This is a genomic window from Bradyrhizobium zhengyangense (assembly GCF_022012555.1).
Taxonomy (GTDB): Bacteria; Pseudomonadota; Alphaproteobacteria; order Rhizobiales; family Xanthobacteraceae; genus Bradyrhizobium; species Bradyrhizobium zhengyangense.
This window is the reverse complement of the sequence record NZ_JAKLTZ010000011.1, coordinates 170,594-228,264: the sequence shown is the minus strand read 5'-3', so window position 1 is coordinate 228,264 and position 57,671 is coordinate 170,594. Positions and strand designations below refer to the sequence as shown.

Sequence of the window (57,671 nt, the reverse complement as noted above, 5' to 3'; positions counted from 1 at the left end):
CGGTTGCAGAGTCTCGTTGACGACCACAAGCTTCTCCGCCGTAAACCGCCGCCGGCGGGGCACCGCCGGTGATGACTTCCACCTTTGAAAACGTGTCGGACATAGGCGCATGCTAGGACTAGCCTAGCTCCTCCGGCTAACGCCGGTGTCCGGTCAAAGCGGGGTGCAGTTCACACGCTCCGCCTTGTAAATTTGGCAAGTATCGTGGCGACATTTACGGTTCTGCACTTCAAGGCGGGAATATGCGGAGCTTGCCCAGCTACGCCATTTCTCTGTAGACTTTCGAGTCTGCAATCCATAACGGCGCCTGCTTGTGCCATCGTGACCTGGCCTTCACCTTTCCGAGCATGAGCATTAAGCCCACCTGACGCCATCACCAAAAGACGTTTAAGCCAGCAAATGAGTTCACGGAAATGGAGCAGCACGACGGTCAAATCATTGATGATGAACGGCAATTGGAAAGCGGCATCAGATCAACCGTACGATCGTATGTGAAACTACAAAATGTGTCTGCGTTAATAGAGATGAAGGCTCATCGTCTCGAGTTACTCTCAAAAATAACTAGCGATAACGAGTTTAGCTTTGGACTGCTGAGACAGCATTGCTGCGACGATATTGTAGCCATAGACGCGGGATTGCACCAGCTTATGAAGAAGGAAACGTCGCGAGGACACGTCGATTTGTTCAGCTCAGATAAAATAGCCGGCTGGGCCCAGTACTCTCGATTTCCTGAGTTTCCCGTCGAGGTAGAGATCCATTTTGATCAAGAACTGGTTGTTCGCGTGCTATCGAATATTTATCGCCCTGATTTACGAACGGCAAAAATTGGAAGTGGCATGCACGGCTTCGAAGTCACCCCTCCAAAAGAACTTTATCACTCGTCGCAGGCCATCCAGGTCAAAGCGCCGAATGGAAAGGTCATTGGCGAGCATCGGAAGCAGGCAATCGATAGAGAATCAGGACGTACGTAGCCGTCATCGCATCGCCAGCGCGTACTTGAGCCGCACTCCCTGTCTTTTAAGGATAAGCACTCGGTGCGACAATCTTCACATTGGTTTTGACCAACGCTCTGTTAGACCCAACTCTGCATCCCCCTCGTACCAGATACAGTGTCGCGACCTCTCCCTCTATTTCGTCAAAATTTGCCGATGAAGAGCGCTCGTCGATTAGACTAGGATAGGTGAACCGCTGACCGAGCGAACAATTTGCTGACCAGAATAGCGACACACTCTTCAAGACCTGACGATCTCTCCAGTGCTTCAAGTCCTTGGAAAAATAGGCCACGATTGCGCCGCCGTCGTTTCCGTCTTCTGCAACGACCGCAACGAACAGATCACGGTGAGACAGCTTGCTTAATGAGCCGACAAATCCGTTCATCCCAGAAACATAAGAGCAGCGGACTTTGGAGGCATTTGGTAAGTAGGGGCTTCCGTTGGGCGCTACAAACCCTTGGTCGGTCAAAATTTGCCAAGAGTTCTCACGAATTGGCAGCGACGTTCTCAAAACACATCGCCCTCCGTCACCCTTTTGCAAGCCGGAGTAGGCGACTAATGTGTATAAATAATTGCCCCACCTGACTAGGTTTGTTGGGCTTGTGTACCCTCTCGGATGGCCTTGCCCAAGCAAGTCAACGAAGTCAGGCACCAACACAACATCGTTCGACCTAGAGAATCGGTGGAAAGTTCGAGCCTGATCTTCGCTCTTTAAGAGCACGATGCTGTTATACCAGCAGGACGCATAATCGCTAAAACTACAGCGGCCTGGCAATTCGTGCGCCTGATATTCGTTATGTCCCAATGCAACGACTGATCCATCTTCTCCAAGCCACGTGGCAGTTATCCACGTCTTGTAGTCGAAGTGCGACGGATCCGGATCGCGCGCCGCCTCAAACACAACAGAACAGTCCTCGTTCAGGCTGTCAAAGCTTGTTCCCACCATGGCCCGATTTCGGTAATGCGTTGCGAACGCTCTGATTGACCCGTCAGGCAATCGAAACGCTCGCAGTGGAGCATCGGGCAAATCAAGCGCATCGCACTTGCGCTCAGTCATAACGGTCGAAAATTCCTGATCACTGGCACGTACTTCGTGGATCGACACACCAAGTGAAATTAGACTGGCGAGCAAGAAAAAAGGCCTCATTCACACCTCACGAAAGTATCGCACTCGCATTGGATGAACGAGACTGTAGTCGCATTCATCACTATTGGCTCAATGGTAGGACTTCGACAACAGTCGGAAAATGAGATATTTGTCATGACCCGCCTCGAGACACATGAGGGAGCGACGTCCTCTGCAACACTAAGTCACCCGACAATGTCTTTGAAATCGAACAACTCTCGAATTGCCCCAGCACTTTCGTTGACAAACCTCGAGAAAGCAGCGCGCGCTTCGGAATTCGAGTAAAGCACAGTGCCATCCGGAGCCAGCTCCAGAAAGTCGACCTCTCTAGTTTGGATGGATCTATCACCATTCAAAAAGGCCATCATATCGGCTATCTCGTTTTGAAATCGAATCACAGTCTTATCCGGATAAGCACTCAGATCCATCGATAAGATCGCCTCTGGATCAGCGAAGCGATCAACGACACCCCTATTTGCCAATTTTTTTACGTTGGCGGCAATTCGCTGATTCGGAAATTGCGTAAGATGCAGAAGAAATAGCTTACCTGCCAAATCTTGCGAGAATTCTTGCCCTTTGTACTGAACGTTGTGTATGCCCGCTTGAGCGCCAACGAGTCTCGACGGGAAGATGGGCTTGCCCCACTTCAGGTTATTTGAGAGGATTGGTCGACGCTCGGTATCAAGCTGAGTGAAACGATTTTCATGCCCAATGGCGTTTATCAGCCAAGTCGTAGGATAGATGGCGCTGGTGTTTTGAAGTTGATCTACGATTATTTCGTCGGCAGCCCACTTATCTTCCTCAATCCAAATCAGCCTTTCGTCGACGTCGATGAAGGAAAAAAAATCCACTGATTGTTTTAGCCGATCGAACAGCGGCCTAAACCTTGGGTGCCAATGGATGTCGTTGTGAGAACCCTGAAATTGAAAAATCGTGACGTCGTTCTCAAGCGATCCATAAAATTGAAGCGTCGCGTCATCGAGAGAACCGTTGTCAGCAATAATCAGATTCCTTGAGCCCAAGATCGCGGAATGATGTTTAACCCAGCCCCTAACCATTTCGGGTTCGCTCAACGTCTTACAACAGATCTTGAGCTTCGACAGAGGGCTCAACCGGTCGAGGATTTCTGGTTGATCTCTATCCCAATTGAGGATCGACATACAAAAAATACCGCTCGAGTGAGCGTTTCCCTATCCCAGATACTTCCTACTTGTGCTGCTGTAGCAATTTGAACCATCGCGATCGGCAACGCCATGATGGTGAGATCAAACAGTGTTTGTCCGGCCCGCACCTAAACTATCATGCTACCGCTCCAAACTGGCTCCTTCTTCACGCCCGCTTTCGCAAACTTGGACTATATGCCTTTGACGTTGAGAAAACGACGGCCGAATGGCTAAGCAAAAGCCGTCCGAGCAGCACTAATGATCGCCCTGCAAGACCTTTTTCCATTGAAAGGCATTCTGCTCCTCAAAGGCATTTGGACTACGTCCTTCCCCGGCGCCAACCTTGTTGAAATGCTGGTCGGCAGACGATACGGCGCCCTTCTTGATGCCCGTTACGACGTCTGGATATTTCATTAGATACCAATCTTCGTCCACAATCGCCATGCCCCCCGACCGACCTTCGAAATAGCCGTAGCCGATAAAGTGTAACAGCCCGCTCTCGACGCTTCCCCGCTCAACTGCGGCCTTCACATCCGGGTTCGCTGCAAGATAACTGTCCTCATTGAAATCCGCCTGCGCAAGCGCGATCTGGAGCAAGAGCTTCAGGAGAGGTAGCGGGACCGTGATTTGCTGGGCAGCCTCGGCCTGGTCACGGCTGGAGTTGAGGCTTTTGAGAAGCGGTTCGTAAGGAGGCACAAACATGCGGGGTTCTCGTGGTTAGTCGGGAGTGGCGGATTTGTTACTGAACGGGGCTGTAGACGGTCGCGGACGGCCTTGTTTCGAAACAGGCGGCTGCGACGCTTGATCACGTGTCTTCCGGCGCGGGCCGATCTTCGGTGACGGCCCGGCCTTCGCCTTGCCATCGACTTTCTTTGCCTTCCTCGCGGGTCGGCGAGGCGGTGCGCCCGATTTCGCCGTCTGGTGCCCGGAGGCCTCGTCCGGCGCGATGACGGCTTCTACAGATTGTGCTGTGCCGTTCGCCGGCCGCGCCTGATGCGGCGGCTCTGCGGGGCCCATCAGCTGGCCGGTAACCTCGTCGACATAGGCGGCTTGGGCGAGCGCCTGCTTCTTTGGCAGCTTGACCGCACCGCGGATTGCCGCGTGCATTGCAGCAATCTCGGCGACATGCTTTTCGGCCTTGAGTGAATGCGTGACGCTCTCGGCATGCCGGCGGTGGACGTTGAGCGGGTCGGCCACATAGGCGATCTTGGCACCGGCGGGGATTAATGCTTGTAGGTACAGGCGCCAGTCACCTGCCATCCGGAAGTCCTTGAGCTCGTCGCGGCAGGCCTCAAGTGCTGCGAGCAACGCCTCGCGTCGCCAGACCACCGAGCTCACATTGAGGATCGTGTTCTTGACCGCAAGATAACGCGCCACGAAATCCGATCCGTTGAACACCTCGCTGCGCGACAGCGCCTCCGGCGCGATGCTCGCATAATACGGCTTGTAGCTCGCATAGACTTCTCTGCCCTCGGCATCAATCGAGCGCGAGTCCGAGAACGCAAGCGCAATGCTTGGGTCAGCCTTCATGATGCCGACCAGGCGGGCGAGGAATTGTGGATCGGATTGATCGTCGGCTTCGGCGATCCAGAGGAATTCGCCGCTCGCCATCTCGGCCGCCTTGGTCCATTGCGCAAAGACCGATCCGGAGTTTTCCTCGTTGATGATGAGAGCAAGATCGCGTTGCCGGCTCTCGGCAACCTCCATGATGACGTCTACGCTGCTGTCCGTCGAGGCATCGTCGAGTACGAGGATCTCATCGACCGGGTGGGTCTGATCAAAGATCGTATCGAGCCGCTCGCGAAGACAGTGCGCGTAATTGTAGTTTGGCACCGCCACCGATACGGCTGGCAGAGTTGGCGCGGCCAGCTCAAGCAGCCCCTTCACATAGTTCGGGAACGAGAAATCCTGCTCGATCAAATCCATCATGCGATCGCGCTCGGCGGACGCGACAGGCATCCGAATGAGCTCGCCGATTGCCCGCGCCATCGCCGCCGTGTCGCAATAATCGACCACCCGACCGAGCTGGTTCTCCTTGAGGAATTCGGGGATGCCGCCCGAGTTGGCAAAAGCAACCACCGGAACGCCGATGCCGACTGCTTCAAGCGCAACGGTCGGGAACGGGTCCTCGCGCGAGGTTAGCGCGAGCACGGAGGCCGCCGAATAGAAGGTTTCCATATCGCTGCGGAAGCCAATGAGATGAAACGTCTTGGTAGCTTCCGCCGTGGCTACCTCGCCCGCGAGCCACTCCATCATGCCGGGATCGTGGTCGCCGACCCACACGAAATGGACCCCGGGATTGTTCAGATGCGCAAGGCGCCAGACCTGTAGGAACAGATCGAACCCTTTGCGCAAGTCCGCATAGCCGACGCCTAGGACGACAGGCGCGCCTGCGGGGATACCCAGCTCATAGCGGAGCTGCTCCGCCTTGTCGGGCGCTGCCTCGATCTGCTTGTAGCTTCCTTGCGGAAAGATCACGAACCGGTCGGATTTGTCCTCATCGAGCTTGAGGCCGGTCACCAGACTGTCCCGGACGTAGCGCGAGGCAAAAACCACCTTGTGTGAAGTCGTGATACTGCGCCGCGCCTGCTCCTCAAGTCCCTTTTCGCGCAGGATGCGCGGCAGTTCGTGGATGAGGCTGATCGTTCTGATACCGCGACCGGTCAGCACCGGAACGACACTGCCGCTTGCAGAGGTATTGACGATCGCAGCTGTCACGCCCTGGTCGCACAGCTCGGCAAGCTTGCCCGGGAGCTCGTTGGGGCTGCGGACGATGGTAACGGGAGCAGTTTGCGCGTAGTCCGCCTCAAGTTTTCCTCCGCCCATCAGCAGAAAGCGGATATCGACGTTGAACGCGCTTTTCAGCGTTTTGCCGATATGAAGTAGCAAATGCTGCGCTCCGCTTGGAAACGCATCGTGTCCGACCAACAGCAGTTTCGGCATGGTGGCATCGCGCTGGATGCCGGCGACCGCTCGCGCCGTCGCGTTCAGATAGGCCGATCCGAAATGCAAATCCGGCTCGAGATAAGCCCCCTCGCACCATTCATTCCACGCATTGACGCAGATGATCTTCTCGCCAAAAAAAGTTTCCGTTTGCGCGCGCTCGATCAGGGCAGATAGCCAGGCCTCGTATTTCGCCGGCGTGGAGCCCTGGATCACCAGGCCCGATCCCTGCCGCCGTGCGTCGTTGTCCCAGCTCGGCACGATCGTCTTGATCAGCGGAAAATCCGAACGCGGCTCCTTCAGCGAATAGTCGACCACATCTTCATAGCGATAGACCTGACCATTGAAGGTGTCATCGAACAGCTCAACCTCGTTGTTGATGCGCGGCGTGAACTTGGTGATCTTGTGCGGCGGAAACTCGATGGCGCCATCCAGCCCATAAACGCCGGGATCGAAATCGTCAAAACTCTGGCTCATGACGATGATCGGACCTTCATCGAACTTTTCAGCGAAGATCTGGCGCCAGCGCTCAATAACCTCCTTGGCATTCGGGATGATGCCAGGCCGGTAGACCATGAGCAGCGGGCGGCCATCGATACGAATATAGCGGGGGTCGGAGAAGTGCCGCGCGTAGTCGGCGAGCAGAAGCTCGTCATCCTCGGCAAGATAGTCCTGCGAGATCAGAACCTCGCCTTCCATGCCGTCCCAGCGCCGGGTCCAGTTTTCGTTCGCCCACATCAGGCAAAACGGCATGTCGATGTCACGCGTCTTCAGGAACTGTTCCAGCGGTCGCTCCAGCAGCCGCTTGCCGTTGAACCAGTAGTAATAGAACACGAAACCGTCGATGCCACTACCCCGCGCAAGCTCGACTTGCTTGCGCATCGTGTTGATGTCCTCAAGCGTGTAAAACCCGAGATCACGCGGCACGCGCGGCTGATAGTGGTCCTTAAAGCGCGGCACGCCGCGGGCGATATTGGTCCATTCCGTAAAACCCTTGCCCCACCATTTGTCGTTCTCGGGGAAGGAGTGGAATTGGGTGAGGTAATACGCAAGAACCTTTGCGCGCCGCTTCGCACGTGGCGGCAGCGGTTGCAGCTCCTCGAAGTGCGGACCCGACCGCGTGAACCTGCGGATTTCGGCAGGGATGGTCGCCTCATTCAGCGGTGGCTTCGAGTAGACGCCCTTCTCCTCGCGATGCTCCAGAAAATGCGCCAGCGGATTTTGGTCAAACTTGCCCCCGAGATACCGCTGCACGTAGAAGCGCACATCGAATTCACCCGACGGATTGCGTCCCTCCTTGAACCCGTAAGACATGAAATGTTCGAACGGATCAACGCCGGCATCGCGGATGTCAGGGTAGGTCGAGAGATAATACTGCGCGTCGAATTCGGGGATCGGGCTGTAGGCCCCCTTGCGATTTGCAAGATAGTGTCCGAGCGGGCTCTCGTTCGGTGTGAGACCATAAGTCGTTCGATACCAGGCCGGGTCGAAATGCGGGTTGGGCCGCGTTCCGGCGGGTTCACCGATGCGCGCATAATGTAGCAATGGATTGACGCGGGAGCTGGTCACATCGGGGTTGGTCGCAATGTACCAAGCCGTATCGAACAGGACGTTGGGACGTCGTCCTTCCAGAAAACCGTGCAGGAAAAAATGTTCGAACGGATCAACCCCGGACTTTGCAACGTCCCCATAGGTGCTGGCGTAGTAGTCGGTGTCGAACAGGCCTTGTCGAACCAGGTAATCCTTTGCGATTTTGAGCTGCTCCGGCGTGACACCTGCTCCGCCAGCCGTCGTCTGTTCCGATTTCTTTGCCGCTTTCGATTTACTTCCACCGGACTTCCGGTTGGCGGAGGTTCGGACAAGACCGCTAACGAAATCCGACATCTAAAGCGCCCCAAATCAAGAAGCAGGCCACGTCCCCGAAGCAAACCTGGTGCCACCGGACGTCAAAATTGAATCGAAGACTGCGCCCTTCGTTTCTAAATCCCGGCACAACCCGGCGCAATGCAGCTAAGGCTGGCTGTCGGACTTAATCTTAATCGAGCGCCGGTTTCATCGAAACAGTGTCGCAAAAGTCACTCAGCAGCAGTGAGCATTTGAATGGGCGGCATTTGCGCGGTGCGCCTGGCCATACTTTGATAGCATATTCGCCTCGGCATGGTTAATGCTTCGGTCTCTGAAGGACTATCTCGCGTAGTGCTCGCGTCTTGGTTCCATCCGTTGTGCCGTGATTGAATTTTTCTTGCCGATATGACCGCCCGACGAAGCTCTACCGCAAGCCCGAGGGCGAGAGCACGTTTCCGTGGCCGTTGTTACTTGGACGGGGCGCGACCCATCGCCAAAAGTCGCTGCTGGGCGACTTCATTGCCCTGTCGTGCAGCCTTGTCATACCAGGCCGCAGCCGTCTCTGCATTCTTGGGGACGCCCGAACCCGTGGCATAGGCGTCTGCAAGTGTGAGTTGCGCGGCCGGCAAGCCCTGGTCCGCAGCTCGCTCGAACCACTGCAGCGCCTTTTCCACGTTGCGATCGCAGCCCTGGCCCTTTGAGAGCATCACCGCAAGATTGAACTGACCGAGCGCATGACCTTGCTTGGCCGCAGCTTCATAATAGGCAAGGCCTCGCTGCAAATTGAGCTCGACGCCATGGCCGGTGCAGAACATCACTCCCAGCTGGAACTGGGCAAGCGCATGGCCCGCGCGCGCGGCTTTCTCCAGCCATAGGGCCGCAAGCTTCGGATCGGCGCCGAACTTGTCCTGACCAAGATTAAGGTTTGCAACCTCCATCATGGCCTCGACGGATCCGGCCTCGGCCGCGCTGGTATACCATTTCGTCGCGAGCGATGGGATAGGAGGCACGCCCAGCCGCCCCGCATAAAGATGCCCGAGCATAAGCCTCGCCGGCCCGTGATTGGCATCGGCGGCCTCCGTGAGGAGCTCCGTCGCCCGCTTGAGCGAGCGCTCCTTGTCCGTCTGTAGCAGGAACTGGGCGTAAGCAACCTTGGCGTCGGGATCACCGCCATTGGCGGCCTGCTCGAGCCATTGCTTGGCCTGGGCCTGGTCTGTGCCGCCTCCTCCGGCTGCATGGAGACGGCCGAGCTGAACTTTCGCCGCACTGAGCCCCCCTTCGGCGGCGACCTCGAACCATTTGATCGCGGCGGGAATGTCCTTTTCAACGCCAGTGCCGTTGGCCAAAAACGTCGCGATGTTGAAGGCGGCCGTGGGGTGCTTGTTTTCTGCAGCGCGCAAAAACCACTTCGCCGCTTCACGAAGGTTCGGCGGCGCGCCGTCGCCGGTTGCAAAAAAGCGGCCGGTGAAGAATTGCGCCTGCACGTCGCCGCGTTCGGCCGCCTTTTGATACCAATGAGCTGCTTCCCGCAAATCGGGCTCCGCGCCCGCGCCGAGCGCATAGAATTCGCCAAGCGCGAGGATGGCCGGCAGATAGTCCTTGCGGGCAGATTTTCGCAGCGAGGTCTCGGCCCGCTCCCGGTCGCGTTCGACGCCATCGCCGTTGAGTCGCATTATGCCGATATGAAAGAGCGCGACCGCGTCCTCGTGTTCGGCAGCCTTCGCAAACAGCCGCGCGGCCTCGGTGTGATTCTCGGGCAAGCCCTTGCCCTTCAGATGCATGAACGCAAGCGCCACCGCAGCGCGGACGTAATCCTGATCCGCGGCCCTGCGGTACCATTCCGCCGCAAGCTCGAAGTTTTCCGGGATGCCGCGGCCCTGGAAGCAGACATCGCCGAGCGCAAACTGTCCGGCCGCGAAGTTCTGCTTCGCCGCCAGCATATAGGACTTCAACGCGTCCTTGAGGTTTCGCTCGCAGCCCTCGCCATTTGTATAGAGGTCGCCGAGCAAGACCTGCGCCTCTGGCTTGCCAGCCTCCGCCGCAAGCTTGGCCCAACGGAATGCCGCCTCAGGATCCTTCTTGACATCGGTTCCGTGCGGAAAGATCAACGCATGAAGCGACGAGGCCTTCTCGCCGAGGCGCTCCTGCGAGGAGCGCCGCCAGGCTTCGACCGACCCAGGTCCAAGCCCCACCTGCACCCCGTAACGGTAAATCTGCGCGAGCTTGTATTGCGCCTCGAGGTGGCCGCCCTGGGCCGCGCGTTCAAGCCAGGCAACGGCTTCAGCCGCGCTGCCGCGAACGCCCTCGCCCTTCTCGTAAAGAAGCGCAATTCGATAGTCGGCCTCGGCATTGCCGAGCTTGCTGGCATCTTTCCAGGCGTGAAAGGCGTCGAGATAACGTTGGGCGTCATATGCGACGACCCCCGTTTCGAACGGGGGCCGTGGCTGAAGGAAACGTCGCCCACGCAAGACCTCCTTGGCACGCCAAAGGAGAAACTGGGCCGCCATCATGGCTCGCGCATGGCCTCTTTGACGCCTCTGAGCATGCCGCCAAGCAGATACATCGCAACCGATCGCGTTCCGACGTTGACATCGCCGGTCAAGGTCATGCCCGGGATCAGGCGGAAATTCTGCGGAACGTCGATGAAGTTTGTTTGCTCGACCGAACAGCGCGCCTTGTAATAGGCGTCAACTGCACGACCGTCGTCATCGAGCGTAAAGGCGCCCTCGCTGATCCAGCGCACCTTGCCCTCCGCTGTCCCGTGCTCGGTCGCATTGAAAGCATCGACCTTGATGGTGCAGCGATCCCCCGGGCGGATGAAGCCGACGTCGCGCGAGGCAATTTTGATTTCCGCATCGAGACGGGTGCCGATCGGCATCAGGGTGATAAAGGGATCGCCGGGCTTCAACACCGATCCGATCGAGAGTTTGGCCATGGTCAGCACAACCGACGGTTCCGTCGCAGTCAGCCGAACCAGATCCTGGTGCCTGATGGCCTTATCGGAGGAAGCCCGCGCCGTATCCAGATTGTTGCGAGTCTGCACCAAGTCCTGGCTGAGCTGCGCGCGCCACTGCTGGATAAAGGCATTGCGGTCGGCCACCAGAGACTCCAGCGTATGCTTGGATTCAAGCAAGCTGTTATGCGTGCTGTCCATTTGCCGCAACAGCTCGAGGCGCTGATCCTGCGAGACGTAAAGATTAAGCTTCGAGCCGCTGCCGCTCTCGGCTAGGCTGGACCGCATATCCTCGATCTTCTTGGCGATCTCTTCCCGCTGACCGAAACGCTCGTCATCCTTTTCGAGTTTCTGGATGGTGGCCTTGGTCTGGTCGATCTTGGAATTGAAGCTGGCCAGCTGCGCTTTGTATTGCGCATCGCGCTGGGCGTAGAGTGCCCCCTGCACGTCCGCGTAGCTCTTGAATGCCTCATCCTGGCGATCGGGGAAGACCAGCGGCGTGCCATCGAGCTCCGCCTTGTCGCGCATCATTTGCGTCTCAAGACTTGCGATCTGCAGCTTGTACTGGTGCACGTCAGCCGCGGTAAAGGTCGAATCAAGGGTGGCAACCAATTGCCCGGTCTTGACCTGATCCCCTTCCCGAACGTCGATGGTCTTGATGATCGATGGGTCAAGCGCTTGCAGCACCGTGATTTGATCAACTGGAACGATCTTGCCGCCGACGCTCGAGACCACCCGGTCGATTCGCGTCAGACACATGATGGCGACGATCGCGACGACAAAGGCCGTGAGCACGTACAAGGTGGCGCGGGCGACCAGCGGCTCGGCCGCCTCGCGAATGGCATCCGTCTCGGACTGGAATTGCCGGACGGTCGTAAGGGACGCTTGCTGACTACGAGACAAGGCTGGGGCTCCGTCGAACCGGTGCAATCATATGATTGTTCTGCTGATGCCAGAGACCGCCGTAGATATCGTTGCGCTCCAAGAGCTCCTCGTGCCGACCGACATCGTCGATGACGCCACGGTTCAGCACCACAATCGCATCGCATTTCACCAGCGACGACAGCCGATGCGAAATGACGATCAAGGTACGCCCTTGCGCGATGCGAGCAATATTTGCATTCACGATCGCCTCGCTGTCGGCGTCGAGCGCACTGGTGGCTTCGTCCAGGATCAGGATCGGCGGATCGACAATGAGCGCGCGCGCGATCGCCAGCCGCTGGCGCTGGCCGCCCGACAGGTTCGGCGATCCTTCATAGATGTAGGTCTCATAACCACGCGGCAGTTTGTCGATAAACTCTTCCGCGCCCGCAAGCCGCGCCGCGCGCACCACCTCATCGAACGTCGCATCGGGCTTGGCCGCCGCTATATTCTCCCGGATGGTGCCGCTGAACAGGAAGTTTTCCTGCAGCACGACACCGACATTGCGCCGAAGATGATCGATGTCATATTCGCGCACATCGATGCCGTCGATCTTGATAAGCCCGCCATAGTCAGAGTGCAGGCGCTGCAGCAGCCGGGTAATGGTGGTCTTCCCCGAGCCGCTCTTGCCCATGATGCCGAGTGTGCTCCCCAGCGGGATTTCAAACGAGACGTCGTTGAGCGCCGGCGTGACCGCACCCTTGTACTTGAAGGTCACACCTGAAAATTCGACCTGCCCCTTCAGCGGCGTCCGTACGCCATGGCCGGAGCGGCCTTCTTCCGCGGGCTGATTGACGAGTTTTGCGACAGTGGCGACCGCCGTACGGGCTTCGTCATACTGGTTGATCAATTGCGCCATTTGCATCAGTGGCGCGGAAACCCGCTGCGACAGCATCAGGAAGGCAAACAGGGCGCCGATATAGATCGGATCGTTGGTGGTCAGCGCCAGATAGACGCCAATGGCGTAGGAGCCGTTGACCGCAAGCCGTTCGAGCGGACGAACTACGGTTTGGATCATGGTGCCCGTCATGGCCTCGCCAATTCGCGCTTTGGCAACCCGCGCCACCAGCACGTCCCACATATGGCGTTGCCGCGCATCGAGCGCGAGCGATTTGATGGTGCGCATTCCATTCAAGGACTGAATCAGGAAGGCCCCTTGCGCACCTTCCGCCGCCATCACCGCGCCCGACCTCTTCCGGTAGGCCGGCAGCATCAGCACCAGCCAGGCCACGATCAAGCCGACAAATCCAAGGACAATGAACGTCATCACCGGGCTGAAGAAGAACATCACCGGCAGGAAGAACAGCAGCATCGTTGAGTCGAGCACAGTGCCGAACAATTGTCCGACCAGGAACGTCCTGACCCGGAACACCTCGCGGATGTCGCGCGAGATCAGACCGACCGCATTCTGCTCGAAATAGTCGATCGGCAGATTGAGCACCTTCTCGAACACATAGGTGGACAGCTTGACGTCCAGGCGCGAGGTGAGCCGGTGCACCAAAAACTGCCGCAGGAATGAGAACGCCGCCTCAAAGGCGACGACGACCAGCATCGCGATGCACAGCACGTAGAAGGTGTTGTAGGCCTTGTAGAAGATTACCTTGTCCGACATCAGGCGCCAGAACATGATCGGCGCCAGCGACAGGAAGCCGAGAATGAGGGCCGCAATCGCAACGTCGCGCGCCATCCGCCGCTCGCGGAAGATCAGCGACGTGATGAGGCCGAAGCTGAACGGCTGCGCCTCATCGGAGATTTCATAGTCGCGCTTGACCAGCACGACATCGCCCGACCAGATGTCCTCGAACCGCGGCTGGTCGATGACAAGCAGCGCATCATCAGCCGCATTTGGATCGCGCAGCGTGATGCGGATATTCTGGGGATCGCCGTCAACGGAAAGCAGCACCATGGCGGCGCCGTTGCGAAGCCAGACGATCGCCGGCAACGCCTTCTTCAGCTGCGCCAGATGAGCCCAATCGAGCTTCACCCCCTTGGCCTTCATGCCGGAATTCTCGGCACATTTGATCAGCTGCGGAATAGAGACGTTCTGATCGCGCAGCAGATTGTCCTGCACCAGCTGCGTTGTCGTCAGATGCATCCCGTGCTGGCGGCCGACGATGACAAGACACTCAAGTGCCGAGGCAGGCGCGGGGTCGATCGAGGCGCCTTCACGAACGAGTTCGGAGCTCATGGGTCCTGTCTTTCACCTGTGACGAAACGATATGGCCTGGTCGGCGAGGCTATGAAATTCGGCGCCCTGACACGTCGGCCAAGCTATTAAATTCATATAATAAATGAGGCGCTCTTGCTATGCGGAAAGACTGTTTTCATCACGCAAAACGCCTGCTCTTGGCGATAAACCTTAACATTGCGGCGGCGAACGCTCCGATAGCAAGTTAGGCAAATTGCTCCTGGAAATCGAAGCCGCAGGCGGCGAGTTCCTGTTGGATGGCAGGGCCGTTGGCCTCAGGCATCAGAGCCAGCGCGCACACCTCAAAGTCCTGGCTCCGCACTGACACACTTGGGAAACCAGCACTGAGGAGCAGGTTTCCGAGGCGCTCCGCGGTAAAACCGGTCCGATGCGCCATATAATGGTGCCCCTCCTCGATCGAGCGCGTGTGGCCGTAGAGCATGTCGAGCGGACGGATCGGGCCCATCGGCGAGTCGTAGGCCACGGCGGCGATCCCGTGCTCGACGATGAAGTGAGCCACGGCCTCGATATCAGGGCTCATGATCATGGCGAAGCCGTCTGGCCTGAGCACACGGTGGAATTGCCGGAGCGCCGGGTAGACCTCATGGGCAAAGAGATGCTCGAGCACATGCGATGACCAGACCGCATCGAAGGCTTGAGGTTGAAAGGACGCGTCCAGCGCGGTAATCGAGCCAACGACATCGGGCCGAACGCCCGGGTCGATATCCAGCCGCACCTCATCCCAGTTCGACTTTGCCGTCATCCCGGCGATCCGCCTCGTCGGGCCTGGACCGGAGCCGGCATTGAGCATGCGCTTATGGGGCAACGACGTTCCTTCCGGATAATCTCACATCAAACGCCGGCACAGATTACCAAGCCGGCCGCTCTCCTGCCAGCCGGTCATTGGCCTCACCGCGTTAACGGTAAACAACGGCAACTCAATAGCTTAGGTGAAATAAAAAGCCCCGCCGAAGCGGGGCTTTTCGATCCGCCGATCGACGGAATTAGGTGAGCTTGACCGCCTGGTCGGTGAAGTAAAGCTCGGTGATGCCCGTAACCTTGACCTCCTGGCCATCATTGAACGTGATGGTGTAGCTGCCGGGGGCCGTGTTGTGCAGGTCGGTGACATCGTTGAAGGAACGGTCCTTGAACCCGACCGTATCGGTGCCGCCGCCGCCAATGATCGTATCGTTGCCGACCTTGGTCTCGATGTGGAATTCGTCGTCGCCGGCGCCGCCTTGCAGGGTCGAGCCCGCGCCCGTACCGCCATAGACCCAGAACTGGTTGTGCGAGCCGGCAAGACCGGTGTCCTGGAAGTAATCGCCCTGCTGGCCGATGATGGTGTCGTTGCCGGTCCCACCGATGAGCGTATCGGTGCCCGCAGCGCCCAACGAACCCGGATCGTAGAGCTTGGTGTCGCCCGAGCCTGCCTGCAGCAGCTGGTTGGTACCCGTGCCAGCAACGAGGAAGTTGCTTCCGGCACCACCGGTCAGCGTGTCGTTGCCGCCACCACCATAGAGGGTATCGTCGCCAGCACCGCCCTGCAGCGAATTCGCTTCACCCGACGTCGTGCTGCCCGAACCGAGCGAGGTGTGGTCGCCCGCCTGGCTGTCCGAGAAGATTACCGAGTTGATGCCGCCATGAAGCTCGTCGTTGCCACCGCCGCCATGGATGGTGTCCGCGCCGTAGCCCCAGATCGTATCGTTACCGGCGCCGCCCGAGAGCGTGCTCGTACCGGACTGATTGTCGCGGATATCATCGTTTCCGTTGCCACCGTCGAGCAACTGGTGTCCACCCGTACCCGCGCGGAGGAAGTCGTCACCCTCGCCGCCATACAGGCTGTCCTGGCCACTGCCGCCGTAGAGGGTGTCGCTGCCGCCATCGCCGTAGAGCTGGCTGTTGCCGACGCCGCCACCGATCACGTCAGCGCCCGAACCGCCATGCACCGTGTCGTTGCCGCTATCGAACAGATTGACACTATCGGCGCCTGACCCCATCGCCACAAAGACGTTGTTGTGGGCGTTGCCCGTATCGGTCACATAGAGCTGGTTGCCACCGCCATCATCCATGATGATGCCCTTCAGCGTCGAAGACGTCTGAACGGTAGCCGAATTCGTAAGGTCCAGAACCTGGACCACCGGCGGAATGGCGCCGCCGCCGTAGGTGCCCTGCTCAACCCAGGCCTTCTTACCGTCATCCGGCAGCCCTGGGTCGTAAACGCCGCTATTTTCCAGCGACGAAATGAGCGCGGCCTGGACTGCGGGGTCAAGGTGACCTGCCCCGGTAAGGTCCGCGTTCAAATCCGTTTTCGTTAAATAGCTAACTGTCATGCTAGACCCCTGAAATTTCCTAACCCAACCGGCTCATGGGGACACCGGACGGAAATGAACCAACCCCAAAAAAGGCATTTCAAAAGGCGTAAAGAGCTGTCCAGGCCCTTTGCGCCTCTGTTAAGCCATTGTTAACTGGCTCCCGCGGTGCGTGCAAGATCAGAATTTGGTTTCTGCCAACTTAAATCGTAGGCAATGTCATATTGTGGTTAATCTCGACTTTTCCTTATTTCGCGCACGATTCGAAGGCCTCCATGCCTTGCCGATGCGTGAACAATCAGCTTGCGGCAACGCTGGAAGGTCGCTGCGAGCGACCGCTTTGATTTTACTGACGCAATCGCCGTCGATGTGCGGCCGATGGCAAAGATCAACGCAACCCAGGTCACGCGACCTGTCCCACTCATGAGCACGATCATCGCAATTGCCCAGCGCAAAGGAGGCGTTGGCAAAACCACGATCGCTGTTTGCATCACCGCCGAGCTCGCACGGCGAGGTTATGGCATCGCTTTGGTGGATGCAGATCCACAGCGCTCCGCATCCTTGTGGGCGGAGCCCGGTCAGCTCGAATTTCCCGTCCACGAGATAGGCTTAGGCACAGATTCGGTCGCCATCTGGACGCGCGACGTGCTCGACGTGCAATCCGAAATGCTCGTCATCGACACCGCACCAAACGAGCGCGAAATGGGAGCCTCGATCGCGCTGGCCAATCTGATCCTCGTACCCTGCACGGCCTCGGGGCTGGATGTCGAAGCCACCGCGACAACGCTTGCCATCATCGAAGCGGTGCGTGCCCGTCGGACTGCGCCTGCAAAAGTAATTTTAGTTCCAAATCGGGTCGACGTCAGAACCCTGGAAGGGCGCCAACTTGTTCAGGAATTAAAGGGCTTTGGTGAAATTGTCGCACCCGCAATATGCGCACGATCGGCCTTCGTCCGCGCGTTTTCAGTGGGACAATCGGTCGCAAGTTTTGCATCGGACGAACCGGCAGATTTCGAAATTCGCGCGCTTGCAGACGTCGTTGAGGATGTTCTGGCGCGCCCTTGAGACACGCCAGGAAAGATTCTGCAACGAATTGAAACATTCGCCTGCCCGAGCGTCAGAATTTCTCGCGGAACTCGAATTGAAAATCCTTCTGCGACGGCATGGTGCCGAGGATCGCCTCTTTCCGCCCATAGCCGGGAACCGAAACCTGGGTGCATTGGCTGCTCTTGAAGTAGCAGACCTGCATCTGGATCGCCTTCGGGCAATTATTTTCCGCGCTGATGACGTGGTCGAAGAGATTGTGGCTCGTTGCAAACGGCCGCGCGAATCCTGCAACGTTGAGACACGGCTTTCCACCGAAATCGCGATGGCGAAGAATTTCGGTATTGCCGCTACTGCTGATGTTGGGCTGCAGTACCTCGCGTGGCCGGTAGGTCCCGCCGACCTCCGGTCTTGTGCCAAGCCCCGTAAGCGGACTGGTTGTTCCCTGGCCGGCCGCCGGAGGCGAAAGCAGCAGGGCCGCGAGCGCAAAGGTGGCAACAAACGATGATTGCAACCAGTAATGGCTAAACTTAAGAGAGCCACGACACATGAGAGAGAGCCACCCTGTTGGTAATATGGAACTGGTTTGCGAACGGTGAATAGCCGGTTAAAGTGCTCGCACAATTGGTACAGATCTTGGATTTGTTACGATTTGATCGTTATTTGTTAGGGGTCTTGGGGGTTAGAGCGGATGCGTCACCAAGCTGGCATACGCGGGCACGCGTCCGTCCGCCAGACGTTTCCGTTGAACGGCGGGGGTGAGACCCACCGCGAGCCCAATTCTCACATTAACTCTCAGATTAATTCCACAAGCGCGCCTTGCGATGGTCTGATTTCGGCCGGCCCCAACTCGCCGCGCAAATCGATCCGGGCCCTCGGACTGGGGCTCCAGCCGGCCGCCAGGATGGGACTGCGGCTGCTGATCCTCGAATTCGTGACAGTGGCGGCTGCAGCCTACCTGGCAAGCAAGCTTTACCATGCCATCGTCGTCCCCGATGTCACCGCGGCGACCCGTTATTTTCCGGCCGCCCTTCTGCTCGCGACCCTCTATTGCTTCGGAACGCTTTGGCTTGGAGATACGGCTCATCTGTTGAATTTCAGGCGCCGTCAACTGCTTTGGAATGCCGTTCGCGCCACCGTTCTGGCGTTCTGCTTTTTATTGAGCGGAATGTTTCTCCTCAAGACATCTGACGAATATTCGCGCGGCGCATTCTTCGCACAGCTGGTGGCGGTGTGGGTTGCAACGTTGGCTATGCGGGGCATCTTGATCCGCCACCAGGAGCGGGCGCTGGGGCGCGGACGGCTGGCGCTTCGCCGCGCCTTTCTGGTCGGCGATCCCGCGGCGTCGAGTGCACTGTCAAAGCGCCTTGCAGCGAACGGGGTCGTCACCATCGCGCAATTCCCGCTCGCGAGTCTGGAGAACGACCAACTCGGTCCGTCAAATCGAAAACTGATCGACGCCTGTCGCTCATTGGCTGTGGACGAGATTTTCATCTTGCCCAAACCGAGCGAGCTTGAAAGCGTAAGACCGATGCTCGATCAAATGTCGCAGTTGCCGGTCGCGGTTCACGTCCTGGTGCCAGAACTGGACGGGCTGTTGTCATCGTCGGAGATTTCCGCGGTCGGCGACGTCGCGACCATGAAAGTGCAAGGCCAGCCGCTATCTGCCGCCGACGAACTTCTCAAACGCGCTTTCGACCTCGTTGTCGGCACGTCGGTGCTGATGATGTTCACTCCGCTCATGTTGATGATTGCGGGCCTTATCAAACTGACGAGCCCTGGCCCCATCTTCTTTCGTCAGGCCCGTCACGGCTTCAACAACCAGGCAATCACCGTGTTGAAATTTCGGACCATGCGGACAAGCACGGACGACAATGGCGGCGAGTTCCGCCAGGCAACGCGGAGCGACAACAGGGTTACATGGGTTGGCGCGCGGCTACGGGCGAGCAGTCTCGATGAGTTGCCCCAGCTCTTGAATGTGCTGCGCGGCGAAATGTCGTTGGTCGGCCCAAGGCCGCATGCGCTCGCGCATAATCAAATGTTCGAGGAGCGCATACCGCCGCTGTCGCGCCGTCACAACGTCAAGCCGGGCATCACCGGCTGGGCGCAGGTCAATCTGCTTCGGGGCGAGACCGATACCCTTGAGAAGATGCAGAAGCGAATAGATTTCGACCTTTTTTATATCGACAATTGGTCGTTCTACTTTGACCTCAAGATTCTGGCCCTCACTGCGCTGATGTTCTTGTCGATCGATACCTACAAGCAGTCTTACTGATTAGATTGGGGTGCGTACTCATCTGCCGCTGAGAGTAGGCGGACCTGATGTCGGCTTGTCCCCCATCAGCGGCGTGAAAGCGGACGTTGTCGGACTTTCGAGAAAGGGGCCAGGAGCGGTCCCGCTCTAATTCGCATTTGGCCGAATGAAAACTACTTCTCGGGCACGGATGCGAGTTGTAGACCCGTATATAAGCGTCCGCGTAACGCCAAATAGTTTGGATCGTTGGTCGGCTTAGCCGCTCGCCACCGCTCAATCGTAAATCCAGGGTTCAATGCGAGCCCCATCTTTGCGGTAGCTCTCGCGTCATCCAACTCGCCCATCAAGCCCAAAACCGCAGCCAACGCGAAATGCGCGATAGGATAGTTCCGATTGGTCTCGATGCTTTTTCGGAACCAAGCGACGGCGCTCGCATCTTCGCCCAGTTGTAGCTTGGCCATACCCAGGCAATACATCCACCAGTAGCTGGATACGTCTACAGGCGAAAGGCGAAAGGCCTCAGCGATATGTTCTTCAACCTCCGAGGGGTGACGACCAAGATACATCTTGGCCAACCCAATCGCGCTGTGAGCGCCGGCCAAATTTCGATTTAGCGCCAGCGCCCGCTCACATTCCGAAATGCCTATCGCCGCCCGGTTTGTAAAAATGTAGATATATCCCAAGACCAGGTGAGCACCCGCATGCTCGGGAGCAAGCGAAAGCGCTCTTATCGCGTTGGCTTCTGCCACCGACATGAGTTCGGACCGATGCTCCGTCAGGAGATCCGCTCCAATCGTCACCGTAACGTATGCCATGCCCACCAGGGCGTCTACGCTCTGCGGGTCAAGTGACAATGCCTGCTCAAAAAACGCCCGCGCGCGTTCCAAATTCTCTGTGGCCGGGCCCACGAATATTGACGCCATGCCCTGAAAGTAAAGATCCATCGCATTTGGGTTAAGTGAGCTATGAGCCCTTCGTGCCTCGGCTACGATAAGTTGAGGGTCCAAGGAGCGAGCCAGTCTCGACACGATCTCGTCCTGCACAACGAAGAGATCTGCTATCACCTTGTCGAAACGCTCAGCCCAGACCTGCGCCCCGCTCTCCGCATCGCTCAGTTGCACACTGATCCGCACTCTGTTCTTGTTTCGTTGAACAGAGCCATCCAGCACATAACGAACGTTCAATTCGCGACCGACCTGCTTTGCGTCGGCAACTTTGCCTTTGAACGTGAATGCAGTACCACGAGCGATCACAACGAGGCCGGGAATGCGGGAAAGATCTGTCGTTAGGCTCTCCATGATGCCTTCGGCGAAGTACTCCTGCTCCACTTGCCCACCAATATTCAAGAACGGCAGGATGACCATCGACAAACGCGGTGCCTTTCTTGGACCAGGCACATCGCTTGCCGAGCCGTTTTCGGGAGATTTCCGTGTCTCCTGAACCTGCCCAACAAATCGGAAGCCTTTCCGTGGAATTGTTTTGATCAGCCGTTGCTCTCCGCCGGTATCGCCGATGGCGCGTCGGGCAACATTCAGGCGAGTTGTGATGGCCGCATCCGACACGGCTCGCCCGCCCCAAATGGCCCGGACGAGTTCGTCCTTACTGACGATCTGCCCCCGATTTTTGATCAAATATTCAAGTAAATCAAATGTCTGCGGCGCGACATGGGCAATATTGCCGTCTCGATGCAGCTGACGGAGTTCGACGTCTAAACAGCAGTCTTCAAAAAGGTATTGCACGCCGAAAATCCGTCGGCCCCTCGCGTCCCTTGTGACAAAAAATAAGCGATCAGTGAGAAAAATGTAAAGGGCATATCAAGCCGGAACCGGCGAGGGCGAGCACACTGAGCGCACGCTGCATCCGTCGGACACACAATTCATCGGATCCGAAGCGACATTGCTCATGAGCTGGAATTGAGTTCTGAAGGTCTGATAATGCCGACAAATGATACGTTCGGCCGCAAGGCGCCGCCCGCGAGCTCAAGTCTCGCCACAAGAGCGCTGGGACTTGCGGTCCTCATCGTGGTCCTGCTGGCGCAGGCGCCTTCAGAAATGGTGCGAGGCGCAGACGTGATCGCGTACATCGAACGTGAAGAGGTCAATCTCCTGGGCTACCTCGCGGCAGGACTCGTGCTCGCCACATTCTGCATGAGATCGATGACCACGCTCAGAACAGTCGCGCTGGCGAGCAATGTAGCCTTCATCGGGTACGGGTATCTTGCGAACCTAACGCCAGTCCTGCTCCTGCACGTGATCTTGTTGCCTGTGAACACCTACAGGCTCGTGCAGATATGTCGGGTGACTACGGCTAGTCCCTAGATTTCCAGCGAACCTCCAAGGCGTCTAGCGAGCTTCTGACCATCTATCGTTTCCACTAGCCATATGCCGGAGAAAAAATGTTCGTCACTCTCGTCGCAGTGCTATGCAAGATGTTAGCACAAGATTGCACAGAAGTCGTCGTCACTGACTCGCACTTAGATACTAGGATCACCTTCCAAAGTTGCTTGACTTCTAGCCAAGCAGGGCTTGCGCAATGGAAGAGCGCTCATCCAATCTACCGCTCTGGCGACTGGTACATCGATCGCTACAAATGCGTCGTGGGGACCTATGTCGCTCACGCGAAGATCTGATCTCGCGATGAGCGGATGATTTCGCGTAGGCTCGGTAACGCCACTTGCGTTTGTTCCGGCCCGCCATCCGACCCGTCGGGCAAATCACCTCCCGGCCCCGAAAACCCGCCAATCCCCCATGAGCGATGATGCGGCGCGCGGACGAACGATGCTTCAAGCGTACGGCCAAAGCGCGTGGTCCCGGCTGCTCGCGGAGTGGGGAACGAGACAGCGTCGGCGTTTCTGCTTAGCCGATGCTTTACTGCGTCACCGACAGCCCACCTTGGGCCATTTCCGGTCGTTGTCATTTTGTTGTTCAGTTTACCCCAGTAGCCCCAAGTTGGTCGGTTGATGTACAAGATGAATGTCGGGAGAGAACGAGCCATTCTCGGCGGCGAGCGTTCTGCACCGACGACTGGCATAATGAAACCGCCGGAGGCAGGATGGTCGACACCACACTTTCCACCACCTATCGCGAATACATCGACTGTCTGAACAGGCAGGATTGGGCCGAGCTGGAGCAATTCGTTCATGTTGAAGTGGACCACAATGGCGAACGGATTGGACTACGTGGTTATCGCGAAATGCTGGAGAAAGATTTTCGCGAAATTCCGGACCTTCATTTCGATATTCAACTTCTAGTGTGCGATCCACCGCGCATCGCGAGCAGGCTCGGATTTAACTGCACGCCACAGGGAAATTTCCTCGGTCTTGCCGTTGATGGGCGGAAGGTCTCCTTCACCGAGAACGCCTTCTATGAGTTCGACGAGCGGAGAATAAAAGCGGTGTGGTCGATCATCGACAAGGTAGCGATCGAAAGACAATTAGGCCGGAGCAACGATCCCCCTTAGGGTTCGCGTCGGCTTCGGGTTATGAACGACAAAACTCAAGGCGAGCACAATAGGTCCGCTTTCGGGTGCAAGGCGACCAGTTGAGCCCGACCACCGAGCCATGATTCTGGCCACCCAACGGAAGGCGCCGAATCATGCGCTACGAACTCACGGACTATGAGTGGTTTGCCATCAAACCGATGCTGCCGAATAAGTCGCGCGGCGTGCCACGAGTGAGTGACCGTCGTGTCCTCAACGGCATCTTCTGGGTCTTGGAATCCGGAGCGCCATGGCGCGACCTGCCAGAAAACTTCGGTCCTTATACGACTTGCTGCAATCGGTTCGTTCGCTGGCGACGGGCGGGCGTGTGGGCCAAGCTCATGAGCGCACTGGCCGGCGCCCATGATGCTGCCGTGCAGATGATCGACACTTCCTTTGTTCGCGTACATCAACATGGGGCCTGCATCACAAGAAATCGGCGTCAATCGATGGGAAGGTCACGCGGCCTTCAACAGGATCAAACAATGCCGTCGGGTGGCGACGCGCTACGACAGGCTTGCGGGAAACTACCCTGCCTTCATCCAACTCGCATCTATCCGGCTATGGTCGGCCGCACGTTATGAGTCAGTACCCTAGTCATCTGCTACGCGAGGGACGTAACGTTGAACATGGCCTCGCGGCGAGCATAGACTTACACGCGCGGCGCGATGGACTGTGAACCGAGGGCCGCGGAAGCGACGTCATCGCGAAGATGAGGGAAGAATGGTCGCAAAAGCGGACTTCTATCGATGGCCTCGTGAAGACGGGCAGCATTGTCATAACCCGAGGCGAGCGCTCTTCTGAGGCCCGCCTGTGCGATCGCCTGACGGCGCGGTCCATCGTCCAAGAGTGCAGCGGCTTTGTCGGCCATCTCATCTGCAGTCTTGAAGTAGACCGCCTCCACATCTTCCCTGAAGCTCTGCTCTAAACGCGAAGCCCGCTCCGCCAGCAGACAACCGCCGCACGCCGTAATTTCAAAAGCGCGGTGGGACAGTTCTTCCCAATTGTCCTTTGTGATGAAAGACAGGCTGACGCGCGATGCCCAGATCGTCCTGGCGTAGTCCTCGCCCCACACGCCCGCACCGATATGATTGAACAGCCTTTCGTGACCGCGCAGCGCACGCCGCCACCCATGGCCGAACACACTGATCTTGCCGGGCAGGCCTTTCGCCATTTGGAGGACCATCGCAGTTCGGTTCGGTCGGATACCGCCCCCGTCGCGTAGTGCGGTGCCGATGAAGCTGATGTCGTGCTCGGCACGGACTGGACTCGGAGGCGGGAAATGTCGCTCTGGCGCAAAGCCAAAATCGACCACCGATACCCGGCGTGCTCCCGCCAGCTCATAGGACCGAACGACGCTATATTTTGGGGTCATGACCTCATCGACGAGCGGAATTATTTTGAGATGCAGTCGCCACAGGCCTCGTTCGTGCTCGCCCCAGGGATTGTCGTTGTTGAAAAGCACAATCACGCCGACCTTGTTTTTTATCCGTTCGAGCGTCGACGGCCGTATCATCCAACCCTTGTCAATCCAGAGTATCTCGTAGCGATTTCCCGCGCACGCCTCCATCAGGGCTGCGTTGGTTCGCGCAATGACAGGGCCGGTCTGCAGGCGTGCCCGTACGTGCCACTCGACGCGGCCTAACAGACCCGGGATACTAATCGCCGGCAGCAACGTGGTCTTGGCACCAAGCTTGACCAGCGCATCGGCGCGATCGCGTGCCGTTGTACCGACCCCATCATCGCCGACATAGAGCAGTCTTGGTCCGCTCATCCGCAAACTCCCCCTAGCGTCCGAGCCATGCTCGTGCATGCGCGCGCGCCTGATTGAATGCCGAGCCGAGATCGAAAATTCTTTGCCCCATTGCACCGAACGGCAAGGCGAGCCATCGCGCCAGGCAGATCCATAGCAAGATCGAAATGGCGAGCTCACCGCAGATCGGGCCGGCCAAAACGCCTGAGATATCAAGTTTTGGCACAAGCACAGCACCAAACGCCAGCGACGAAAGAGCGATAGCAAGGATCAAGAGCGCGACACGGCGCATGGCATTGACGCTGATCAAGACTTGCGCGGCTATTCGGCCGGGCAGGCTGACAGCCGACATGCATAGATAGAGCCCCATCAGTTCGTGCTGAAAGACGACACGTCCGTGGGTCCACCAATCGAAGACGACAGGGCCAAGTGCCATCAGGGAAAGCGCGACCCCGAGAAAGAGGAATGTCGACAATTGAACGAGCAGCGCAATGAGGCGGACAACCTGCGGCTTGTCTCCCTCTCCGGAGGCACGGCTGACCTCAACACCGAGCGGCGCCATCAAAGTGAGAAAAACCTGGTCAACCAGACGCATCGCCGTCGCATACACGGCGTAGATCGCAACCGCGGAACCTCCCATCAGCGCGCCCAGCACCAGCCGCGGTCCCAGGACCAGGACACCTTGGGTCGCGATATTATAGCAGCTAAATCCCAGCGCAGGTCGCAACTGGACCCGCAACAGGTGGAGGTCAATGACGCCGAAATTAAAGCGCGCCCAGGGCGCTGCGGCGCGCGCCAGCCGGAGCACGATGATCAGATCGATTAGGGAAATCGCGGCCGTAAGCGCAGCAAGAGCGACGGGTCGCGCACCGAGTACCCCGACTGCGAAAATCGCAGAAATCAGTTCGACAAGCTTTGCACCGGCAGCAACATTATAGGCAAGCCCATAGCTGCCGGCCGAATAGAGCACCCCGGCCATGAAGCCGCGAAGCGTCTCGAAGCAGAGTTGCAGGGCGCCGAGCGCAAGAATGAGCAGGACGGCCTTCGGCGAAAACTCTTGCAGATTGAACCAGCCCACAAGGGGCAGCCCCGCGGCAACCGCGAGGACGCCGGCAAGGACGAGCGGAAACGGACCGAGTGCAAGATTGCAGGACATTTGGAAGCAGCGCTGCGCGCGCAGCCGATCTCCCGCGGCAACCAGCATGATGAGCTCGTTCGTTGCGGCGGCCACGAGGCCAAGATTGGCATACCCGAGATAGGAGACGAGCGCGTTGATCGTCATCCACTGACCGTAACCTTCAAGCCCCCATGTTGCGATGAGAACAGGAATCAGCGCCACGGTGTTGAGCGCCACAACAAGACGCCAAACTCCCTGCCCCACAAGCCCGATCGCAAGGCGCCTGATCAAGCCCGACATGGATCAAGATCCGGAGCACGCACGACGGGCATGGTCACGGTGAATGGTCATCCTGCCCTGTCCTGCCCTGCAGGTCCTGTTCGCGCTCATCTTCTTGGGTCTTGGTCGAGGGTCTGGTGGGGTCGCCCAAAAGATCTCCCGTTTTATGTTAATCGAGAAATCAGGCCATTTCCCCCTTGGTAGGCCTTTTACGTTAATTTTCGATCGCTCGGCGCAACTTGCCGCAGCCCCCCTTTTGAGAGCGATTCGGGCTACAACATCCTCATTGCAAGTCAGGCCGAAAGCTCCGCATCCCCGTAATGAAGCATTCCGCACGCATTCTTCTGATCGGAAATTACGCCCCGGATCGGCAGTTTTCGATGCTCCGCTATACATCCTGGCTCGCTGCAGCCTTGCGACGACAGGGATTCGAGGTCGATCTTGTCGCCCCGCCGGAGCGCCTTGCGAGGCTGGTCTCAAGCCAGAGCGCGGCGCGCAAATGGCTGGGCTTCGTGGACAAATTTTTGCTTTTCTCTGCCGAGCTCAAGGCGCGGGCCTCGGCTTACGATCTGGTCCACATCGCAGACCATTCCAACGCGCCTTACGCCTTGTTGCTTGGCTCGACGCCGCTCAGCATCACCTGCCACGATCTCATTCCCATCAAGGTCCTGTCCGGCGAAATCGATGGCCAGCGCCTGCCCCGAACGGGAAGCCAGCTCCAGCGGCTCATCCGCCGTTCCCTCCACCACATCGCCAATGTCGCCTTCGTTTCGGCGCAGACGCAGTCGGATTTCACACGCCTGATCGCGGTACCTTCAGGAGCGTCTGATGTCATTGCGAACCCCGTCATCGGGTTCGGCGGCATGGCCAAGGACCGCGCGCTAGAGCTAATGCAGCGGGCGAACTTGCCCGTCGACCGTCCGTTTCTACTCCATGTTGGCAGCAATCTCTGGTACAAGAATCGCGCCGGCGCACTGGAATTGTTTGGTCTGTTGCGCGATCATCCCGAATGGGCGCCCCCGCTTCGCGACGCCTTGATGGTCTGCGTGGGACCGCCTCTTCCCGACGACGCCATGCGGATCGCTTCGAATTGGCGGCGGAACTTGATTGTCTTGAGCGAGGCATCGAACGAATTGATCGAGGCCCTGTACATGCGGGCCGAGGCGTTGCTTTACCCATCATTAGAGGAAGGATTCGGCTGGCCGATCATCGAGGCTCAGGCCTGTGGCTGCCCGGTGATCACCACCGACAGGGAGCCAATGCGGAGCATTGCGGGGCCGGCGGCCATCCTGATCGATCCCCGCCGCCCGCAACAATCAGCGACCGCGATTGCGAGAAACTGGACTTGGCTGACCTCTCAATCCGAGGCAGCACGCAGTCACGCCAGGTCTTTTTCGGAAGATGTTGCCGCGACGCGCTACGCCGCGTTCCTGGTCAAGGTGCTGGCCGACCGCAAGGATCGCATGTCGTGAACCTGTTATCGACGATCCCGCGGTTTGGGGCGGCGTTGCTGCTCTGCAGCCTTATCCTTCTGCTGTGGCCCAATCTGGCGCTGTTCGTCGGCGTAGCCTTCTGCGGCTTCATCATTGCTCTCGCAACGCTTTACACCGCGATCGACGATCACCGGGCCCTGCGCATCTCCTGGATCCTCACCACGTCCCTCCTGTTTGCCTATGACGGCGGTTCTCTGTCGACCTATCTCAGCGCGCCGTCGGCGCCCGAGTTTGCCATCATGGTGAAAGATCGCCCGATCGAGCTCATTTCAGCGACGCTGGCGCTGGTCAACATCCTCTGTGGTCTGCTCCTGATGGTAGGGCAGCTCGAGACCCCCGTCGGGGCCAGGATGGCGGAAGCGACCGAAGACAGCTGGTTCTCGGTCGCGTTGGCGACCTTCGGACTCATATTGATTGTTGCAGCCTATCTCGCTGGCGACCTTGGCTATCTGGGTATTCAGATTGACGAGGCTGGTCGCATCACAGTCCTTGGGGCCGCGGCCGCGCTGTTCCAGGGGCCACTCGCCGGCATCGCCGGTTTCATGCTGGCGCGCAGCCGCCGGCACATGACGACCGCATTTTACGCAGCCGTTGTCTTGATGGTCGTCCTGGCGGCGGTCCCAACCGGCCGGCGGCCCATCGTGTTGATCCTGATCGTCGCTACCATAGGGTTTTCACTGGGCGGCGGCTTGCAACGGCTTTCCTTGTCCAAAAAGCTGCTGGGTGTTGCCTGCGGTGCAGCCATTGCTTACGTCATGAGCTCGTACTTCTTTGCGCTGCGACTTGCGGGATGGGAGCTGGGGACCAATGCCAGTCTGACCGACCAGATGAGCCTCGGCCTGGAATTTCTGGTCTCCCCGTCTCTGCAGGATCGTTTCACGACGCTGTTCTACGAGAACGTTCGTGAGCGGACGTTCCTGCTCGGCTACCTCGCCGACTTGATGGAGGCCGTATCCAACTCCGCGCCGCTATACGGCGAAGCGTTGCTGTATTACGTTCGGCTGTGCATCCCTTCCATCCTCGACCCCGGCAAGGACCAGATCATCGCTTTGCAGATGGTCGAGGCCCTGGCGCATCCAAAGCTGGGATTGCCGGTGATCGATCAGGCCAACACGATACTCACCGACGGAATGACCGACTTTGGGATTCTCGGCGCCGGCTTCTACGCGTTCGTGATGCTCGCCCTGCTGCGGGGAGCCGTCTTTCTCATCCAGAAATTTCCGGCTCCGATCACCGTCATGTTCGGCACCTTTGTCATCGTACATCTGGCGCTCAAGCCAGAACTCACGCTTGACGAATACCTTGTGCCTTTGCGCAATCTCGCGGTGATCGTACCACTGATGTGGTTCATCGAGACGATGACAGGAATGGCCTTCTCGCGACGCTTGGCGCATCCACGGGATGAACAGCGGCATCCAGTGATTTGATGGCGGATCGTGCTCCCAGCGTGGTGGCACCAATCGCGTTCGGCGTGCTGGTGACACGACGATAGGCCAGGCCGCCGATTTGTGGACGACGCAGCTTTCGGGGACCATTGATCAGATAGTACTTGATGGCATCCACGAGGTGGCCGCGCTGAGCCCTGCTGGTGAGCAATGCGCCGAAACCACCCTTGCTCGCTCGCTTTCCGTCAGCTCTGACCGTTGCGGCCGAGGTGAGGCATACCCGCAAGCCTGCGTTCCACGTTGCGCGTCCAAGTTCGACATCGGACATAAAGAGAAAATATCTCTCGTCCAGCCCGCCAATCCGATCCCAAAGCGTCCTGCGAACAAGGACGCATGACGACTGCACCCAGTCGACTTCGGTCGAAATCGCCGAGCCGTCGGCCAGGGTGTTATTCAGGTAGAGTTCGCTCCCGCGGCGGGGATTCAACCGCCGTTTGACCTGTTCGGCGAGTGTCGGGAAGGTTCTTGCAATTTCGACCGGCGAGCCGTCATCGCTGAACTGGAGCGGGGCCAAAACACCGATCGAAGGGTCGGCGTCCGCCATTGCGATCAGGCGCTCAAGTGCGTTGGGCTGATCCCATACTACGTCGGGATTGCACAGGACGACGTAGCGCGAGTAAGGCAGAGCGGCAACGCCGAGGTTACAACCCCGCGTATAGCCGACATTCCCGCCAGGCTCGACCAGGAGAAATGCACCTTCCGGCGCGTCCATGGACAAAACCTGCCGCTCGCACTCGTCCATGGAATTTTCCACAACGGCAACGGCAAGCGCCTTGGCAATCGTTTGACAATGAAGCGACCTGATACCGTCCAGGAGACGCTGCGCTTTGAAGTGGTTGACGATAACCACGGCGGCGGCCAGCCGATCATGATGAAAAGCGGCCGCCATTCTAGCTCCCCTCAGTCCACATTGTCGGTCCAACTCCAAGCTCGCGGGCGAACTCGCGCGCCAAATGATCGTTCGAAACAGCTGTCAGCGGGCGCCCCCGCCATCCGTCAGCTGCCGTTGAAAAGTCGGTCCAGTCTCTCACTGCCGTAGCGAACGCCGCGAGAATATCCGCTTTATCTCCAGCCCCTAAATTTATAACGGATCGGTCTTCGGAAATAAATTCCAGTACGCCGAGTTTGTTAGTAACCATAACGGGTTTGCCATGCCATAGCGCCTCCAGCGGCGTAAGCCCGAAGGACTCAAAGCGGGTCGGGCAAACGAAGTAGTCGACATCCTCGTAGAAGTCGTCCCGACGAGTTCCTCTCAAGGCTCCGTGGAAGAAAACCCGCGTTGGAATTGCAGCCGCGGATGTTCTGACCTTATCATAATACCTTTCAGAGCCGGGGCGCGCCGCGCCAGCAATGTGGAGCTCGGCCGGCGGGGCACTCCCGGTCGCTTGCCAGTCCACAAAGGCACGCGTCAGTTCAGCTAGTCCCTTTCGGGGTGCTATTTCGGCCATGAAACCGAATCGGATCGGCCCGGGCCTCCGGGATCGAGAACCGGCCAACGCGGGACCGACGAATGGCTCGGGCAACACAATCGACTTATTGCGAAACAAACCTGCCAGAAGCGAACTCCGGGCCTCCAACGCGGACGAAAAAATAATCCGTTGGCTCATCGCCAGTAAACTGAGTTCAATTGACAGAAGATAGGGAAATTTCTTGATGTCGCGCAGGCGTTTAAATTCCGCCGAGGCCAGGTTTCCCTTGGGGGTGTAGACAACTCGCACGCCTCTGCGGCGTGCCCGGGTTGCAATCCACCAACCCATCGGATTCCATGCCCCGGCTATGAACACGCAAGCGTAGCTATCAAGCTCAACTCTGTCGTTCAAAGCAGGTCCGGCTTGAGTAGCGCTTTGCATGGGAAGTCGATCAAGGCGTCCCGCAGCCTCGACGAAGCCATCCTTGCTTAGCACGTCCAATTGCACGCCGAGCATTTCCAGTTCGCGTGCGAGCAGCAACAGGCTCTCAGGAATCCCGCCGAACCCCAGGGAAAACCTGTGGGCGACGGTCAAGATGCGTGGCCGCTTGCAAGTTTTCAGCATCACTGCTTCCATGGACGATCGTCTTCCCGATCGATACCCGGTACGGTGACCGCGGGGAGCTTCGCACTGAGCGCCTTGGCAAAGCGTTCACGGCTCGGCCGTGGAATTTCTGCGATCCGCGTTAGAAGTCGATCCCGCACGATCGGGTTGACGCCAGCAAAGATCGCCGAAGATTCCTCATAGAGACCGTTCTGGATCAGTTCAGCAAATTCATCCACAACGGTCTGCGCCAGGGTCGGATCAAGTCCCGGCAACATCGCAAGGGCCACCGGATTGCGCTTGATCGCGATCCACCCCTCATGCGGACCCATCAAATACGACATCCGTAGATAAGCAAGGTTGTCCGCCTTAAAACCCCCGGTTTCATTCTCGATCGAGAATAGCAACAGCCAGAGGTAAGCGTCCGCCGGAGCACAGTGCAGCGCCGCCTTCACGCTGCCTCGGAGATTTTGCAGCCTTGTATCGATGAGGTCTGGCCGTCCGGAGGCAAATGCTTCCTCATAGAGATAGAGCGCCAGCACCGCCCGCGAGCGTCTGACGGTCGCCCTGCAAAAGCCGAAGACGTCAGCGTCCTTCGTATCGTCGAGGTAGCGCGTGACGAGATCGGTCGGGAAGCTTCGACCTGTGAGTATAGCCGCAGCAGCCCGATCGGCGCCTTCGGTTTGCCTGAATATGGGAAGGGTCGCGGCAGCCCAACCCGCCAGCAGACAACCACAGCAAACGACCGCCGCACGCAACAGAGCGCTCGATTTGCCTCTACTCAGAATAGCCGTAGCGATTGTAATAGTCGTTCCTGTAGTAGTCGTGGTGGCCATATCGCGACATTAGCTTGAGATCGGCTTTATTCAGCACCACTCCAAGGATATTTTCTCTCAAGCCACGTGCACCATCCAGCGCATGCTGCACGATATCGATCTTCGTACGCCCCCACTCGACGACGAAAACGTAAGAATCGATAATATCGGTTGTCGTCCTGACGTCCACCACTGGCGCGAGCGGCGACAGGTCGACAACCACGTAATCATAGCGCCTTCGCAAGTCGTCGATCAGCGCCTTCATCGCTTGAGACGCCAGGAGTTCGCTCGTGTGCGCTGTGCGCGCGGCAACGACTGCAGGCAGGAATTGTAGACCCGTATTCCCCTCCTGCCACACGACGTGCGAAAGTTCGTCGCGACCAGCCATGACTTCGAGCAGGCCGCAACGCGCATCGGGCGCGAGACCGCGCGTCAGGGTCGGATTACGCAGATCACCATCAACCAGAATTACACGGGCGCCGCTTTGAGCAAGCAGCTCAGCAAAGCCGGTAGCGACGGTCGACTTGCCCTCATTTGGGAGCGAAGAGGTAAAGCCGATAACCTTGCTGGTCCCCGACCGTAGTGCAAAGTCGGCTGCGACCTTGATAGAGCGCATGGCTTCGGCGTATCGGGAAAATGGCTCGTTGACCACGTGCCAATAGAGACCGCCATTCAAAGCAATTGAACGGGGACCCTCGACCACCGCGGCAACCGGCGGAGGTCCTTTTTGCGCCTCGATCCGCGGCAAGATCGCAAGGCAATCGGTCTTGAGGACTTCCCTGACCTCGTCCGTGGTCCTGAATACGTTCTCCGATAGATCACGAAACCGAGCAATGGCGAGCCCGAGGAAAAGACCTGCAAAAGCCGCGATCGGCATCACGAAGCTGAGCTTTGGCGCGCTTGGCTTTAGCGGGCGGGAAGCCTGCGTAATAACTCGCGCTTCGGTAATCGGAAATGACTGTTGCTGTACCGATTCCATATAGCGCTGCAGGAAATTGTCATACAGCGCTCGATATGTCTGCGATGAACTCTCGAGGTCGCGCAGCGACACTTGGGCCTGATTGGTCGCCTGGGACTCCGTTACAGCAAGCGACAGCTGCTTCTGAATGCTCCCCTCGCGCTGCGTCGCGATTTCGAGATCGCTCTTGTAAGACTCCGCCAAACGGCGAAGTTCATCCACAATGGAATTGCGGATACCCTGCATCTGATTGCGCAAATTGACAGCCGCAAGATGGTTGCGCCCATAGCGCGCTGACCAATCCGCCTCGCGCGTAGCCAGCTCGAGATATTGCGATCGCAGCTTGGTAACGACCTGATTGTTCAAGGTGTCGGCGACAGTCCCATCGGCCGTCGACTCCGGTGTGTCCGTCTGGAGAACGGCCTGAATACGATCCAAACGTGCCTTTGCTTCAGAGACCTGCGTTCGAGCAACAACGAGCTGGCTATTGAGTTCGGCAAGCTGTTGCTCATTCATCAGGCGGCCGCCTGACTCCACGATGTTGTTGTTCGTCTTGAATGCGACCACAGCCCGTTCGGCAGCAGATGCCTGGTCGCGAAGCTCCTTGATACGGTCCTGCAGCCAGACACTCGCTCGTTTTGTCGCCTTATATTTGGAGTCGAGTTGGTCAACGACGTAAGCTTCCGCGACCGCATTTGCGATCTGGGCAGCCCGATCCGAAGAGAGCGAAGTAAAGCTGATCTCGATGATATAGGTGAGACCTACCCGACGTACCGTCAGGTGCTTTGAGAACGCATCGGCCGTTCTTCGCAGGGTTTCAAAGTCAGAGCGACCTGCATCGCCGGTAAACAACCATGCAATGCCCCCCGAAATCATGCCGAGCAGTCCCGACCTTCCGCCAAACTCGGGATCTTCCGTCAAATGAAGATCCTTGATGACAGCGAGCGCGATCGTTTCCGACTTGAGAATTTGCACCTGGCTTTCAACCGCCGCGCTGTCGATTGGAATGTCTCCCAGGACCGACTGCTGCTGAAACAGCTGATTTTTGCGCGTGTCGATGATCAAAGTAGCCGTCGCCGTATAGCTCGCCGGCGTGGCAATCATGTAAAGCAGACCCAAGCAAAGGCTCGCTGCGACAATCGCCAGGATGAGACGGTATTGCCGGTGCAGAAAACTGAGGAGACCCTGAACCGCTTCCGTGGACGAGGTGACCTGGTGCGTCGCCGCCCCGGCGTAGGCCACTGCCCGATCAAGGCTGGGAAGTACGTTCATGGGTATCCGCTATTCGAAGAAGACTTGGCTTCTCAGTCGTGGCATCGGATCGTCACGATTGATCGGTCCGACCTTGTCTATTGACTGGTACCAGTTGCAAGTAGCGTCGTCGTTCCCGACGCCGCCCCACCGCCAGAGACACTGGAAGTATAGCTGAAGTTCCCGGTTGGCGTGCTGCCTCCGCCAATCGCTTGGGGCCCACCCGAGCCGCTTGGCGTACCGGCAAGTGCGTTCGTCTGGCCACCAACGCCGCCGCCACCACCGCCACCTGCACCACCGCCGCCCGTTGCGGCCGTTCCCTGGTCAGGCGCAACGCCAGAATAAGCCAGGAAGACATCCTGATCCTTGGTCTTGGCAATCGCCTGAAGTATCTCATTGGCATAGGCTTGGTCGGTCTTCACGACCACCTTTGCGGCCTGGCCAAGCGCCGAGCCGATAGCAGCCTTCTGGTCCTTGCTGGCGTTGGGGATAAGCCCCATGATCGTGTCAAGGGACTTGGGATCTGCGATCGCAATCTCGCGTAACTGCGAGATCATGGCCGCGCCTCCGTTCGGGAATTGCTGCAAGATCTGCTGCGGATTGGCGTTGAACTGTTGAACCAGGCCCTGCTGCTGCTGCTGACCTTGCTGAGCAAGCGCTTCCACAGGCACAAACAAGGCACAGGATGCCGAAACCGCCAGCGCCGCGATCAGGCGTCGCGAAGAAAACCCAGCGAAGGAGATCATATTCAACCTCTATTAAATATTAATAACATACATAACATGCTGGCAGCTGGCCCGCCAAGGCAAATGGCCCTTTTGCGGCCTTTGGAAACATCCTATCAGCGGATTAACCTTTACACTGTGTCGCCCCCTTGACGTGCTTTGCCGGTGGACGTGGGTCCCGCTGGGCAAGCCCCATCCCGACAAGGGCCATGACCGTCACGGCCAGACCAGGCACCTGCAGCGAAAAATCGACCATTGAATGCGACACCGCCATGGCGCCGCAGACCAGGCCGGCAAGCGGAAAGATTGCCCCCTTTTGTCGCCGCAGCGAACCCAACAACAATGCTAGAAGCGCCAAAATCCAACTGAATCCCACCAGTGTGGCGAGCGGAATCCCGATCTCGGAAGCAAGTTCGAGGAGCGTGTTATGGGCGCGGTCCCAGACCCCCCAGATCGAAACATCGCCGCTTCGGAAACGCGGGAAAACTGATACAAACGTGCCCAGCCCCGTCCCGAAATAGGGATGCTCGGAGACGATTTGCCAGGTCGAAGTATAGGCTTCCCATCGACCACCGCCGCTCAGGCCGAACTTGCCGAGCCGTTCACCGACTTGGCCGCCAAGCACGAGGAAAGACAGCGCAGCGCCTCCAAGAAGCGGCAAAAGCAACCATAATGCGGCCGGTCGAGAGCGGATTTCTCGATTAAACAGGATCGCGATCGCGGCGCATATTCCGATCAGGGAGATCGCGATTCCGGCCCTTGAGCCGGTCAACATCATCGCGAGAAAGCACAGCAGGAAGCTGCCACAGGATAATCCAAGTCCGACATCCCACGACAGATTTGCAACCCGCCAGCGGCCTTGCCGAAAGACGCGCTGATCGAGCAGCCTGCGAGACAAGCGCAACGCCCAAAGAACCGAGCAGATCCCGAAATAGATCGCTGCCGTGTTGCGGTTTGGAAAGGTGCCGCTCAACACCGACCGAAACAGCACCTTCTCCCGCCACAACACCATTTCTGGCGTGACAATATAGCTGGCAATGCCGAAGACCGCGTAGGCCACACCTGCCCATGCGACAACCTTGAACAGGTTCTCGGCATTCTGCCTGTCCATACAAACCAGGTAGGAGCACAACAAGGCACCGGTGCAAGCCAAGGTGTTGCCGAGCGCAAAGATAGGCTGATCCCGCACAGCCGAGAAGGCCTCGCTCGGGTTACCCAGCAGGGCGGATGATCGGAGCCATGCCATGTCGGGCAGACTTTGAAACCAGGGATTGGCGCTGAGTTGCTCATGCAGCACCAGTCCATACCCAAGCCCAATAAGTGCGAGAAACGCAAGGACGCCCAGATCCTGAGGCGCTCGCAGTCGAGGCCGCACGCACAACAGGGCGAGCCCAATACCGGCAACGACGGCACTGACCGCACTGGGATCACTGGCCCCGTAGGGAAGTGGCGCGAGGGCGATTGTCGCGCCAAGCAGGACAGTTGCAAGCCGGTTGTCTTGCGTGCGCCGAACTTCGGTCCTTGCCTCAGCCGAGATGCTCACGTGCCCAGCCCGCCATCAGCCGCGGGCGCCCGGCCCGGATTACAACCGGCGTCAAGGTGATGTCTTGATTGCCGTCCGAAGTAGCACAGCATTCTGGGCGGCGACGATCGGATCGTTGACGGTTGCCGTGACCAGCCGGATGAACTGCATCACCTTCGCAGCCTCGACCGATGAAGCATTGGAGATGAAAACGACGTCTTTTGCCCGCATCTGGAATTTTGTTGCAAGAAAGAAGCCGCTTGGGTCGCGGAAATTTACGTTGTAGATGACCGGGACGATGTCGCCTGGAAACCGTCGTGTATCGACCCCGAGGCGCTCGGCGACCTCGCGCATCTCGCCGCGGTAAAGAAACACGGAGGCCGGATCGGCCGAACTGTCGTTCAAGCCGCCAGCCTTTGCGACGCCTTCGGCGAGGGAAATTCGCCAAGCGTCGAAATTGAACTGCCCCTGCGAGCCCGATGCGCCAAAAGCGACGAAGTTCTGCGGCTCGCGATAGACATAGATCGTGTCATTCGGTTGCACGAAAATGTTGTTGACCGGCTCGTAGACCAACTGCCCGAACGGCACAGTTGTGCGCCGGCCGCCGCGTTCCAGCATCACCCAGGTGTCAAATCCCTGCCCTTTCGGACCGCCAGCGCGGGTAATCGCATCTAAAATGCGCTCGCCGGCCGCATTGGCGGGAAAGCGAGAAGGTGAATTGACTTCACCCAGTACGCTGATCAGCGAGGTGCGCTGATCGATCAAGGTCACCACCGCCTGAGGTTCAATGGCCCTGTTCTTGAGTGCATCGACGATGGCCTGCTGCACCTCCGCGGGCGTCCTCCCCTTGGCGCGGACTGCACCGGCGTAAGGTACGGATATAAAGCCGTTGTGATCCACGTTCTGGTTCGGAATGGTCACGAAATTGCCGGGGCGCACACCCGCTTCCAGCGGAATGAACAATCCTCCAGCCGCGGCCTCGAAGATCGTGACGCTAACGACGTCACCCACTCCGAAACGAATCTCGGTTGGGTCAGAGCGGAACGCTTTGGTCGCCTGGTTGGACAAGCGCGGCGAGAACGAGGCCAGCACCGCCTCAACGTCGGGGGTTACCTTCACCAGGGCGTATGGCAGGCTTTCCGGACTTCCGGCTTCCGATGCACGAACCGCATCGCCCTGGGGGCCACTTGCCGGCATCATCGAGCAGCCCGCCGACAAGAATGTCGCCAATGCAACCAAGCTCAGGCGCGCGATATTGCGGAACTGCATCCTACCTCCAACCCCAACCTTGCCGTATCACGGCAGGCAGGGTCAGGGTAGCACCGCAATCGCTAACTATTATTGGCAATGGAACGTTGGTGCTGACTGTTGCAACGACGCAACATTTAGTCAACTTGCTCGAATTGCTTCCGTAATTCCGCAGTCAGCGCGGCGGCGATGCGCGAGTCCGCAAGGCGTGTGGGTTTATCGTTAGCGCTCGGTTAACGAGGCTCTCGAGCGCCCTTTGCCGCGCTCCCTTCGTTTGCGACTCTGGCCGTATTGGCTCGCCGGAACGAAATTGGTCCGGCCAGACTGCCGGGGATCACCAATATCGCGGATCGGCCCGCTTGAGCGACGCGCACCCTTTGATGCGCAGCGCTGTCTAACCCCGGTCCGGTGCACGCCGAAGCCCGGCGACCCGAACCACCGACCAACGAGGCTTAGACCGCGACCTTAGACCAGAACTGCGGGTTTTGCGGGGATTGCATCCTGACCCACTGATAGTTGGTCTTCGACCACGGCCGGACATTTGCATTGAGATTGTCGACGACAACGTCGCCCGAGCGTGTCCTGACCACGAGAACAAGATGATGCTCGCCCCAATTGGTCACAACCTCCGCCAGCAGCAAGGCACGCGCCGGCCACCCCTTCTCAAGCAGCGCATGGCGCTTGGTGACGGCGTAGTCGTTGCAGTCCCCTTGCGAAGGCGCAACGATCCATTCTTCGCCGACAACGCCGCGCTCGTTGCGAACCGGCCTAATCGATCGGTTGACGTCGGAGTTAATCTTGACGAGATCGGCGTACCTTTCCGGCGTCAACTTCACACCGCCGCCACGGAACACGAGCTTGTGCGTTTTGCAATCTGAGGGATAGCGGAGGCAAAAATTGATGTGAGCCATAGGTGGCAGCACAGCGCCTGCGAGCTTGATCCGCTCAATCTGGTATTTCAGGTTGATCGGTGCACCGACCATTGCAGCTCGCGTATCCTGGATGGACAGAACGACACCGAACAGCAACGCAAAGCAGATGAAGAATTTGCGCAACATCCTGCGCTCCCCAAGCATAGTGATCCCTGAGACAGCAGTAGCAGCGACAATTTAGAAACGCGTTTGGGCGGACTGTCGGACTTGCTTCAAACTATGCAGGTCTGCACCACGGTTCGTTAACCAATGGCGAGTAGCCGCTGTCAGCTGTCGCGCTCGTCTTTATGAGCGCGCGCCGGGGAGGAGGTCTCTTCCAGCTGTAACTTCTCGAGCAGAAGATCGGTGACGATCTTGCGGAGCCGCCTGTTTTCCACGGTCAGCTCTTCGACCAGGCGATGCATATGCTCCGCGCTCGACTGTCCTTCGGGCCCGAAAGGATCCAAATGGATCGCCCCCTCGCCGCTTGCGGACTCCCCTGGCCGGCGCGGAAGCCTGCGCCAGCGATGCAAAGTCATCACGCTGACACCGAGCGCTTTGCTGATCTGGACCTGGGAATTGCCCGCCTCAGCCAGTGCGTCAGCGTGGCTGAGCTTGAGGAATATTTCCTGTCTCGAATGCTTCTTCATCGATTTCGAAGGTCATCGAGCCTGCAACTTCGAGGCGGTGCAGCACGATCGCTGCAGCGATCAGCCATCCAGGCAATGCGCTAACGATAACTCAACAAAGTTAACATAAGGGAACCCCGGCAGGAACCGCACCCCAATTGCTGGTCAATACCTGGCTCGCCCGCCTAGGGGCGGCTTGGCGGGATTTAACGCAGCTGGCTCACAGCTTGATTAATCGAAACGCATTGGACAGTTTCGTGCGATCGCCGGCCGTGCGCCGGCTGGACAAACCAGGGACTTTCGGGGCACCACATGCGGCGACGAGACCTACTGGCCGGCGGTCCGGCTTCGTTATTGGCCGTATCCGATGCATTCGCCCAATCACCACCGCGCGCACAGCCGACAACCTCTCCGCATCAGGTCGACGTGCGACGCGATTTCGGTGCGATCGGCGACGGTGTGGCTAATGATTGGGCAGCCATCGAGACCGCCGGACTTTATCTGGAGCGCCTGGGCGGCGGCCGGCTGTATTTCCCGACAGGCCGATATCGGCTCCCCGAATTCGCCAAGAACATCTCAATCCGCAACAACGTCGAGTACTATGGCGACGGGCACAGCTCAGTCATCATTGGATCGAACGCGGCCTTCATCAGCCCGCAAGGTGCTGCCTTCGGACGGACAGCCTACCACTCCTACAGATACATGCCGATCAGCGACATCGGGACCGGTGATCAATTCATCGAATTGCGAGATGCGCGCGATGCGGCGCATTTCAAGCCGGGCGACATCGTCATTGCGCGTTCCGTCAACGCGATCGTCACACCGGGCGACATCCTGCCCTATTACGTTGAGATGAACCGTGTCGTCGGCGTCGACGGAGCCCGGCTCCTGCTCGAGGATCCGGTCGATGACGGCTGGAAAGGCCTGATCGTCGCGAACGTCACCAAGCACATCGCGCAGGGCTACAGCATCCATGATTTGCGGATCGAGTGCGACAATGGATATCCGCTCTTCATCCAAGGAAGCTACAAGAGTGTCATTCGGAACTGCTGGACCCGCGGCAATGCCGTCGCTTGCTTCAATGCGTTCACACGAAGCGCAGCACACGATATCAATGCCACGGTTCTGTGGAATGCAGCTGGAACGCAAGCTTCGTTGTTCGAGGTTGAAACCGGCTCCGTACGCGCCAATTTTCACGACATCGACGTTTACATGGCAGGCTCTTCGAAGCCTGGAACGCAGTTTCCCTTGTTCTACTGCCAGGAATTCTCACGACGAACGTTGATACGAAACATCCGGGTGGCCGCTGCCGGTCTCAACGTGGGCATCGTGTTGCAGATCATGAGCGGAGGCCACCGGCTGGAGAACATCGAAGTCACGGCAAGATCAATCGACAAGGTCCTCGACTATTTTGTACCCGATCCGAGCGAATATCAGCTCGGCCATCTGGGGTTAACGCTTGCCAATACCTCGATCGAAACATTCGATCCTGCAAACGGATTCCACCACGGATTTATTCTGCACAACGATTACAACGACGGACAGGTTCAAAACGTAACGATACGTCATTGCTCACTCCGTGGCGCGACCGATCAAAGCGAGCACAATCTGATATGGTTCTACAAGGGTGATCAACGCAATGTTCTGTTCGACAGCGTCAGTGGACCAGGCTGCGTGACGATGGATCCGCCTCCCGGCTCGATCCGCCCGGACAAGCCTTATCAATTTCACAGCGTTGTCTTACGCAATTGCGATTATACTCACATAGCCTCACAGGAAGTGCTCGACCAAAGCCGGCTTGTGTCCTGCGCGCGAATCTTCGGCCGACTGCCTTCAACAACGAGGCGATCCCCGGAATCATCCTGGTCGAGCCCAGTAGCAATACCAGAGCTCACCACGACCATCCCATCCGCCCCCTCGATCTGCAGGGGGGACTCGATCCTGATCGAATTGTCCGCCTGGTACGACCCGCTGCCGTTTCCCGCTTTTGTCCAGCTCAAGGCAATGGGAACCGTCGCCGCCACGTTGGCGCTCACGCCGCGCCAATATCAGGACATTCGCTTGATGCTCAAACTTGAGTTCGTCGGCACATCGTTTCTCCGGCCAGACAAATACATCATCCGCGGACCGATCATGATCAACAATACGATGCTCTCGAACTGGAGTGGCGTCGCTGGTTCGCTCGCGACGCAGAAGCCGAACGCAATCGAGCTGCTCGCATGGGTCGAGAAGCCGGCCGGCTCGGTCGGCGCGATTAACGTCGGAAGCGCCAGCATGTCATTTCGAGCGATCGAGGGTATTGTCTAAGAGCACCACTTAAGCCAGAGCAGCCTCGTTGGCTGCCCCAAGTGTTCATCGTTCGCCCTGCACCACCTGCCCAGCCGAGATATAACTGTGGGTCGAGAACAACCGTGCACTCGTCAGTCTGGATCGCGCCGCGCGCGCCGAATAATCGGTGCGACAGTTTTCACGCTCCATGAGCCATCACTTCGCCATGCCACCAAGCGGGTAACAATCGTCCAACTCCGCACGCAAATCTGACGCGGTGTCCGGCCTCATCGGACAGAGACCTAGATCTGACTTCAGTGCCCGCCTGACGCTCGGCTTTTCCGAATTTTCGCAGATGACCCCGAGTTCCTAGTTGACCGTGCGACGGGAGGGCTTTGCGAGCGGCTTGGAGCGTCGCGCTGCCTCGGCGTTCTCGACACGCTCTCTCAGTTCGAGCAATTCCCGATATTGGATTTCGAGAGAGTCTTGCTGAGACTTGGTTGCCTGCGCTCGGTAGTTTGTTACAGAGCTGGAAGAATACCTGATCATGAACTTTTTGCCTGCCCAATTGACGCAAGTAGGTTAGTGGCGAAAGATGCTGACGAAGTTTGCCAATGGCTCAGATAGATGGCCGGGATTATTGAAGGCGGCAAGCAATCCCGTTTGTTAATATTGATGTCGGCGCAAAAGCTTAAACCTGGAACTGCCGCATATTTCGGAGTCGTCACGAGCGACTTGTCTGTCCGCAACCGTTTCCGACGTTCGCCGATAGAGCCCCATGCCGGGGCGGACGCGCAAAGTATCTCCATTTAGGGCACACAGCGCGAAGGTCCTGGCACAAACTGCCTAGCGAGGGTCCTGCGCACAGCTGGGGCGTTGCGGCGCACATAGTAAATACCTGTGGGTAGAGTGATATATTCCCTCGCCGCGCCACTTCTTATCCCATGATTTGCGAATCACCGGATCAAGGGGCTCGCCATGGAGGTATGTGACTTTGAATCGATGTCCGTCGATGAGCTATGGGTCATCCATCAGGAGTTGACGAAGAAGCTCGCTCAGATGATCGAGGCGGAAAAGCTCAAGCTCGAGCAAAGGCTTCGCGCGATTGAAGAACCGAGCCAGGCTTGGAGACCAGATCGCCGCCCCTACCCCGCCGTGCTTCCCAAATATCAGAACCCGAATAACCCGAGCGAGGTGTGGTCAGGACGGGGGAGGCAACCGCGCTGGATAGCTGCCAAGCTCCAGGCTGGCGCGCATTTGGAAGAATTTTTGATTTCGGAGGCTCGCGGACCTGGACTTCGCCAGGAATAATTGATGTGGACGCTTCGATCGCGTCGCTCAGGAACGATCTCGCACACGGTACGTCCTCGTTGGCCCCACTGAGTTTTTTTTCCAGGCGATTGCGGCGCCCGCCGAGATAAGCCGCCTGGCTCATCGGCAAGATCACAGGCCGGACATTTCCGCACCGAACGTTTGCGGCGATAGGTCCCGATCTGAACTTCAGTTCCTGCAAGCCGATTAAATCATGGTTAGGATTGGCGTGCTCATTCTCACCGTGTGCATTTTCGGCTCGAGGCCATGCCGTATCTAATCGCCACTTATCCAATCGCCCTCCTGTGGTCCGTCTTTGTCGCCGGCGTGTTCGTCGGCTACGCCATCCGTGCGCTCATTTCGATGCGGCGCCGAAAAATCGCCCGCACGAGAAGGCACGATCTCTCTGGAGACTGATCCGGATTCCACGGCAATGGCCGCTGCGGTGAGAGGAACCCAGTTGCGCAGCCCCTGCCCGGTACTAGAGCGGTTCACAGATTTATTGAATCGGAAGGGATTCCGGAGCTGGGGCGAATATGATTCAAGATGCTGGCTGGGCTGGAGGCCAGCATCCGATGGTCCGACCAATTTCCAACGATTTACGCAAGCGCGCGGTATCCGCCGTTTCCAAAGGTGAGAGCTGCCGATCTGTGGCGGAACGGTTTGGCGTTGCGGTCTCGTCAGTTGTGAAGTGGTCACAGCGTTATCGAACGACCGGCTCGGTAGCGCCCGGCAAGATGGGTGGCCACCGTAAGCCTGTGCTTGATCCGCACCGCGCCTTCATCGTCGAGCGGATCACCGAGACGCCGCACCTGACGCTGCATGGTCTGAAGGCGGAACTGGCAGCCCGCGGGGTCAAGGTCTCACACAATGCGGTCTGGCTGTTCCTGCGCCGGGAAGGGCTGCGGTTCAAAAAAAACACTGTTCGCCCTCGAACAGGCTCGCGCCGACGTCTCTCGTAGGCGCTTGCGTTGGCGATCCTGGCAGGCCGGGCTCGATCCGGGCCGGCTCGTCTTCATCGATGAGACCTGGATCAAGACCAACATGACCCCTTTGCGAGGCTGGGGACCCAAAGGGGCCCGCCTGCGCGGCTTCGCTCCGCACGGTCACTGGCGTACCCTCACATTCCTCGGCGCGCTCCGCCATGACCAACTCACGGCACCCTGCGTCTTCGACGGCCCAATCAACGGTGAATGCTTCTAGAGGGCTCCCAAGTTTGCTGAGATGACTTCGGAGCGCGGTCGTAACACCGCAGGATCGATGTAGCGGCTCCCTGGGAAAGGTGCAGCCGTCCTTGAGCCATGATAACTTGCGATGGCACCGCATCACCGGCAGATGGCACCGCCCCCTTGCTTGCCGCGGTTGATCGACCGAGGCCGCGGGCTCTCTGTCTTCTGGTTGCGAACACGTGACAGACGCCCCGGTACGTTCCCCGACAGCCTTGCTCTGTTGATTGCTCGAGCGCAAAGACCCCGCCCGGCTGGCGCGATCTCGGTTGAAACGCCTGCGCGTCAGCGCGGAATGAGTGGAACGAACTCGTTGCGCTCTAACTCAGGACCCATTCGCCGCTTAAAGACGAGAAATCCCTTGCTTGTAGACACGATGTCGCCCGGCTCGAGGGTCGGGTCATTCATGGCCCGCTCCAGGGCGTGCTCAGCGGCTATTTTCGCCAGATCCTGTTCGGCGGGAGCCGGCAACCCGAGACGTCGCTCGCGACGTTCGGCAGCAATCCGTCGACGAGCTTCATCGATCCGCATTTTCCATTCTTCACGGGACATTTCAGTCGACGTCTCGCCCGCTGGCCCTCCTGTCCCGGACCCAGCCGTTTGTTCTGCAAGACACGCCGGCCCGCTCAGCGCCAAGGACAGAGTCGTTGTTCCAACTTGCACCCACAGGCGAAAAGACATGTCCTCTGTCCGAGCTTGGCTCCGCGCGCATGGGGGCGATCGTCACAGGCTTGACCAGCCGAACAAGCGCCTATGACTAGCAATCGCATGAGCGGACTAGCCGCAATCTACTTTGCTGCCCGAAAGCCAGCAATGACAACGACGCTATGATCAGGACCACGAGCGGTCAATTGTCCGACTGGCTGAAATGGCCAGCAAAACGCGTCAGCATTGCGGATTTGACAAATTTCAGATGAGCGACAGACGCGGCAAGTTCCTTGAGCCGCCTCTGACCATTGGAGATTTCGGCGGCAAACAGGTCCTGATGATGATTGTCCAGCGCTTCCCGCTCCAGATATTCATCGTCGCCATTGCCGAATGTCACGGCCGCGCGTGCGAGCGCATCTTCCACGCGACTGCTCAGTCCCGCCTGCTCGGTTTCGGCGGCCTGCAGAGCCCCGTCAATCGCCGTCATGATCGAGGCAACACGCGCGCGATCTGTCTCTGCATCGCGTTCGGCCGAACGCGCTCGGAAGCGCTTTTTCTGTGCGAGCGGATTGCTTGCTCGGGCTTTCAGAAGAAGCTGAAACATCTGGCATATCCTGTTTGTGCCCTGGCCCAAGATCGACCCGCCATGGTTAATAAAGGGCTAAACTGGAAACCGGTTCAGTGCGGCTCCGCGCGATCCAGACGCGCCAAGCATCTTCATGCCTGGTATACAGTTCGGACCATCGCTCGACGTCCACATGGTTCGAACCGGTGCCTCCGATTGCGCTCCCTTCCTCCGCCCGAGAAAGAGGATCGTCGAGCATTTCGAATTCTGCGGTTTCCTCGCGCGAAAGGCCGATGAGGACCCGATGTCCATCGGCATTGACAAAATATCGACGTGGTCCGGCGTTCCAATGAACAAGCATTTTGGCCCTCAAGATTCCGGCTTCCAAAAACGCGGCTCTGGAATTCGCCTTGACGCGACCCGACATGGCAGCGCTTCAAATGGTCGAAGCCGTACAAAACTCAAAATATGCTGAATTATAGGACGTCCGGCGAAGCCGCTGCAAGCGTGTTCATCACCCGAGGTAACCTGGAGAGCCGCACCGCCAGAGCCAAGCGTTAACAGAAAGCGTTGACAGGGTCCGGCGGCACAACGGGACGGCCGGTCTCGCTTCGGGGCGGTAACGTCAGGGCTCATTGATGCACGATCGTATCGAAGCGTCTCACAATTCAGCCTGTCGCGTCCCCCTTCGATCGCGCTCTCATTCCACTCGATGGGGCAGGTTGATGACGCCCAATGAACGTGGGCGTTCGCCCAGGAGGCGCAACCAGGCGGCGGCCGATGACTGCCATTGCAGGAAGCACCAGCGCGCGGCTTCCACGCGCTGCCAGTGCTGGTTGTCGCGGACCACGCAACTACGCAGAAACGCAACTGCAGCCTTTCCAGCGGAATTTCTCTCGGTGCGGTGTCCACATCCGCAATCCAGTTGTTCAGCATCAGCTTTGGACGCTCAAAAGCCTCGTTGTGACGTCCCTCATTGGCCTGACCGGTGCGGGGCAGGTCGATCGTACTCCCACATGATGGAGACGCCCCGGCTCCGTAACACGCGGCGCGTCCATTGAGATTGCGTTGAGGCCCGAGGCATAACGTCCCAGCCGTTTGGCTCCTTCCAAATCGAAGTCAAACGCAGGACGCTCGACCAACTTGCTTCGTCGTCATTCGCTTCGGGATGCACGTCCGTATATCCGCGGGCAAACGCGACGCATGACGCTGCGTGTAAATTTGAGCGGCCAACTTATTGCGCGGCGACTGTTGCGAGTTTTCGCGCATACTCATTCTCCGCACCGGGCTCCCTCAAGGTCCGCCCCCACCAAGCAAAGACGTCGAGCGATCATGGGTGCGGCTTTCTCAATCCAACCGGATTGAAGACTTGGATGATCATGGCGCAAACCCAGATCTTTGGAGATCACCGACTAATGGAGTTCGCCAAGTCTTTAGTTTCTCTCGAGTAAGCAGAGATCGGGCGAATGCCTGAAGCCATCAAGCGCATGGCGCTGCGCCATCCATGGCGAAGAAGGAGCCTACATGAGGGCCGCGACTCATTTCGCTGCGATCAACTCGCCTGTTCCAGCGATTGATTGACGCGAAAGTAGGCGCGCGTCGGCCTGACGGCACCCCGACCCGCAGTTGAAGCAGCCGAAAGAAGGGCGCCTCAGAATCTCGCCGACATGGCACAGTTGGGACAGCAGAAAGGCCCGCCTTCGGGCGGTTCATTTGGTTGCCGCGACACCCGTCGTGATATGGTCACCGCGAGCAGATCAAACCACTAGGTAGCCCTGGACGAGCAGCTCGACGGCGCGGCCGCGATGACGCCTGCGCTCGCCAGCAGAATGACGACCCGATGACGAGGCAGGCCTGAGGCACTGGCGGTTAGTCGGCTGCGTCTTGATGCCCTTGAGGATCGCCGTGACGCTCATAGCTTCACTGCGTCGTTGTTCTCGAAGTCCTCGCTCTCAGGATTGATGCGCGCCGGCAGCATTGCCAGGTGTGCTTTGATCTGTGACAATTTCACTGGCGCAAATCCGAACACGTCGACGCCGATGTCGCAGCTCTGATTATTGCCCGTAAGCTTGCCATGGTGGTGTCCATATAATTGAAGTGTCGTCGGCTTACGCGATCCGGGCCAGCTCAGCATCGGGTAATGGCAGAGCACCAACTTCGTTGATTCCACCGTCAGGAACGCGATGTCCTTCACCCATTCCCAACCGAGGCTCTTGGTGACATCATCGTCGTGATTGCCGGCAACCAGGTGTTTGCGACCCGGCAGGGAATCAAAAAGCTTGCGCAGCGACCTCGGATCGGCGCGGTGCGCGAAGTCTCCGAGGAAGATGACATCGTCGTCGGCACGCACGACGGATAGGTAGGCCTCCGTCATCACTTCCACCATCTCGCGGCCGTTTGCGAACGGCCGGTTACACATCCGGATGATGCCGTCGGCCTTGTCCGGAGACGCGTGGAAGAAGTGGGGGTCGGAAATGAAGTACGTAGTCATTCATGGCCTCCATTCCGGCTTGTACTTCGGCTCCAGCTCGATCACGAGCGCGGGGTCGAAATTCGGGTTCTCGCGGCCGGTGGCGTGGCGCGGGTCCGGGTAGCCGCGCGGATTGCAGACCACGCGCGAGCCGTTGCTGCCCACGACATAGTCCTGGGACGAGTGGACGTGACCGTGGATCCAGAGCGCTGGCGCGTTGTCGCTCTGCATGAGATGATCCAGCGAACTCGCGTAGCAGTGGTCAAGCTGCGCGAACTTGTGCGGTTGCTCCGGATCCCATCCCTGCAACGAACGATACGACGGACACATGTGGGTGACCACCACCGTCTGCCCGTCGAACGATTCAGCTAGTGTCTGCTCGATGAACGCAACCGACCGCTTGTGCGCGTCGATCGTCATGCCCGGCGTCAGCTTATCTTTGCCGCGACCGCGTCCGACCTTGATCTCGGTGTAGTCGCGCATGTATTTTTTGGCGTCCATCACAGCCTCGCCGAACATCATCCACGGAGGGCGCGCTTCGAAAGACGGCCAGAGCGTGCTTCCGATAAATCTGACGCGCTCTCCGTTGATCTCGGGCACCACGATTTCATCGTCGAGGAAGCGAATGTCCAATTCATTCGCGACTTCGCGCATCCGGACGCGCTCGCGCTCCCATGTCGTTTTCAGCGTTGGGTCGACCGCGAGCAGCTTCGGGTTGGTTTCCGAATAGAAATCATGATTGCCGGCGACGTAGATCAAGGGCCTCGACCGGTCCGGATACAGTGTCCGCAGCAGCCGCAGCCCGTGCGATCCGGGCGACATCACGTCGCCGGCGACAATTGTCACATCGGCTTGGACGTCTGTCGGCCAGTCAGCGATTTTGTTGCTCTTAATATCGTCGTGCAGATCGCTAACAACGTGGATCCGCAACATTGCACGCTCCTCTCCAGTGGAAGGCACGAAAAATCGGTCGATCCAAAATAGCAGATATCCGGTTAATTATGTTATAACATCAGAGAACTATGTGCAATTATGGACGACATTGTTGTCCTGACGAACGCGACAGTCTCCTCATCCTCATCTTTACCATGGTCGCGTCATCGGCGAGCGCCGCTTTAAGATCGCGCTGGCTCGGCCTGTCGCCCGACGTGGCGCCGGTGGACGCCGCTCCTCTGCATGTCGCCAACGAAACAGAGGGGCTTTAACGGCCTTAAACGCGGAAACTCAGTGGCCTTAATCGCGCAAACGATGGCTCGCGGCTAGTCAGCCTTCATGGATTTGCGGGTCTGCTACACCTGTGCTGGAAGTCGAAATTCGCAAAAGGACCAGATACATGCTATTAGGTTATCTTAACGACACCAATCGCAGCTGTAGATCGTCGCAGGTTGAGCAGGAAGGCCTCGTGCGACTTATCGCTCCCGGCACGTGCGGCAGCGAGGACTGAGGGATTCCGATGCTACAGCGCATCCGAGTAGGCTAGTAATCCAATCACTGATCCGCCCCGGGTATGCCGCAGGCTCCAACTCCTGAGAGGATGGAGCCATGACAAGCAAGACGACGAACCAAGTTTTCACCCGAGGTCCGGGCCCGTGCGGTTCGAATGGTTCTGGATCACGCCAGCGAGCATTCCTCATGTTGGGCGGCGGTAACCTCGATTGCAGCCAAGATCGGCTGCACGCCGCAGACGTTGCATGCCTGGGTCGAGAAAGCCGAGGTCGGCAGCGGGCCGGCGTTCCGGCCGAGAAGCTGAAGGCGCTGGAACGGGAGAACCGCGAGCTCGGCAGGCCAATGAGATCATGCGCTAAAATAGGCAAGCGCCTATTCTGCGATGGCGGAGCTCGACCGCCGATGCAAGCCATGATCGCCTCATCGACGATCATCGTAGGGCGCATGGGGTCGAGCCGATCTGCAAGGTCCGCTCGACCTACCACGCCCATGTGGCCAAGCAGATCGGCGCGGGCCATGGCGCAGCTCCGAGGCTGTCGAGCTCGCCACCCTGGAATGGGTCGATTGGTTCAACAACAGAAGGCTCCTCGAGCCCATCGGCAACATCCCGCCGGCCGAAGCCGAGCAACGCTACTACGCCATGCTGGAACGCCCCGACATGGCCGCATAACTTAAAACAAATGGCCTCCGGCAAACCCGGGGCGGTTCAGCCTGACTCTTTCTGACTCTCAAGATGCGTCCGCGCTGAAGCCGCTTAGGCGTATCATTTTCAGAGACAACATGCGTGTGCAGGCTGCTGAGCTGCGTGGCCGCCCCAACTAGCTGACCGGGTCGCTTGCCAGAATGGAGTCAAAAACGAAAGAGGCCGCCAGTGAGGCGGCCTCCAAACTCGCGAGCTGCGCTGGCGGACACTCAGAAGGGCGGCGTCCCCGGCCCCGAGCCCGGGCCAAACGGGCCGCGTTGGTTGCCCGGGCCTTGGAGGCCGCCGAAGATCAGTCCGCCGACCCATTCGACGGCATCCTTGATGGCGCCGCCGATGGCACGGAAGGCGTCGCCGAGCCAATTGCCGCCGACGACCGCTTCGAGTTCCGTATCATTCAGTTCGATAATTTCAGGGTTGGCATGTTTTGGGTTCAGCATGTTGGTCGCTCCTCTTCAAATGATGGATGTGATGAATGGTTTGAACGTGGGGCTTTCAGCGGTGGAAGATGCCACCGGGCAGCCAGGGGTTCGGACCCATGGGCTGATGGGTCGTGATCTTCCCATCCACGATCCACGGCCCGATGCAGCCTCCGTCATTGATGAAGCCGCCGCACACGGAGCTCAATTCGCGCTCGTCCAACTCTCTACGGTCTTGGTTGCAAGGCTCGGTCATTTGTGTCTCCCGCTGTTGTGAGGGTCCATCCCCTCTCATCTCGTGGCCACAGCAGTACCGAGGCCTCTGCGCTTAGACCGTGAGACGGGTCACAGAGGTGCCGCCGGGTGGGCTTTTGGAGCGGGAACCGAAGCGTTCGGCCTCGGAGAGGCCTTGGCTCCCGCCAATCAAAGGCGGGAGCGAATGGAATTCAGAACCCCGGTCGTCGCGTCAACAACCTGGAGGGCCTGCTGGGATTTTGCCAACGCTACAGCCGATCTGGTGCATTGGTCGGGAAGTTGCGCGATCTTCTTACGCTGGCTGGAAAGAATATTGGTCGACTGCTCGATGGCAAACTTCACCACATCCCGAGTGGGGTCGTTTTCGCCGACACTCGTCAGCTCCTTCTCGATCGTAATCAGATATTCGTAACTGGATAGCTCCTGGGAAATCTCGACGAGATTTTGCACGGTGGCCTTGACGCAATCCGCGTCCACAGCAGGAATGTCGGTCCGTTTGGAAGTTTGGACGAGGTCCGCCATCAAGCCAGCGAACATTGGCCTGAGATCTTCGACGCGCTTCAAGTCGGCAGGGCTCAGGACACCGGCCACGCACATTTTGGTTGCGACCAGCAATCCCAAGCATTGCAACGCCAGTCGGGTGGCAATCACGCGAACTGCTCCGGCACGTTTCACGCTGTCCGCTTGCCATCTCATGAGACGCTCGAATTTTTTGCGTCAACAAGCCCGCCGTCCTCGAGGCCGACCATAGCGCTGCGCAATGGAACCCTCAATCCTATTCTTTCCATAACCCTTGCACGAGCGCTGGGAATCGGACCGTTGTAGGAAAATCGTCTCCTATGTATCATTGGCGCTTGCTCTGGTCTTTGCAGGCCTATCTTTGACAAACCAAGAGTTATTGCGCCGAGATCGTTGCGAGGGATTTCAACCGTGACCGACGGTCCCGACCATATTTTCCGTGCAAGCGCGTTGCAGCGCGCGGCGTCTCCGGACGAACTCGACCATCTCGTCGCGATTACCAAGCCGGCCGACTGGATCCTGGCCGTCGTCGTAACGGTCGCACTGATCGCGGCGCTTGTCTGGGGGATCTACGGCCGGATTCCCTCGCGCGTGTCGGGACAAGGCATTCTGGTCGGTAGCGGCCGCGTTGTCGATGCAGTCTCTGCCGCGGAAGGGCGACTCGCCTCGCTCAGCATTTCCGTCGGGGACCATGTCGAGCGCGGTCAGATTATCGCGCAGATCTCGCAGACCGATATCGAGCAGAAATACGCAAACGCGGTCGAGGCCTACAAAGAGCGCCAGCGAGAGCATGATGACATGGCCGGTAGGGTGAGGTCGGAGCTCGCCGTCAAGGCCGCCAATCTCGACAAGCTCGAGGCGGCCTTCAACAAGGTCATCGAGGCAACCGGGCAGCGCGTTCAATCCCTGGACATCGACGTGAAGAATCTCGAGCAGCTCATGGTCAAGGGCCTGACCACGCGAAAGACGCTGGAGGACCGTCGTCTCGAGTTGACCGAGGCGCAGCAGCGGCGAACGGACTCGCAGAACGAGATCCTCAAGCTGCACGCGCAGCAATCCGATCTCGAAACCCAGCGCGAGCACGAATTGCAGCAAGCCGAATTCGCGGCCAACAACGCGCGCCGCGAGATGCAGGCGCTCGCCGGGACCCTGGGACGCAATTCGCAGGTCATCAGCCCGATCACGGGTCGCGTGCTGGAGATCAAGATATCGACCGGTTCGGTCCTCGCCGTCGGCACGGCGGTCGTCGCGATTGAAGATGAGGGTTCGAAGCTCGAGGCGGTCATCTATATCCCTGCCGAGCAAGGCAAGAGCGTCAAACCAGGCTCTCAAGTGCGCATCGCGCCCAGCACCGTCAAGCGCGAGGAGTTCGGCATGATGATCGGGACGGTCTCCAGCGTGTCGGAGTTTCCCGTGACTCCGCAGGGAATGACCGCGGTGCTTCACAACGATCAATTGGTCAAGGTGTTCTCCCACGACGGGGCGCCCTATGCCGTCACCGTATCGCTGGAAAAGGACGACTCGACGACGAGCGGCTATCGATGGGCTGTCGGTCAAGGACCTCCGGTGCACCTGACCAGCGGCACGCTGGCCCAGGCCGAGATCACCACCCGGAATCGGCGTCCCCTCGATCTCGTTGTTCCTCTCATCAGGAAGCTGACCGGGATCGATGGATAGCTTTGCCAAGCCTAGTCCAGGAGTCAAGAAAACACCCACTGTCCTGCAGATGGAGGCGGCGGAATGCGGCGCGGCCTGTCTCGCCATGGTGCTGGCGCATTATGGGCGGTGGGTGCCGCTCGAGCAGTTGCGTGTCGAATGCGGCGTATCGCGCGATGGCAGTAAGGCCAGCAACGTCGTCAGGGCCGCGCGGCGCTTCGGCCTGTCCGCGAAGGGATTCCGGCAGGAATTAGCGACGCTGCGCGCGACGCCGACGCCCTGCATCATCCACTGGAACTTCAACCATTTCGTCGTTCTCGATGGGATCGATGGAAAGTTCGCCTACATCAACGACCCGGCCTTTGGGCGCAGGCGAATTGGCCTCGACGAGCTGGACAGGAGTTTTACCGGCGTCGTGCTCACCATGGAGCCGACGGCAGCGTTCGTCGCGCAAGGAAGCAAGCCTGGCGGGCTGCGCCTGTTGGTCCGTGAGCTGCGCGGCTCAAAGGCGGCCGTGGGGTTGCTCGTCCTGCTCAGCTTCGTCATGGTCATTCCGGGCCTCGTGGCCGCGAGCTTCTCGAAAATCTTCATCGACGATGTCCTGATCCAGCATCTGGACGGGTGGTTGCGTCCGCTGCTGGTCGGCATGGCCGTCACCGCTCTGATCCGTACGACCCTGACGCTGCTCCAACAATCGCTGCTGTTGCGGCTGCAGACCAAGCTCTCGGTGGTAATGATCAGCCGGTTCCTGTGGCGGGTGATGGCGTTGCCGATGGAGTTTTTCACGCAGCGGCACGCCGGCGATATCGCAACGCGCGTTGCGGCCAACGAACAGATTGCGCGGCTGCTTGCGGGCGGCATTGCGGCCAACGCGCTCAATCTCACCTCGGTCGTGTTCTTTGCGTTCGCAATGGTGGTCTACGATCCGTGGCTTGCCGCGATCTGCGTCGCCCTCTCGATGCTCAACGTCCTGTCCTTACGCCTGTCGCATCGGCGCCGGGAAGACCTCAGTCGTGGTCTTTCGCAAGAGCGTGGAAAGTCTTTGGGAGCGGTGGTCAGCATCGTCAGGACCATCGAGACGATCAAGGCCAGCGGTCTCGAGGACGAGGCTTTCGGACATTGGTCCGGTGTCCACGCCAAACTTCTCAATGCCGAGCGCGAGCTTGCCTCCTCGTCGATCCTGCTCGATATGATCCCGACCCTAATCTCCGGATTGAGCATGACGGCGATACTCATCCTCGGCGGCCTGCGGGTGATCGAAGGATCGCTCACGCTCGGCAGCCTCGTCGCTTTCCAGTCGCTGATGGCAAGCTTCTCGGAGCCCGTCGCGACGCTGGTCAATCAGGCCAGCTCCTTTCAATTGATCCGGGGCGCCCTCGATCGCCTCGAGGATGTCTACAACTATCCGCTGGGCGACAAGCCGAAGCAGAACGGATCTGAAGGACGCTTTCCCGCCAAGCTTGCCGGGCGCATCGAACTGAAGAATGTGCAGTTCGGCTATTCACTGCTTGAACCTCCCCTCATCTCCGAGCTTTCGATCAACATCAGCCCGGGATCGCGCGTGGCTATCGTTGGCGCGTCCGGAAGCGGTAAATCGACGCTGGGACGCCTGATTTGCGGCCTCAACAAGCCTTGGGCCGGAGAGATAATGATCGACGGAGCTCTGCTTGCGGACGTTCCACCCGAAATCCTCGCCAACTCCATCGCCTATGTGGATCAGGATATCTTCCTGTTCGAGGGCACCGTGCGCGACAATCTCACGCTCTGGGACCGGACGACGCCGGACGCCGATCTCACCAGAGCGCTGAAGGATGGGCAGATCCAGGGCGAGATTGCCATCAGGGCCGGCAATTACGATTCCTATGTGAGCGAGGGGGGAACGAATTTTAGCGGCGGGCAGCGACAGCGCATCGAGATCGCGCGCGCCCTCGTCGGCCGCCCTTCCGTTGTCGTTCTCGACGAAGCCACGGCTGCGCTCGATCCGGTCACCGAAAAAGCAATCGACGAAAATCTGCGCCGCACCGGCTGCACCTGCATCATCATCGCACATCGTCTGAGCACGATCAGGGATTGCGACGAGATCATCGTGTTGAGGCAGGGCAAGATCGTGGAGCGGGGGACGCATGAAAGCCTGCTGGCCCAGCATGGCGAATATGCGCGGCTGGTGTCCCAGGAATGATCCCTCCGGCTGAAAACATCGTGTCTGCTGCGAGCCTCGTCAGGTCGGCGGAACTTCCGATTGGTCTGACACTCGATGGTCGCAGGCCCATTTCGCTCAATCACCACGGTTACGTGTTCGAGGTCGTCACCGGTTATCTCGATATCTTCGCGATCGATACCGACGAGGGCGAATACGGCAAGAGACACCATCTCTTTCGGATCGAAAGCGGCGACATCGTTGCCGATCTCCCGGAGATCGCCGCATCTACGGGAGGGGGCGCAAGCTTCATTGCAGTGGGGACCGAAGGCACGAGCGTGACGGCGCGGTCCAGATCCGATCTGCCTCCCGCGCAGGTCATGCGCTGGATCGAACGGCTCGCGCGCTTCGTCGCGGGGCCTGCACCGCTGTGGCAAATGCCCGAGCTGCCGGAAGGCAAGGCCGAACTTGCACCGAACGAAGGCGGCCGCGGCCCCATGCGTGGTCTGCTATGGCTGACCGTGAAGCGCGGCGACCTCAGGCTGATGGGCGTTTCCCCTCCATACGCGGCCGGAAGCCAGCCTCTGCCGCTCACGTCAGGCTTATGGGTCGAGGCGGGCGCGGAAGGCTGCGGCGTGGTCGCAGACGGCGCAGCGCCGGCCGCGATCTGGCCGGCGGTCGATCAGTGTCACCAGAGCTTTGCAGCCTGCGTCGAGCGCATTCTGGTTCACGAGAGGCAAAGCGAGAGCGAGCGGCTGACGAGCCGACGTGCCCTCGCGGCGTCGCAGTCCATGGAAGCCTTCGATCGCCTGTCCGGCATTATCGTGCGGCGCTTCGATCATGAGGCGGTCGATGCATCCTATTCCGATCGACTTGCCGGCGCCTGCCAGCTCGTCGGAAGCGCGATGCGTATGCCGATCGCGATCTCCGGGCGGGCGGATGGCAGCCGGCAGGAATTCGCTGGGCTCGCGCAGATCGCGCTGGAGTCTCGGCTGCGGCTCCGGCAAGTCCTGCTCCGGTCGGACTGGTGGAGAACCGATGCAGGCCCGCTGGTCGGCTGGTTCGGCGAGAAGCGCGAGCCCATCGCCCTGGTCTATGAGCCACTTCGCGGCTACGTGATGATCGATCCACTGACGAAGGCACGCCTGTCGGTCAATCGCAGCGTGGCGGCAGAAATTGCTCCGGAAGCGGCGATGTTGTATCCGCCGCTGCCGTCAAGCCCGCTGAAGTTCAGGGAGCTCCTGCAATTTGCCTTGCGCTATGCGCGTGGCAGCGGACTGCGCATCGCCCTGGTGGTCGTGGTGATCGGGCTTCTGTCCCTGGTGACGCCCTTCGTCACCAATTTGCTGATCAGTTCGATCATCCCGAGATCCGAACTCGACCAGCTCGTCTTTTGTGGCCTCGCGCTGGGCCTGACGGCCCTTTCGGTCGCCGGCGTCCAGGTCATGCAGGGCCTTGTCATGCTCCGCATGGAAGCCCTGATCGACTGGCGATTACAGTCGGCGATGATCGATCGCATCCTCAGGCTGCCAACTGCCGTCTTCCGGAAATTCACGACGGGCGAGCTGGTCGACCGCGCTATGGGCATCGACACCGCACGCCGTGCCCTGACCGGCCACGCGCTCCGCGGCATGATCGCCGGCCTATTCTGCATCTTCAGCCTCGGCTTGATGATCTACTATAGTCCGAAACTGGCGCTGCTCGCGATCGGGCTGACATTCGTCAGGGCGGCCGCCATCATCTCGACCAACCTGCTGCGGCTCTATTTCGAGAACAAGCACTTCAACCAGCAGGGCAAGGTCAGCGGTTTCGTCCTCCAATTGCTGACGGGCGTCGGCAAGTTGCGGGTGTCCGGGGCGACCGGCCGCGCGCTTGCGATCTGGTCAAAACAGTTCGCGACGCAGAAGCAGTATTTCGTGTCGTCGCAGCTCGCCAGCAACGGCCTGGGCGCGTTCGAGACGGCATTTCCGACGATCGCGACGCTGATCATCTTTGCCTATGCGTCCTATTCGAACAGCAATCTGCTGACGGATCTCGGCAGATTCTTCGCCTTCTTTTCCGCCTTCGGGCAATCCATGGGGGCCGTCGGATCCTGGGCGGGTGGCGTCAGTGAAGCGCTGATCGCAATACCGCCACTGCTTCGGTTGCGCCCCCTCATCGCCAGCCCGACGGAGATCTCTGACGACAGAAAGGCGCCGGGGGAGCTGTCCGGATCGATCGAGCTCGCGCGCGTTTCGTTCCGCTATCTTCCAAGTGGCCCCCTGGTGCTCGATAACGTCTCATTGAAGATTGCGCCGGGCGAATATGTCGCGATCATCGGGCCCTCGGGAAGCGGCAAGTCGTCCTTGTTTCGGCTGCTGCTGGGTTTCGAGTGGCCGGAATCGGGCGCGGTGTTCTACGACGGAAAATCGATCGAGACGCTGGATGTGAGTGCTTTGCGACGCCAGCTCGGCGTTGTCTTGCAGAGCGCGCGGCTCGCGAATGGGAACATCTACGAGAATATTTGTGGCGGACTTCGGCTTCCGCTCGACCAGGTGTGGGACGCCGCCCGGCTTGCGGGAATCGAGGAAGACATCAAGGCCATGCCAATGGGCATGCTGACCCAGATATCGGAAGGCGTCAGTACCCTTTCTGGAGGACAACGGCAGCGCATCATGATCGCGCGCGCCATCGCGCGA

The 57,671-nt window shown here is 58.8% G+C and carries 41 protein-coding genes, 5 pseudogenes and 1 other annotated feature (2 of these 47 running past the window's edge); of the genes and pseudogenes, 16 read left to right on the top strand and 30 right to left on the bottom strand.

Annotated elements, in window-relative coordinates:
* Nucleotides 1-103: pseudogene (locus L6639_RS31930) on the bottom strand (IS3 family transposase); it reaches 1,123 nt to the left of the window's first position.
* A gap of 310 nt (nucleotides 104-413) precedes the next feature.
* On the opposite strand from L6639_RS31930, the gene L6639_RS31925 reads away from it, so the two are divergent.
* Complete coding sequence (locus tag L6639_RS31925) at nucleotides 414-971, top strand: hypothetical protein (RefSeq protein WP_237865496.1); 558 nt, start codon at nucleotides 414-416, stop codon at nucleotides 969-971.
* A 46-nt stretch (nucleotides 972-1,017) separates the two neighbouring features.
* On the opposite strand, the gene L6639_RS31920 is transcribed toward L6639_RS31925, so the two are convergent.
* From L6639_RS31920 to L6639_RS31880, 9 genes are all read right to left on the bottom strand, one after another.
* Nucleotides 1,018-2,139 carry a hypothetical protein gene (locus tag L6639_RS31920; protein ID WP_237865494.1) on the bottom strand — a complete coding sequence of 374 codons (1,122 nt, stop codon included), beginning with the start codon at nucleotides 2,137-2,139 and terminating at the stop codon, nucleotides 1,018-1,020.
* 164 nt (nucleotides 2,140-2,303) lie between these two features.
* Nucleotides 2,304-3,278: a hypothetical protein gene (locus L6639_RS31915; RefSeq protein WP_237865493.1), complete on the bottom strand. Its 975-nt coding sequence runs from the start codon at nucleotides 3,276-3,278 to the stop codon at nucleotides 2,304-2,306.
* 258 nt (nucleotides 3,279-3,536) lie between these two features.
* The gene (locus L6639_RS31910; protein ID WP_237865492.1) at nucleotides 3,537-3,983 is read right to left on the bottom strand and encodes a hypothetical protein; all 447 of its coding nucleotides are present in this window, start codon (nucleotides 3,981-3,983) and stop codon (nucleotides 3,537-3,539) included.
* A 15-nt stretch (nucleotides 3,984-3,998) separates the two neighbouring features.
* Nucleotides 3,999-8,108 carry a glycoside hydrolase family 99-like domain-containing protein gene (locus L6639_RS31905; protein WP_237865491.1) on the bottom strand — a complete coding sequence of 1,370 codons (4,110 nt, stop codon included), beginning with the start codon at nucleotides 8,106-8,108 and terminating at the stop codon, nucleotides 3,999-4,001.
* 428 nt (nucleotides 8,109-8,536) lie between these two features.
* On the bottom strand, nucleotides 8,537-10,537 hold the full coding sequence (locus L6639_RS31900; protein ID WP_237865490.1) for an SEL1-like repeat protein: 2,001 nt from the start codon (nucleotides 10,535-10,537) through the stop codon (nucleotides 8,537-8,539).
* 38 nt (nucleotides 10,538-10,575) lie between these two features.
* Nucleotides 10,576-11,925, bottom strand: coding sequence for an HlyD family type I secretion periplasmic adaptor subunit (locus tag L6639_RS31895; RefSeq protein WP_237865488.1), 1,350 nt, complete (start codon nucleotides 11,923-11,925; stop codon nucleotides 10,576-10,578).
* Nucleotides 11,915-14,131 carry a peptidase domain-containing ABC transporter gene (locus L6639_RS31890; RefSeq protein WP_237865486.1) on the bottom strand — a complete coding sequence of 739 codons (2,217 nt, stop codon included), beginning with the start codon at nucleotides 14,129-14,131 and terminating at the stop codon, nucleotides 11,915-11,917. Before L6639_RS31890 ends, L6639_RS31895 begins: the two co-directional genes overlap by 11 nt.
* Before the next feature lie 205 nt (nucleotides 14,132-14,336).
* On the bottom strand, nucleotides 14,337-14,942 hold the full coding sequence (locus tag L6639_RS31885; protein WP_338076569.1) for a class I SAM-dependent methyltransferase: 606 nt from the start codon (nucleotides 14,940-14,942) through the stop codon (nucleotides 14,337-14,339).
* Between the two features lie 193 nt (nucleotides 14,943-15,135).
* Nucleotides 15,136-16,431, bottom strand: coding sequence for a calcium-binding protein (locus tag L6639_RS31880; RefSeq protein ID WP_237865483.1), 1,296 nt, complete (start codon nucleotides 16,429-16,431; stop codon nucleotides 15,136-15,138).
* Between the two features lie 312 nt (nucleotides 16,432-16,743).
* Here L6639_RS31880 and L6639_RS31875 point away from each other — a divergent pair, with 312 nt between their 5' ends.
* The gene (locus L6639_RS31875) at nucleotides 16,744-17,505 is read left to right on the top strand and encodes a nucleotide-binding protein (protein ID WP_338076568.1); all 762 of its coding nucleotides are present in this window, start codon (nucleotides 16,744-16,746) and stop codon (nucleotides 17,503-17,505) included.
* Nucleotides 17,506-17,557: 52 nt separating this feature from the next.
* Here the strand turns inward: L6639_RS31875 and L6639_RS31870 are convergent, their stop codons facing one another.
* Nucleotides 17,558-17,998 (bottom strand): hypothetical protein, encoded by a 441-nt coding sequence (locus L6639_RS31870; protein ID WP_237865482.1) that lies wholly within the window; start codon nucleotides 17,996-17,998, stop codon nucleotides 17,558-17,560.
* Nucleotides 17,999-18,388: 390 nt separating this feature from the next.
* Between L6639_RS31870 and L6639_RS31865 the strand changes: the two genes are divergently transcribed.
* Nucleotides 18,389-19,759 (top strand): exopolysaccharide biosynthesis polyprenyl glycosylphosphotransferase, encoded by a 1,371-nt coding sequence (locus L6639_RS31865; protein WP_237865480.1) that lies wholly within the window; start codon nucleotides 18,389-18,391, stop codon nucleotides 19,757-19,759.
* A 152-nt stretch (nucleotides 19,760-19,911) separates the two neighbouring features.
* On the opposite strand, the gene L6639_RS31860 is transcribed toward L6639_RS31865, so the two are convergent.
* The gene (locus L6639_RS31860; protein ID WP_237865476.1) at nucleotides 19,912-21,477 is read right to left on the bottom strand and encodes a winged helix-turn-helix domain-containing protein; all 1,566 of its coding nucleotides are present in this window, start codon (nucleotides 21,475-21,477) and stop codon (nucleotides 19,912-19,914) included.
* A gap of 195 nt (nucleotides 21,478-21,672) precedes the next feature.
* On the opposite strand from L6639_RS31860, the gene L6639_RS31855 reads away from it, so the two are divergent.
* The 3 genes and pseudogenes from L6639_RS31855 to L6639_RS43555 all read left to right on the top strand — a co-directional run bounded on the left by L6639_RS31855 (nucleotide 21,673) and on the right by L6639_RS43555 (nucleotide 23,812).
* Complete coding sequence (locus L6639_RS31855) at nucleotides 21,673-22,056, top strand: hypothetical protein (RefSeq protein WP_237865474.1); 384 nt, start codon at nucleotides 21,673-21,675, stop codon at nucleotides 22,054-22,056.
* Nucleotides 22,057-22,789: 733 nt separating this feature from the next.
* Nucleotides 22,790-23,197: an ester cyclase gene (locus L6639_RS31850; RefSeq protein WP_237865473.1), complete on the top strand. Its 408-nt coding sequence runs from the start codon at nucleotides 22,790-22,792 to the stop codon at nucleotides 23,195-23,197.
* 134 nt (nucleotides 23,198-23,331) lie between these two features.
* Nucleotides 23,332-23,812, top strand: a pseudogene (locus L6639_RS43555) (IS5 family transposase).
* A 55-nt stretch (nucleotides 23,813-23,867) separates the two neighbouring features.
* Here L6639_RS43555 and L6639_RS31840 read toward each other — a convergent pair.
* A complete protein-coding gene (locus L6639_RS31840; RefSeq protein ID WP_237865472.1) occupies nucleotides 23,868-24,989 on the bottom strand; it encodes a CgeB family protein in 1,122 nt (373 codons plus the stop codon).
* Between the two features lie 13 nt (nucleotides 24,990-25,002).
* Nucleotides 25,003-26,385, bottom strand: coding sequence for a lipopolysaccharide biosynthesis protein (locus L6639_RS31835; RefSeq protein ID WP_237865471.1), 1,383 nt, complete (start codon nucleotides 26,383-26,385; stop codon nucleotides 25,003-25,005).
* Between the two features lie 359 nt (nucleotides 26,386-26,744).
* Here L6639_RS31835 and L6639_RS31830 point away from each other — a divergent pair, with 359 nt between their 5' ends.
* On the top strand, nucleotides 26,745-27,836 hold the full coding sequence (locus L6639_RS31830; RefSeq protein WP_237865469.1) for a glycosyltransferase: 1,092 nt from the start codon (nucleotides 26,745-26,747) through the stop codon (nucleotides 27,834-27,836).
* On the top strand, nucleotides 27,833-29,284 hold the full coding sequence (locus tag L6639_RS31825; RefSeq protein WP_237865468.1) for a hypothetical protein: 1,452 nt from the start codon (nucleotides 27,833-27,835) through the stop codon (nucleotides 29,282-29,284). Before L6639_RS31830 ends, L6639_RS31825 begins: the two co-directional genes overlap by 4 nt.
* On the opposite strand, the gene L6639_RS31820 is transcribed toward L6639_RS31825, so the two are convergent.
* From L6639_RS31820 to L6639_RS31780, 9 genes are all read right to left on the bottom strand, one after another.
* Nucleotides 29,205-30,191 (bottom strand): glycosyltransferase, encoded by a 987-nt coding sequence (locus L6639_RS31820; protein WP_237865466.1) that lies wholly within the window; start codon nucleotides 30,189-30,191, stop codon nucleotides 29,205-29,207. The two genes, L6639_RS31825 and L6639_RS31820, sit on opposite strands and share 80 nt — an antisense overlap.
* A gap of 1 nt (nucleotide 30,192) precedes the next feature.
* The gene (locus L6639_RS31815) at nucleotides 30,193-31,347 is read right to left on the bottom strand and encodes a glycosyltransferase family 4 protein (protein ID WP_237865464.1); all 1,155 of its coding nucleotides are present in this window, start codon (nucleotides 31,345-31,347) and stop codon (nucleotides 30,193-30,195) included.
* Nucleotides 31,335-32,072 (bottom strand): hypothetical protein, encoded by a 738-nt coding sequence (locus L6639_RS31810; protein ID WP_237865462.1) that lies wholly within the window; start codon nucleotides 32,070-32,072, stop codon nucleotides 31,335-31,337. Before L6639_RS31810 ends, L6639_RS31815 begins: the two co-directional genes overlap by 13 nt.
* Before the next feature lie 19 nt (nucleotides 32,073-32,091).
* Nucleotides 32,092-34,359 (bottom strand): polysaccharide biosynthesis tyrosine autokinase, encoded by a 2,268-nt coding sequence (locus L6639_RS31805; RefSeq protein ID WP_237865460.1) that lies wholly within the window; start codon nucleotides 34,357-34,359, stop codon nucleotides 32,092-32,094.
* Between the two features lie 77 nt (nucleotides 34,360-34,436).
* Nucleotides 34,437-35,084 carry a hypothetical protein gene (locus tag L6639_RS31800; RefSeq protein ID WP_237865457.1) on the bottom strand — a complete coding sequence of 216 codons (648 nt, stop codon included), beginning with the start codon at nucleotides 35,082-35,084 and terminating at the stop codon, nucleotides 34,437-34,439.
* Nucleotides 35,085-35,187: 103 nt separating this feature from the next.
* The gene (locus L6639_RS43350; RefSeq protein ID WP_237865456.1) at nucleotides 35,188-36,606 is read right to left on the bottom strand and encodes an O-antigen ligase family protein; all 1,419 of its coding nucleotides are present in this window, start codon (nucleotides 36,604-36,606) and stop codon (nucleotides 35,188-35,190) included.
* 51 nt (nucleotides 36,607-36,657) lie between these two features.
* On the bottom strand, nucleotides 36,658-37,854 hold the full coding sequence (locus tag L6639_RS31790; protein ID WP_237865454.1) for a polysaccharide biosynthesis/export family protein: 1,197 nt from the start codon (nucleotides 37,852-37,854) through the stop codon (nucleotides 36,658-36,660).
* A gap of 431 nt (nucleotides 37,855-38,285) precedes the next feature.
* A complete protein-coding gene (locus L6639_RS31785) occupies nucleotides 38,286-38,891 on the bottom strand; it encodes a transglutaminase-like cysteine peptidase (protein ID WP_237865452.1) in 606 nt (201 codons plus the stop codon).
* A gap of 140 nt (nucleotides 38,892-39,031) precedes the next feature.
* Nucleotides 39,032-39,394, bottom strand: a complete 363-nt coding sequence (locus L6639_RS31780) for a helix-turn-helix domain-containing protein (protein ID WP_237865451.1) — start codon at nucleotides 39,392-39,394, stop codon at nucleotides 39,032-39,034.
* 291 nt (nucleotides 39,395-39,685) lie between these two features.
* Here L6639_RS31780 and L6639_RS31775 point away from each other — a divergent pair, with 291 nt between their 5' ends.
* From L6639_RS31775 to L6639_RS31765, 3 genes and pseudogenes are all read left to right on the top strand, one after another.
* Nucleotides 39,686-41,680 carry a glycosyl hydrolase family 28-related protein gene (locus L6639_RS31775; protein ID WP_237865450.1) on the top strand — a complete coding sequence of 665 codons (1,995 nt, stop codon included), beginning with the start codon at nucleotides 39,686-39,688 and terminating at the stop codon, nucleotides 41,678-41,680.
* Nucleotides 41,681-42,619: 939 nt separating this feature from the next.
* Nucleotides 42,620-42,952: an H-NS histone family protein gene (locus tag L6639_RS31770; protein ID WP_237865448.1), complete on the top strand. Its 333-nt coding sequence runs from the start codon at nucleotides 42,620-42,622 to the stop codon at nucleotides 42,950-42,952.
* 575 nt (nucleotides 42,953-43,527) lie between these two features.
* Nucleotides 43,528-44,152: pseudogene (locus L6639_RS31765) on the top strand (IS630 family transposase); the annotation flags it as partial.
* Between the two features lie 311 nt (nucleotides 44,153-44,463).
* On the opposite strand, the gene L6639_RS31760 reads toward L6639_RS31765, so the two are convergent.
* The 5 genes from L6639_RS31760 to L6639_RS31740 all read right to left on the bottom strand — a co-directional run bounded on the left by L6639_RS31760 (nucleotide 44,464) and on the right by L6639_RS31740 (nucleotide 48,794).
* Nucleotides 44,464-44,730 carry a hypothetical protein gene (locus L6639_RS31760; protein ID WP_237865446.1) on the bottom strand — a complete coding sequence of 89 codons (267 nt, stop codon included), beginning with the start codon at nucleotides 44,728-44,730 and terminating at the stop codon, nucleotides 44,464-44,466.
* Nucleotides 44,731-45,025: 295 nt separating this feature from the next.
* Complete coding sequence (locus L6639_RS31755) at nucleotides 45,026-45,430, bottom strand: hypothetical protein (protein WP_237865444.1); 405 nt, start codon at nucleotides 45,428-45,430, stop codon at nucleotides 45,026-45,028.
* A gap of 46 nt (nucleotides 45,431-45,476) precedes the next feature.
* Nucleotides 45,477-45,818 carry a hypothetical protein gene (locus tag L6639_RS31750; protein WP_237865443.1) on the bottom strand — a complete coding sequence of 114 codons (342 nt, stop codon included), beginning with the start codon at nucleotides 45,816-45,818 and terminating at the stop codon, nucleotides 45,477-45,479.
* A 1,485-nt stretch (nucleotides 45,819-47,303) separates the two neighbouring features.
* Nucleotides 47,304-47,882 (bottom strand): metallophosphoesterase, encoded by a 579-nt coding sequence (locus L6639_RS31745; RefSeq protein ID WP_237865441.1) that lies wholly within the window; start codon nucleotides 47,880-47,882, stop codon nucleotides 47,304-47,306.
* Complete coding sequence (locus tag L6639_RS31740; protein WP_237865438.1) at nucleotides 47,883-48,794, bottom strand: metallophosphoesterase; 912 nt, start codon at nucleotides 48,792-48,794, stop codon at nucleotides 47,883-47,885.
* Between the two features lie 609 nt (nucleotides 48,795-49,403).
* Between L6639_RS31740 and L6639_RS43550 the strand changes: the two are divergent.
* Both L6639_RS43550 and L6639_RS43545 read left to right on the top strand, forming a co-directional pair.
* A pseudogene (locus tag L6639_RS43550) lies at nucleotides 49,404-49,813 on the top strand (transposase); the annotation flags it as partial.
* Nucleotides 49,677-49,788: a sequence feature (AL1L pseudoknot), on the top strand. Its footprint overlaps the pseudogene before it by 112 nt.
* Nucleotides 49,813-49,977: pseudogene (locus L6639_RS43545) on the top strand (IS3 family transposase); the annotation flags it as partial. The pseudogenes L6639_RS43550 and L6639_RS43545, both read left to right, overlap by 1 nt.
* Before the next feature lie 242 nt (nucleotides 49,978-50,219).
* Here the strand turns inward: L6639_RS43545 and L6639_RS31730 are convergent.
* Nucleotides 50,220-50,447, bottom strand: coding sequence for a hypothetical protein (locus L6639_RS31730; RefSeq protein WP_237865437.1), 228 nt, complete (start codon nucleotides 50,445-50,447; stop codon nucleotides 50,220-50,222).
* Between the two features lie 402 nt (nucleotides 50,448-50,849).
* Nucleotides 50,850-51,377: a hypothetical protein gene (locus tag L6639_RS31725; RefSeq protein WP_237865435.1), complete on the bottom strand. Its 528-nt coding sequence runs from the start codon at nucleotides 51,375-51,377 to the stop codon at nucleotides 50,850-50,852.
* Between the two features lie 234 nt (nucleotides 51,378-51,611).
* Between L6639_RS31725 and L6639_RS31720 the strand changes: the two genes are divergently transcribed.
* The 3 genes in view from L6639_RS31720 to L6639_RS31710 are tightly spaced (each overlapping or abutting the next) and all read left to right on the top strand, a layout consistent with a single transcriptional unit that may run on beyond the window.
* Entirely contained in the window at nucleotides 51,612-52,877 is a 1,266-nt protein-coding gene (locus L6639_RS31720) for an NHLP bacteriocin system secretion protein (RefSeq protein WP_237865434.1), read from the top strand.
* Nucleotides 52,870-55,035 (top strand): NHLP family bacteriocin export ABC transporter peptidase/permease/ATPase subunit, encoded by a 2,166-nt coding sequence (locus L6639_RS31715; protein ID WP_237865433.1) that lies wholly within the window; start codon nucleotides 52,870-52,872, stop codon nucleotides 55,033-55,035. Before L6639_RS31720 ends, L6639_RS31715 begins: the two co-directional genes overlap by 8 nt.
* On the top strand, nucleotides 55,032-57,671 hold the 5' portion of the coding sequence (locus L6639_RS31710) for an NHLP bacteriocin export ABC transporter permease/ATPase subunit (protein ID WP_237865432.1). Its footprint extends 249 nt past the window's final position; the window shows 2,640 of its 2,889 coding nt (coding positions 1-2,640); its start codon is at nucleotides 55,032-55,034; its stop codon lies off the right edge, out of view. Before L6639_RS31715 ends, L6639_RS31710 begins: the two co-directional genes overlap by 4 nt.

Coding starts and splice junctions, on each gene's coding strand:
- L6639_RS31925 (WP_237865496.1), top strand. CDS start 414: ATGGAGCAGCACGACGGTCAAATCATTGATGATGAACGGCAATTGGAA.
- L6639_RS31920 (WP_237865494.1), bottom strand. CDS start 2,139: ATGAGGCCTTTTTTCTTGCTCGCCAGTCTAATTTCACTTGGTGTGTCG.
- L6639_RS31915 (WP_237865493.1), bottom strand. CDS start 3,278: ATGTCGATCCTCAATTGGGATAGAGATCAACCAGAAATCCTCGACCGG.
- L6639_RS31910 (WP_237865492.1), bottom strand. CDS start 3,983: ATGTTTGTGCCTCCTTACGAACCGCTTCTCAAAAGCCTCAACTCCAGC.
- L6639_RS31905 (WP_237865491.1), bottom strand. CDS start 8,108: ATGTCGGATTTCGTTAGCGGTCTTGTCCGAACCTCCGCCAACCGGAAG.
- L6639_RS31890 (WP_237865486.1), bottom strand. CDS start 14,131: ATGAGCTCCGAACTCGTTCGTGAAGGCGCCTCGATCGACCCCGCGCCT.
- L6639_RS31885 (WP_338076569.1), bottom strand. CDS start 14,942: ATGCTCAATGCCGGCTCCGGTCCAGGCCCGACGAGGCGGATCGCCGGG.
- L6639_RS31865 (WP_237865480.1), top strand. CDS start 18,389: ATGGGACTGCGGCTGCTGATCCTCGAATTCGTGACAGTGGCGGCTGCA.
- L6639_RS31855 (WP_237865474.1), top strand. CDS start 21,673: ATGCCGACAAATGATACGTTCGGCCGCAAGGCGCCGCCCGCGAGCTCA.
- L6639_RS31850 (WP_237865473.1), top strand. CDS start 22,790: ATGGTCGACACCACACTTTCCACCACCTATCGCGAATACATCGACTGT.
- L6639_RS31840 (WP_237865472.1), bottom strand. CDS start 24,989: ATGAGCGGACCAAGACTGCTCTATGTCGGCGATGATGGGGTCGGTACA.
- L6639_RS31835 (WP_237865471.1), bottom strand. CDS start 26,385: ATGTCGGGCTTGATCAGGCGCCTTGCGATCGGGCTTGTGGGGCAGGGA.
- L6639_RS31830 (WP_237865469.1), top strand. CDS start 26,745: ATGCTCCGCTATACATCCTGGCTCGCTGCAGCCTTGCGACGACAGGGA.
- L6639_RS31820 (WP_237865466.1), bottom strand. CDS start 30,191: ATGGCGGCCGCTTTTCATCATGATCGGCTGGCCGCCGCCGTGGTTATC.
- L6639_RS31815 (WP_237865464.1), bottom strand. CDS start 31,347: ATGGAAGCAGTGATGCTGAAAACTTGCAAGCGGCCACGCATCTTGACC.
- L6639_RS31805 (WP_237865460.1), bottom strand. CDS start 34,359: ATGAACGTACTTCCCAGCCTTGATCGGGCAGTGGCCTACGCCGGGGCG.
- L6639_RS31800 (WP_237865457.1), bottom strand. CDS start 35,084: ATGATCTCCTTCGCTGGGTTTTCTTCGCGACGCCTGATCGCGGCGCTG.
- L6639_RS31790 (WP_237865454.1), bottom strand. CDS start 37,854: ATGCAGTTCCGCAATATCGCGCGCCTGAGCTTGGTTGCATTGGCGACA.
- L6639_RS31785 (WP_237865452.1), bottom strand. CDS start 38,891: ATGTTGCGCAAATTCTTCATCTGCTTTGCGTTGCTGTTCGGTGTCGTT.
- L6639_RS31780 (WP_237865451.1), bottom strand. CDS start 39,394: ATGAAGAAGCATTCGAGACAGGAAATATTCCTCAAGCTCAGCCACGCT.
- L6639_RS31775 (WP_237865450.1), top strand. CDS start 39,686: ATGCGGCGACGAGACCTACTGGCCGGCGGTCCGGCTTCGTTATTGGCC.
- L6639_RS31770 (WP_237865448.1), top strand. CDS start 42,620: ATGGAGGTATGTGACTTTGAATCGATGTCCGTCGATGAGCTATGGGTC.
- L6639_RS31760 (WP_237865446.1), bottom strand. CDS start 44,730: ATGTCCCGTGAAGAATGGAAAATGCGGATCGATGAAGCTCGTCGACGG.
- L6639_RS31755 (WP_237865444.1), bottom strand. CDS start 45,430: ATGTTTCAGCTTCTTCTGAAAGCCCGAGCAAGCAATCCGCTCGCACAG.
- L6639_RS31750 (WP_237865443.1), bottom strand. CDS start 45,818: ATGTCGGGTCGCGTCAAGGCGAATTCCAGAGCCGCGTTTTTGGAAGCC.
- L6639_RS31745 (WP_237865441.1), bottom strand. CDS start 47,882: ATGACTACGTACTTCATTTCCGACCCCCACTTCTTCCACGCGTCTCCG.
- L6639_RS31740 (WP_237865438.1), bottom strand. CDS start 48,794: ATGTTGCGGATCCACGTTGTTAGCGATCTGCACGACGATATTAAGAGC.
- L6639_RS31730 (WP_237865437.1), bottom strand. CDS start 50,447: ATGCTGAACCCAAAACATGCCAACCCTGAAATTATCGAACTGAATGAT.
- L6639_RS31725 (WP_237865435.1), bottom strand. CDS start 51,377: ATGAGATGGCAAGCGGACAGCGTGAAACGTGCCGGAGCAGTTCGCGTG.
- L6639_RS31715 (WP_237865433.1), top strand. CDS start 52,870: ATGGATAGCTTTGCCAAGCCTAGTCCAGGAGTCAAGAAAACACCCACT.